The sequence below is a fragment of the Chitinophaga rhizophila genome (assembly GCF_019492185.1).
In the GTDB taxonomy this organism is placed as follows: Bacteria; Bacteroidota; Bacteroidia; order Chitinophagales; family Chitinophagaceae; genus Chitinophaga; species Chitinophaga rhizophila.
The window spans coordinates 346,029-403,699 of the sequence record NZ_JAICCF010000005.1 but is presented as its reverse complement, the minus strand read 5'-3'; the positions used below and the strand labels follow the sequence as shown (position 1 = coordinate 403,699).

Sequence of the window (57,671 nt, the reverse complement as noted above, 5' to 3'; positions counted from 1 at the left end):
AAACAGCCTGATCCTTGCACTCGTAACACTGGGCGAAGGATGGCATAATAACCACCACTATTATCAAAGTGCAACCCGTCAGGGATTCTTTTGGTGGGAGATTGATATCACCTACTACATCTTACGTACATTGGGACTATTCGGTATTGTATGGGATATCAGAGGCGTTCCTGAGAAGGTGAAGTCCAGTAACCTGCTGACTGACGCCGATAAAGAAGAGGTGAAAGAAGCTAACAGGCGACTGGTAGCGGAAAACAGATAAACTTAGTCGAGTATTTCTTTTTTAAAGGAGGACGGTCTGATCAGTTCAGATCGTCCTTTTTTTGTGCCTTCAGGGCTGTCGGCAGAGCTAGAACAAGCTACATGACTATTGAGGGTAAGATTAGTGTTACAGGTATTCGGGCAGCGTACAGGAAGCGTACAGGCATAGTACTGACGTAGTCCAAGCAGCCGCCAGACAAAGCGTTAGCAGAGTATTAGCAGCGTACTGGCAGAGTTCAGATAAATCCTAAGCAGAGTACTGGTAGAGCAATAGTAGCGTATTAGCAAAGTATTAGCGGAGTGTTACGAGAATTTAGATAATGTCCAAGCGGAGAACTAGTAGAACACTAATAGACCGCAAGCAGAGGACTGGCAGTGCACTAACAGAGTATTAGCAAAGTACTAGCAGAGTACAAATGTAGTCCAAGAAGAATAATAGCAGGGTACTCATACAGTACTACCAGAGTTTTGATGAAGCCCACGCAGAGCAACAACAGAGCATTAGTAGTGCATAGAAGAAGTCTAGGCAGAGGACAGCTGAAATCCAAGCACATTTCTAGCAGAGCACTAATAAAGTATTAGCGGGGGACAGATGAAGTACTAGCAGACCTCAAACAGCTTCCACACAGATATCCTGCGGAAATCAAATGACGACTGTCAGTATCATTCAAAGTATTCGCACGCTGCTTACCAAGCCCTACCATTTCCTAGTGACTCCCAAGGTTGAAAGTCAATTACTTACGCCGATTCCCATAAAAATCACAAATAAAACAGGCCTGCAAACATCAGATGTTTAGTGAAACATCCTACCTTTGTAAAACATCAGACGTTTACTAAATGACGAAGCCAATCAAGCTTGCTGACAAAGTAATTGTTGAGTTACAGCAACATATCTCTCTAGGCAAGTACAAAGAGGGAGACCTGATTCCGCCAGAGCCGGTTTTGATGGAGCAGTTCGGGGTAGGCCGTTCCACTATACGGGAAGCAATCAAGACCTTAGCAAATGCAGGAATCTTAAAAGTGCAACAGGGCGCGGGTACATTTGTCTGTGCGCCCCCTGTCAAAACGGAACCGCTGGATCAGCGACTGCGTAGGGCAGGCATACAGGAGGTTAATCACGTGCGGCAGCTGTTGGAGGTAGAGATAGTCCAACTGGCCGTAATACACCGGCAACAGGGCGATCTGGAGGCAATGGAGCGATTGTTACAGGAAAGATGGGAAGCAATTAATGCAGGAGACTATGCCACCTGTGCCGATGCTGATATCCGTTTCCACAAAGCAATTGCCGGCGCGTCTCACAATAGTGTATTAGCTGATTTATATCAGACATTCTCGAATGTCATCATGGGTAGCTTCCATAAAAGAGAGGCGCCGCATGTTGCTCAATTTCAGCGCACCCATGATCTGCACGTACAACTGGCTAGCGCCATTCGTCACCAACAAAGCGACCTGGCCGTAAAAACAGTCCGGGCCATTCTTGAAAACAACTTTTAATTAATACTTATTGTCATGTCGATTCTCGTATTCACATTAATCCTCCTGGCAGGAGCCTTTATGGCTGGTATGCTGGGGTCCCTTACCGGTCTCGGTGGAGGTGTCGTACTTATCCCTTTACTTACCGTTGTATTTCATGTCGATATCCGTTATGCCATCGGCGCATCGCTGGTAGCGTCCATTGCCAACTCTTCGGGCGCGGCAGCGGCTTATATTAAGGAAGGTATCACAAACGTGCGCATTGGCATGTTTCTCGAAATAGCTACCACCACTGGAGCCATTGTAGGAGCTATATTAGCCGTCTATACCAGAACTGACGTCATTGCCATCCTATTTGGTATTGTACTGCTCTTCTCGGCTGCTATGACGCTCAGAAAGAAGAATGAGCATGGCGATAACACCAGTACCAGCAAACTGGCAGAGACGATGAAACTGAATGGCTCCTACCCTGTTAATGGTGTGGAAGTGCCCTATAAGGTACGAGGCGTAGCAGGCGGTTATGCATTGATGACAGTCGCGGGTGTTGTATCAGGACTATTGGGTATCGGCTCCGGCGCGTTAAAGGTACTGGCAATGGATGGCGTAATGCGTATTCCGTTTAAAGTGTCTACCACTACAAGTAATTTCATGATTGGTGTAACTGCTGCTGCTAGTGCGGTAATCTACTTACAGCGTGGTTATATCGATCCAGGAATCGCGATGCCTGTTGTATTAGGCGTACTGGCCGGCGCTTTCGGGGGCTCCCGTCTGCTCATGAAAATGAATACCCGCAAACTCCGTCTACTATTCTGCGTGGTGATAAGCGCCCTTGCACTTGAAATGATCTATAATGGTTTTACAGGTAAATTATAATATATGAAAAGTCTATTCTCAAAGTCATTCTGGCAGGAAAGGGACGTGGAAATGTTCATCGGGCAGCAACTCCGCTGGGGTGTAATCACTGCCAGTATTATTGCCTTCATCGGCGGCATCATTTACCTGATTAAAAACGGCGGGAATGTACCATCGTATACTGAGTTCACGGGAGCACCGGAATATGTCCGACATATACCAGGTATACTACAAGGGGTCGCAAGATTTGACGGTATGGCCATTATTCAGCTCGGAGTGGTAGTACTGCTGGCCACCCCTATTACCAGGATTGCATTCTCTATACTGGCCTTTGCAATGGAAAAAGATGTACTGTATGTGATTATTACGCTGATCGTGCTGGGAGTAATTACGTTCAGTATTTTCAGCGGATTGGGTGGATAAGGTATTGCACGTTTTATATGGAAGAATCAGTAATGAGGCTTGTGACGCGGTGCTGTCACTCCTGACTACTGATTCTTCCTATTCATCAGCTTCTTCTTTCGTGCTGCAACAACATGTTCATCGCATGACCAAATGACCCCGCTCTGGTAATTTCGCCATGATTTACGAAGAATATCTCATCTGCATTTTCAATTGTATTCAGTCTGTGGGCAATGATGACGCGTGTAGTATGCGCAGGTAACTTCTGCAATACAGCTTCCAGCTGTTGTTCTGTCACGGTGTCAATATTGGCGGTTGCTTCATCTAATACCAGCAGGTCCGGATTACGCAGCACCGCACGCATAAAGGCGATCAGCTGTTTTTGTCCAAGGCTGATGCCGTCATTTCCTGAGACAATATTGGTCGCCAGCCCGTCTTCAAAACGAGCCAGTAAGGTATTCAGGCCATACTCTTCCATTACTGCCTCTAGTTGCTCAGCAGTATAGCCTGCGTATACAGGATTGCCATATACTATGTTTTCCTGGATGGTACCAGAGAACAGGAACGGTTCCTGTAGAATAAACCCGATCTTACTGGTACGCTCTTCCGGAGAATAAGAACGGATATCCCTTCCGTTAAGTAACACCTGTCCTGCGGTAGGGTCATACAGCCGCGCTATCAGCGACGCAGTGGTTGTCTTACCTCCACCTGTAGGACCAACCAACGCGTAGGTTTTTCCCTGTTCCATATTGAAACTCACGTCGTGCAGTATCTCTTTACTGTCAGCATAGCCAAAATGTACGTGTTGAAAGCTGATCAATGGCGCACTCTCTTTTGCAGGACTAGCAGGTAGCACCTTCAGATCAGACTCCAGTTCCAGTATCTGGGAGATCCTGTCCCACCCAGCCATCGCCATCTGGAAGTTCGTCCATAGAATGGCCAGCTGGCGAATCGGGTTATAGAAGTACATGGCAAAGGAAAGATAACTAATCAGCAGGCCGACTGTAAATTCCCCTAAGGAAATCAGGTGTATACCATATGCCAGCACCGCCAGCAGTGCCACCTGTGAACAGAACGAGAACACAGGCGTAAAGACGTTATTAATGATTCCGGCAGATGTTGCCGTAGCGTAGTTCTCTTTATTCACCTGGTCAAAACGCTTGCGGAAATAGTCGCGGCGGTTAAAAGCAATGATTACTTTGAAGTTGCTCAGGCTTTCCTGAATTTCCGCACTCATGCCTCCGGTGCTCTTCATGTTGGCGGCGTTCCTCTTTTTCACCAGTGGAGACAGCACACGAGTAAACAGTAAGAGCAGTATCGCTGGCGCTAAGGTAGCCAACCCCAGTTTGAAATTAATTGATAGCAGGAATATGCCCGCACCGATCATTGACATAATACCTCCTGCAAACTGTACAAGCGACTGGGAAAAGAACTGGTTCATCTTGTCCGTATCATTATTGATACGGGATATAAGATCCCCGGTTTTATTCTGATTGAAGAAGGCTATTGGCAGCTCCTGTAACTTTACAAACACGGCATTTCTAAGCATATACAGCATACGTTGTCCTACCTGCCCTACCATCAGCGTCTGCCAGTAGGAAAAAAGCAGGTTGACAAGGAACATGCCGAGCAGCACACCCGACCACTTCAGAATACCTGAAAAGTCTTTGGTAAAAACGTAATGGTCGATGGTATATCCGACAACAAATGGCACTGTGATCGTTAACGCCTGGCTAATAACCATTATTCCGAAAACGGTAAGTAAAGCGCGGTGTTCAGTCTTTATATAAGCGAATAATTTCAGGAGGCGTTTACCTGAAGTACTTTGTTGAGCTGTAGTGTCTTGGCTATTCAGGTTGTAATTCATAATTGCTGGTACTGCGTTGAGAATTAAAGATCTGTACGTATTCAGGACATGTCTGCATCAGCTCTTCATGAGTGCCTGCAGCAACCACTTCTCCGTCCATCAGCAGGACGATCTGATCAAAATGCGCAACAGATGCGATCTTTTGTGTAACGGATATCAAGGTGAGGTGCGGATAATTCTCCTGCACATTTTCAAGGATGCGTTGTTCTGTATTGGCATCTACCCTGGCAGTGAAATCATCCAGCAATAGTATCTGCGGGTTGATGGCAAGCGCCCGGGCCAGCATAATACGCTGTTTTTGTCCGCCGGAAAGGCTGGTACCTCTTTCTGATACGACCGTCTCAAGTCCTTCTGGAAGACCGGCGACAAACTCCTTCAGTTCTGCGGTAGCTATCGCCTGTTTCATCAATTGCTCGCTTACATTCTCATTGAAGGCAATATTTTCCCGTAGACTCATATTGAAAACAATACTATCCTGAAATACTATCCCTACCTGTTGCAGCAAAGCGGTTTTATCATAGTCCAGCAAATTGGTATTGTCATAAATGATACTGCCATTATCAGGTTTAAGTAGTCCGACAATAACATTCAGAAGCTGCGTTTTTCCGGCTGCTGTCGGACCAATAATAGCGGTACGTGTACCGGCCTTGATAGAGAAAGAGACATCTTTGAGAACTGGCTTACCATCCATAGCAAGGTCTATATTATCAATCGCCAAATCGCCCTTTAGCATGTCTTTCACCACTCCTTTCTCTTCAGCTTCCGGCGCATATAACACCTCAGCAATACGGGTGAAGGCAGCAGATGCCTGGGCAATAATACTGCTCATAAACCCTATGACGATGATCGGAAATATTAATAGCGCGATATAGCTGTTGAATGCGGCGATATCCCCAAGAGACATCTCGCCTTCAATTACAAAGTGACCACCCAGCAGCAATGTAGACAGCGTAGCTAATCCCCCCAGGAAACTCAGTACTGGTACAAGTCCAGCGAAGAGACGCACGATGGAAATACCTAGCGACATAGATTCTCCGTTAGGGGCAATGAAGCGGTCATACTCCTGCTGCTGCGCATTGATGACACGTACCAGGGCAGCGCCCGTAATACTTTCGTTAATTGTTTTATTCAGTTTATCAATAACCTCGCGGCTTTTTTTATAAGTTGCACGTACCTTTCTCAATACAGCCCCAAAAGCGAAGCCCATCAGTGGTACAATGGAAATAATCGTTAATCCCAGTTTCCAGTCAATACGGACCATCAGAATGCAGCAACCAATGATCATGAATATGGAGGATGCAATAGATACTATAGCCTGTGCTACAAACAGCTTAACACTGTCAACGTCACCGGTCAGATTCGTCAGTAGTTTGGATGGATTTACCTGCTGGATGTACGCATAGTCCTGCCGGGAAATGCGTGCGGCCAGATCAGTGCGTAGCTGCCGGGCCACCTTCTCAGACATATACGTCTGAATAAGGCTTTGCAGATAGGTAAAGACGAATATTGCCAGAGCTGCACCCACAAACTCCGTGATCAGGTTACGCATGTTCAGTGTACCTGCGGAATACGCGTCGATACCTTTTGCTGTCAGTGCCGGTAATACAAGGTTAAGCAGGTTACTACATAACGCCATAAATATCAGCAGAAATAGCTGGCCCCGGTATGGGCGCAGCAACGACATTAATCCTGGATTTGCTTTTCCTGTTGTGGGAACAGGCTTATTGGTCTTCTTCATATCTATAGCAAATATATGGCAGCTGGGGTACCTTGTGTCCGCAATGGGCTAATTTACGCTAAAAATAACGGAGTTTTAGAAGGGAACAAATCAGTGACCGCATGCCTTTAGAGAATGACGAACAGGGGAACTACATATTGTATACAAAAACAAAAGTCCTCCCGGAAAAACCGAGAGGACTTTGACGCGTCTGCGTCCCAGATATTTTTTATGGAGCAACCCGGTTAGGCGATACTAACCGAAGGTTTCCATGAATATTCTGTAGATTGCATGAATACCTCCTTTTCCTTTGGTGAGATATGAAATTACAAATTTTATCCGAAAAAGCTTTGCTTACCTCCCCGTTTTTATCAATAATTTTCGTGTTATTTTTTAACCACATCTACCTTGCTGGCTGCCCCATCCGGTGGAACTCAATATTCATCAAATAATGCAGGATAATTATTGCTTTAAAACCACCCCATATCATTGCCAGGCAACATTCTACCAGTATATACCGGCACATTTCCCTGAAGCAATATCTCCTCTGATTTAAGCTGCTGATACTGCCCCGATTTCCCTCATCCCAGTGGATAATAAAGGCTCTCCAAAACATAGCTTAGATAGTAAAATAAGGCCTGGAGAAAATGAGCGATAAACAGCTAACCTATACAACGAAAGTTCACCTTTGTATGATATTCCGAAGCAATAATCACAACAATATACCTATGTCAACTAGGTATGCGTTCTTCTACCTTATCCGGCTAACGATGTTAGCCAAAAGTTATTATAAAAAAATAGGGGAATCTGAATGATTCCCCCGTGTTTTTTAGTTGTGTGCACCCTTCAAAGCAGGCGCAAGGCTTATAGTCATATATCAATGTACATTAGAAACTTGTAGACTTCGTCATTGCTTCCCTCTCTTTAAACGCATCCTTCAGCGATTCCAGCTTAGCCATCCCCCGTTCATACGCATCTGCTCCCAGCAAAAGGTATACCGGTGGTTTCTGCTCATTCACAATTGCTATCATCGCTGCCGCCGCCTTCTCCGGATCTCCGATCTGTGTTCCATCCATAGACTTATACTTGTCATGCGAGTTTCTGATCGCTGTGTATTCCGGGATAGGGTGTTTTGCCAAGGTCAGTGACTCTTCTTTCAGAAAGCTGGTTCTGAACGCACCAGGCGCTACCACTGTTACTTTGATACCAAACTCCTTTACATCTTCTGCCAGTACTTCTGTAAGGCCGATTACTGCATGTTTGGCTGCTCCGTAGATAGACCATCCGGTGGCAGGTGCAATACCGGCAATAGAAGAGATATTGATGATGTGGCCGGATCGCTGTACCCGCAGCTGCGGCATCGCCTTCCTGATCACATTCAAGGTACCAAATACATTTACGTCAAAAGCATCTCTGGTCTCACGGTCTGTCAGCTCCTCAATGCTACCCCCAATCCCATATCCGGCGTTATTCACTATAACATCCAGCCGGTTGAATTTAGCAATTGTATCCTGTATAGCTGCTTCCACACTGGCCTCATTCGTGAGATCCATCTCAAGTGGAAGAAAGTTGGCTGACTCGATACCCACTGCCCTTCTAAGCTCTTCTACCGTTCTTGATGTTGCTGCAACCTGCTGATCTGCGGCCAGCAACTGTTTTACCAGGCTTAGGCCCAACCCTTTGGACGCGCCGGTGATAAACCATACTCTTTTTATGTTGCTCATCGTCTGTTGATTTAATAATGCAAAACTAACACGCATTTACCTGCCAGCGCTTGCATCATTCAAACCAATGGTTGCACAATTCAAACAATTCTGAATGAAGACGGTGTCTGGCCTGTTTGCTTCCTGAAAAAGTTATTGAAGTGTGCCGGTTCTTCAAACCCCAGACAATAACTGATCTCAGACACGTTCCAGTTAGTATGCTTTAACAGGGCCTTGGCTTCACTCGCAAGACGCTCTGCTATATGCTCCGTAGTTGTTTTACCGGTAGTATCCTTAATAGCCCGGTTCAGGTGGTTAACATGCACCGACAACTGGTCCGCAAAGTCCCTGGCTGAACGCAGCGTAAACCGCTGGGAAGTAGATTCAATCGGAAACTGCCGCTCCAGTAACTCCGTGAATATGGAGGTGATCCTCGACTTGGCATCCGGATGCTTATACAGGGTCTCGGAGGGCTCCATCTTCAGCGCATAGTGGATCATTTCAGTCACATAATTCATAATCAGATCATACTTGTACCTGTAGTCTGAATTAATCTCATCCAGCATCTTGGTAAAGAGCTGACTCACATACCGGTCCTGCTCCTCATTTAACACATAGAACGGTTTACCGCCGGGAACAAACATAGGTAACTCATTGATATTGCTCCTCATTCTTTCTGTGAAAAATGCCTCTTTGAATATACAAAAGAAGCCTGTCTTTATCTCAGACAGGGTATCATAAGTATATGGCACCTGTGGATTAAAGAACACCAATGTAGTACCATTGATCTCTACACTCTTGTCTGCATAATGGTACACATTACTGCCCCGGATCAGGCTGACCTTATAAAAGTCCCGGCGACTGTACCGGAAGGTCTTTGCGCCAGCGCCCTGAAAATCTTCCAGCCGGAATACATTAAAATGACCGATATCCTGCTGAAGATTTTCCGGCAACCAGTTAAACTTCTGCTGATAGAACTGTTCCAGTGTTTGTGTTTCTGCCATACGCCAAAATTACAAAATTCAAACATTCTGAGCACTATCAGCCAAAAGTCATTTATACGGGGTGATGGTCACCGGACCTACCAGTCCCGATGGCTGTAATGGCCAGTCTGCGGCATTAAATGCGGTATAATTGATATTTACAAAGTTGATTTCGTGGTAATTACGCCATTGGATGGCATGCTGATCCATATACTTCATGCGGTTTGCCATCAGGTTCGCTACCTCTATCTTTATTTCGTTCTTACCCGGCCGGAGGTATGCGCCAATCCTTCCCCTGAATGGAATCGCCCAGTATATACCTGCATCTTTGCCGTTAATGGTTACCCTGGCACTTTCATGCACCTTGCCCAGATCAAGCACATATTCCTTTGCTGCTTTCTCAGGCAGGTTAAATGTCTGTGTATACACGGCAGCGCCACTATAAGCGTTCGCCGCTGTATCTGACAGCGTTGTCCAGGATGCCAGGCGATCCAATTTACGATCCGCCGGTTTAAATGGACCTCCGTTGGTAAACGTCAACTGCCATGGGCCTGAGAGCGTCAAAGGGTTGCCTGGTGCATCAAGATATGTCCATTGTGGCGTACCGGCTGCCAAAGTTGCTCCGACTTGTAATAATAGAGACTGACCAGGCAACAGTTGCAACCGCACTGCTTTTTTGCCGTTACGTTCTGAAACACGGATAGCACCAAACTGTGTACTTATAGGATCGGTAATGACTGCGGTTGTTGCCAGTTTATTCAGCGGTATCGTCTGATCTATCTTCTCTGGCGTGTGGTTTACAATGTAGTACCAGGTAGAATTTTTATCCTTCCTACGAATAAAACGAAGCCCCTGGTCTGCCAGTGTCTCCCTGGCTATACCCTGGTTTTCCAGTGCTGCCTGTACATTACTGCTGAGAATAACCTGCCCTTTTCCTCTCTTCACTACCTGCTGCGACCCATTGTCCTCCTTGAACGACAACTTCGAGAGAAGCGCTTTAAATTCCTTCCTGCGCGCCTCCAGGTTACCCAGGCCTGGTACGTCTCCCGGCAGCGATTCAAAGATGACGGTAGCCCCTTTTTCTGCAAGGGATATCATCTGCTCAAGGGTTGCTACTGGAATCAATGAGGCTTTCGGAACTATCAGCACTTTGTATGGCGCTGCTGCCGGATTAGTAGTAATCTCTCCGTTAGCAACATCAGCGCCTTTCAGCAAGCCATCGGAAATGAAATCAAGGGAATAACCGGCCTTCTGTAATGCTGTCACCTGCTTATAAAAAGCTGTTGGATATAACCACTCGTCAATATCGTGCACCTTTAAAGACATATCCTTGCCTTTCGGACGTTTCCAGCTGTCATACACCGGCCAGTAGATCAGCAGTTCATTGTCAGCAGTGCCGGTCTGCAACACAGACTGCACATTTGCAATATAACTGTTCAGCCCTCCTACGTGTGTCCAGAAGCTGTTGGTAGGCACGAAATTGACTGACGCATAAAACAGCCATCCCGGCCACGGAACGTCCTGCGGAGAAAAGGTATTACCATGATAGAATACATGGTTAACGCCTGCCAGAAAAGCCTGCTCCACTTCCGGCTTACACTGTGAAAGCGATGTCTTGAAATGTTCTGTCAGCCAGGTAAACGTCTCACAGGATACCAGCGGATGCCCGGCCACATGCGCTGCAGAAGAAGCAAATTTGAGCATAACCGGATCCGGATCTACATTCCGTACATCAGCACTATCTCTTCTCAGGCCCGGAATCGGGAAATATGTAGAGCCATACGTCTCGCATTCCGGTATATCTACGGCGGCATACAGGTCCAGCAGATTGCCGGGTGACCCATGCGCCTGGTTCTTCGTCACACCCTTATAGCCATGGGCCCATTTGGTCCACGGCCGGGTAAAGTTGTCCAAAAGCATTTCAGACATCGTTTCGCGGTAATCAGACTTTATACGGCAAACCAGGTCAGTACTATCATTGCTGGCCAGCTCACGTATATACTTACGCAGATCATAGCCTCTGTTCTTCTCAAATGCGGTAAAAAATGCAGGTGTCCAATCAGCATTATACACCTCATAACTGTCATTATAAAAGGCTCTTACTCCAGGCGCTTTGCCTTTAAAGGCGGTATCAAAACGATGCAGGTATACCGGCAAGGCTTCGGCAGACAGGTGATCCAACGTATAACCTTCTCCGCCGGGAGCGGCCCTTTTTACCTGTTGCAGCGTCCAGCCACTAAACAGTGCATACACTTCCCATTCGCCAGCAGGGGGTGTCCACTTCAGATTACCTTCCTTATCCACCTTATCCATCAGGGGTATACGTTCGTCACCTTTATAGGCGGTCAGCGCCTGCAATACTGCGCCCTGTTGTTTCGGCTCTTTTACCTTTATCTGCGCTGAAAACGGCGTATTGCCCCTGGCCTGATACTGCTGTACAATGATACGGGAAGCGGCATCTTTCCTGGCCACCTGCGGCCCACCAAAAGGCCAACCGGTTCCTGTGGTCAGGTCTACACTCATATCATTCCGGGCGGCGGAGGTAACAGTGTGCCGCAACAGATCCACCCATCTGGGAGAAAGGAAACTCACATACCTCGATTCATAGCCTTTCGCTCCATAGATAGGTGCAATTTCAACACCGCCAAAACCGGCATCTTTTAACATCTTCAGGGATATATCCAGTTCTTTCTCATCAACAGCGCTGCCTATCCACCACCAACGGGTCCACGGTAACGTCAGCCTGCTCTGCGGTGGTAGGGATGCCGGTTGTGCCTCAACAGATTGAATACTGGCAGATAGAAGGATAGCGGGCACTATCCAGCGGAAAGTTCTGATTACTGTTCTCATAACGTCATTTATTGTTCTACCGCCGACCAGTCAAATTCTGTGTGGGCTGCCGGCGATTTTGATGCTTTCATTAACTTGGCGAGCGCCTTTACTTTCTGCGGATATTCAGCGGCCAGATCATGTACTTCTCCTATATCATCAGAGAGATGGTACAATTCAAAACGTTCGGCACTGCCTCGTTGCTTGAAGCGGATCAGTTTCCAGTCTTCCTGTAACACCACCTCCTGTAAACCGCCTTCGTTGAACTGCCAGTAGAAGTAATCATGCTGCCGTGCGGGTTTATTTCCGTTCAGCGCTTCAACGTAAGATAAGCCATCTATTCCGGATAAAGTAGCGGAATGTGTAAGAGTGGTCAAAGTTGGTAAAATATCCCAGAAAGCCCATTGAATACTACTAACTTGTCCTGCTGACACTTTTCCCGGTGCACGCACCAGCATCGGTACCCGGATACCTCCTTCATACAGATCCCGCTTCACGCCTTTAAGTGGTCCGTTGCTGTCAAAAAATACCGGATCTCCCCCACCTTCTTTATGCGGACCATTATCACTGGTGAAGAATATATAAGTATTATTGTCCAGTCCCAGCTGTTTCACCAATGCGACAATCTCCCCTACATTCCTGTCCAGCTTTGACACCATCGCAGCAAAGGCGGCATGGGGTAATGGCTGGTTGCGGTAAGTACCTTTTTTCCTCTCATAAGGCGTTTCAGGCCCCAGTTTACTGCTACCATCTTCATGCAGGAAAGGTTGCATATCTGCCGTTGGAGGTGCCAGTTCTGCATGCGGCAGTGTAAAAGGCAAAAAGAGGAAAAAAGGCTTGTCCTTATTTGCTCTAATGAAAGTCAGCGCATGTTGCTGTATCTCATCCTGGGTATAGATGCTAGTGTCACGCGGTACCTTCCTGATTTGCCCCTCTTTCAGTTCGAACAGGTAATCTGTATAGTAGTTATGGGCATGCTGCTGATTCAGATAGCCGTAAAAGGCGTCAAATCCTTTTACCTCTGGCGACCCGGTAGTACCTGCTTCTCCCAGCCCCCACTTCCCGAACATACCGGTACGGTAACCGTTCTGCTGTAACAGCTGCGCCACAGTACTGTCCTGCGTGCGTAAAGGTAAACGGGTATTACCTCTGATATAGGCATGCCCCATATGCTTACCGGTCAACAATGCACAACGGGATGGCGCACAAACTGTCGTACCGGCATAAAAGTCAGTAAAACGTATCCCCTCCTGCCCCAACCTGTCAATATTAGGCGTCCTGACAGGGCTTTTGCTGTTATAGGCACTGACATTGCCATACCCCAGATCGTCTGCCAGGATAAAGATGATATTAGGCTTACGCTGCTGCCCCTGCACCAGCATAACTGCCAGCATTGCGCATCCTGTCAACAGTACACGCCAAAGTTTCTTCAGGTCCATAGTTATTGTTAATCAATGTGAAAATGCTGTTTGCGTGTTCTAAATTATAAAACTCGACCAAACTAATAGAGTAATAACTGGCAAAAAAGGGAGGCCGGGGCAAAATACCCCGGCCTCCCCTATCTATAATATCGTTATCCGCTTACTGTGTAATCTTAAAAGAAGCAACTGATTGCTCAATCAGCGGCGTAATTTTCGCTTCATCCTGTACTTTAGTCACACCGGTGATAATGTAAGCAATACCATCTTTTACAACTGTATGATTCAGCGCTACCACATCTTTACCTCCTGTCTGATCTGCACTGTACTTAAACCATTTACCTGGCTGACCATCAATTACTTTCTCTCCGCTGCCAATAAGCTGGAAGTTACTCATGTACTTACCCATAGTAGCCAGCGTGGCATTATGATACTCGTCGAAGCTCACTTTGCCTACTGTCTCTGTCACTACGTTGATGTTAGACCTGAAACCATCCGTCTCCGCCGGTGCAAGCAGGAACGTCAGTTTAATACCTCCCAGCGTAGTATCGGTTTTCCTCCATCCTTCCGGCGCATTAATTGAAAATTTACCAGCACCGGTATTCATCGTTTTCTGCGCCTGCTCCAGTAGCTCCTTGGATGTCTTCGGGGTGTTATTACCATTCTTACAAGCGCCTAAAAATAATGCACCTGCAACAACCAGTAAAGAAAAGTACTTCATAAATTGATGTTTATTAATCCGATAAAGGTAGAATCATTTTACTTAAAATCAGCATATCCCGGTCAACTACCATGCCGTCCATACTATTCCATAATGGCTTTTTTTACAGGTTTTCTATATTTAATACAGTTTTTTAATTTGAAATATGTTATTTTCATCTTAAGTCTTATCGTCATTATTGTTACTACCTGCACCAGATTATGTGGTAGAATATTCAAACAGATAGCAAATTATGGTCAGATACTATGCAATATTCAGGGATGGAAGTTATAGTCCGCTACACAATCTTGAATCAATTTCTGCTTTTCCGGAATACGCTCATATTCTCATGACAACGGATACCTTAAAACCCAATGGTTACGTTGAATCAACTATTTATCAGTTTGTCAATGCGAGAGGGGAATTACAGATGCTCAGGATCGGCAACTGGGAACTGCTGTATATCAGTCCGTGGACATTCGATTCTGACGGCCTCCGGTACTGCCTGTACAATCACCTGACCAAAACAGCCCACGAGTTCAGGGGTGAGGAAACAGGTTTGTCTTTCTTTAAAAATGACCTGTTTCCCAAGTTAAGGGAGCTATCAATCATTCCAGACTACCACCAATACCTGCTCAGCGAAAAAGTGGACCTGCTGGAAGAAGAGCTGACAGAACTGAGAAGAAGACTTTTTGAGGTAGAGAAAGTATTGAGAAGATAAGCGCCAAATGACATAACTTGCTGTTACAGAATAGCAAGGTTATGACTACATCAGGCGAAATCATTATAATAGGTGCCGGCGCTGCCGGTCTGCTTGCCGGCAGGGAATTATCCGCTCAATTCAAAATAACAATTCTTGAAGCCAGAGACGTCATCGGCGGCAGGATACATACTGTCTATAAAAATGAACATAAAGCCGCCGAAACAGGCGCTGAATTTGTACACGGCGTATTACCTGTTACCCTCGGATTGCTAAAGGAAGCAGGACTATCCTATCAGCTGGTCAATGGTAACATGTACCAGGTACAGAACGGCCACTGGGACCCCCAATACGAAATGATTGCAGGCTGGGATGAACTACTCGAAAAAATGGGCACTATCACCTCAGATATGACCATGCAGCACTTCCTTGACCAATATTTCCCGGCCGCTACCCACTCTGCCCTACATCTGAATGTCTCACGCTTTGTACAAGGCTATGATCTCGCCGACATGAACTATGTCAGCGTGAAAGCCCTGTATACAGAATGGACCAACGAAAGTGATAACAACTTCCGCATAGACAAAGGCTACTCCGCACTCATTCACTTCCTGGCGGAAGCTATTACCCATGCCCAGGGCCGTATCATTACCAATGCTGCTGTTACCGGCATTCAATGGTCTCCTGGTCAGGCTACTGTCACTACTGCCGATGGTACCACCTATACCGCTGACAAAGTCATTGTAACGGTACCACTGGGCGTACTGCAACAACAAGCTATCTCCTTCTCTCCTGCTTTACCTGCGCACCTGAAGGCTGCCGCAGATATTGGCTGGGGCACGGTGATAAAAGCAGTACTACATTTCAAAACGGCCTTCTGGGAAACGCATGCGAAGGATGTCGGGTTTATATTCGGAGAAGCGCCATTCCCCACCTGGTGGACGCAACTACCGGATACTACCCCGGCGCTTACCGGCTGGCTGGGCGGCCCTCCGGCTATTCCCTACCTGACGCAATCGCCCGCAGCCATACTGGATACTGCCTTACAATCTCTTGCTACCATCTGCAATAAAGATATTACAACACTGCAATCACTGCTGACCGACAGCCACGTTTCTAACTGGGCTGCCGACCCGCACATCAGGGGCGCTTACAGTTATAGCAAGCCCGAAACGCCGGCGGCACAGGCTATCCTGAATACGCCGGTTGCGGATACTGTATATTTTGCCGGCGAAGCTTTATACCATGGCACCAGTCCGGGAACTGTCGAAGCAGCCCTTTATACCGGCAAACAGGTCGCGGACTGTATACTGGCAGCCAGGTAATCGGCCATACCTTCGCGGAGCACTCCATACTGCCTGCATACCACCACAGCTATCTACTCACAGTAAGGGCTGCCACTGACGGCCAGCCCTTACTGATACTATATCATTACAACCTTGGATCCACCGGCTCACTCTCCAAAGCCAGCAACCCGAATACACACTGATGTACTTTTCTCAGGGGTTCCTTCGCTACGAAATGCGTAGCTGCCTGTACGCCCAGGGCAAACTCCTTCAGTGCAAGCGCCCGCTTAGTACCCAGTCCGCGCTGCTTCAGCCGCGTAAGATTAACAGGAGCAGTATATTCAGCTCCGTAAATGATACGCAGGTATTCCCGCCCCCTGGTCTTTATAGCTGGCTGCAATAGTCCTTTACTGCCCCGCTCAATGAAAGACAGTGACTTAACCACCATCCCTTCTCCCCCATTGGCCGTAAGCGCCTCCCACCAGCCAACGGCTTCCGCTACACTTTCCTCGTCGTCCAGATTCACCAGTTTCCAGTCGGTACGGATCATCGGGTTCCGCTCTCCGCCGCAATAATGGCCGATCGTCTCCATATGCCATACATGATCTTTGTCAAACCAGGTCCTGCCTTCCGTGGCTATGATATGGAACGGGGCCAGCTGATAGTCTGCCAGCGACTTCACTTCCCAGCAGTACTGCCGGTAAGCTGCTGTAAAACGGCGACACATATCTGCCCTTTCTTCAAAGTCGTTCCGCAAGGTAGTTACCGCCGGATTATCCGTACTGCGCAATACACTCACCACAGCGTCCATCGCATGTACGGCAGCAGTACCGGTAGCGGCATACTGATGCTGCAGTAAGGCCTGTGCTTTCGCATTCCATGGCATCAGTTCACAATCCAGACATACCCAGTCCGTCTCCTGTTCTTCCCAGAAGTGCCGGGTAGTCAGGGCATCCCGCACCATCTCCAGGAAAGCCTGCTCGGTAGTTTTATCCTGGAAAAATGCACGCCCTGTGCGGGTATAGCAGGTACCAATGCTATTATCTTCAATACCAAAACGGTCTGCCACTACCCGATTGTCTTTACAAACGATCACAATCGCACGGGACCCCATGTGTTTCTCTTCACAGATCACCTGGCGTACATCATTCCTGCGATAGTAGCTGAACGCACCTGCCGGATGTTCCAGGTAATCAGGCAACGCACTGGTTTCTGAAGGAGACATAGTTGGAGGCAGATACATCAGCCACTTCGGATGTATACTGAACCTGCTCATGGTTTCCAGTGCGGCAGCGGTATATTCCTCCCGTATCGTGATATTGTTAAGCAAAGCTGTTTCTATTACCTGTTTACCCATCAGATCTTCTATATCCAGTACATCGTCCTGCTCATGCTGCAGGTTGATACCGGTACCTGGCATTCTGATCGGACGTGCCGGCTCTACATAGGTGGCCAATGCGGGTACATCTACCAATACCTTTTCGGGATACCGCATGGCTGTCAGTTTACCGCCGAATACGCAACCTGTATCTATATCCATGGTGTTATTGAACCACTGCGCTGCATATACCGGGGTATGCCCATAGATCACCATCGCTTTGCCCGTATATGCTGCAGCCCAGTTATAGCGTACAGGTAGTCCAAATTCATCAGTTTCTCCGGTGGTTTCTCCATATAGGCAAAACTCTCTTACAGCGCCGGAGCCTCTACCATGCATCTCTTCTTTCAGACCGGCATGTGCAACTACCAGTCTGCCATTGTCCAGTACATAGTGGCTGACCAACCCGTCGAGGAACACTTTCAATGCTTCGATGAATGCTGTATCCTCTGCTGCCAGTTGTTCTACGGTATCTTTCAACCCGTGCGACAGCTGTACATTCCTGCCCCGCAGGTACTTCAGCAGTTTCATATCATGATTGCCAGGTACACATAGTGCGCGGCCATGCTGTACGGCGTGCATCACCAGTTTATATACTGATGGCGTATCAGGGCCTCTGTCGCACAGATCTCCCAGGAATACCAGCTTCCTGCCTGCCACGACTTCCACCGTATGGGCGGCTGCATCTACCGTGTGTCCCAGCTTTGTCAGCAACTGGCAAAGTTCTGTGTAACATCCGTGTATATCTCCGATGATATCAAACGGCCCCTGTTCTTCTTTCTTCACGTTCCACATAGGTTCACGCGTTATTCCCGTCACAGCGGCTACCTGGTCTTCACCCCGCAATTCATAGATCTTCCGGAATCCTTCGTCTTTCAGTCTTCCCATCCCTTTGCGCAGGGTATGGATATGCCCTGTTACTACATGAGCGGGGAGGTTTCTGTCTGCCCTTGCTTCATTCCTCGACAAACAAACCTTATCCGGCATATTCATGACGATGGCCACTGGCAGCGTATGATACTCCCTCGCCAGCGCTACCAGCTTTTTCCTGTCTTCCGACCTAACATTGGTCGCGTCCACCACGGTGAGTAAACCACGTTTTAACCGCTTACCTACTATATAAAACAACAGCTCAAATGCATCTTCCGATGCATCCATCGCATTCTCATTATTGCTCACCATTTCACGGCAACTGTCGCTACTGATCACTTCAGCTGCGCCGAACCATCGCCTGGCAAATGTACTTTTCCCTGATCCCGTAGCGCCGATCATTACGACAAGGGATAACTCGGGCACTTGTATCTTCATAGCTTCTGTCAACATTTTTCAAATTAAAAGGAAGGAGGCACTACTTTCTGATAAACACCGCCATCTGCGTCGGTGCGCCCGCTCCTTCCACTTCTTCACCAACCGGCTTTATGGCCGCTTCATATCCGTATTCTTCGCAGATTTTCCTGCACCATTCGCTGAACTGTGTACGGGTCCATTCAAAACGGTGGTCAGTATGCCGCATCATCTGCCCGTCTGTGGTGAAAGTGACGTTCCATTCCTTATTAGGCGTTGTTACCACCACTTTTGCCGGCCTGGCATATTCAAATACACATTTCTCCATGGCCCGCAGGCGTTCCGGATCCAGGTGCTCTATGACCTCTACTAATGCGGCTGCATCAAAACCTTCAATGCGCCTGTCCCGGTATACCAGAGAGCCCAGTATCAGCTTTAAACGCTTACGCTGGTTGTCTGGCAACTGGTCATAGCGCAGCTTCTGATAGGCGATCTCCAGGCTGCGGGAAGAAACGTCCATACCCGTGATATGGGTCAGCTGCGGATGTGTTAACAGCAGTTTCACTAACTTACCTTCCCCACATCCCAGATCTACGACTGATCGTACAGGCGTGCTGAGTAATTCATCACATACTATCTGAAGACGCGCGTCATGCAGTTTCGGTTTAGGCAGCGCTATCGTTTCTGCCCGCTCAGCATTTACAATCTCTTCAGGTATATCATCTTTCATCAGCATTGTCATCGCGTCATTCATCAGTGAGGTCTTATGACGCAGATAACGCCTGGCAATCAACTGCCTTTCGGGATGCTTTTCCAGCCAGCCTTTTCCTTTAGCCAGCAGCTTTTCTATTTCTTCCCTGTTGACCCAGTAATGCTTGCTATTATCCATCACCGGAATCAGTATATAGAGATGCGACAACAACGTGTGCAGCGTAGTTGTCTGCGTTAAAGTAACAGTGAAATAGCGGCTATTACCCCACTCAGGGAACTGGTCATCCAGTATATGCTGGATAGCGGTTATTTTGTAACCCAGCGGACCAAACATCCTGTATAACATTTCTTCACCACCATTTACAGGTAATACCGATAATTTCACTTCAAAGGGCATTGCTGTTGCTACCAGCTCAGGCCTGTCCTTACATTTGCCGTTCAACGCAGAAGCAAATGCTTTTGAAATCGCATTGCTCATAATGGATGACGCCACATAAGGTCTGTCATTCACGTATTGTTCCAGCGCAAACGCATTTCCTGACGTGCCGCTGTTCGCCCTGACCAGTCCTACCTGGTCTATATCCAGCAGTAATGCGCAGGTGCATTCCTGTTCATTTGCCACCGGATAAAATATATGCGCTTTACCTTTTCCCAGCTCTACTTCCTGCACCTTTGCAGGATGCTTGTGCAGTAGATAGCCAAGGTCTGTCGCAGGTGTGTGTGTTGTCGTAATCGTTAGTAACATCTTCTGTAAATTGACAATACAAAGGTGCGCAGTCAGTGCGAAGTCTTTTTGCGCAGACGACAACTATTATAAAAAAAGATCCGGCTATGCAGGTTAACTGGTTGATGCTGAATTATTATCCATAAAAAAAGGGGCTCCTAAGGATGCCCCTGCGTTAATTTCCATATTGCAAAAATGCCAATGGCTGCCAGTATAAAGTATACCCACCACCACCGCGTCAAATGGTTACCTTCGTCTTCCGCTGCTTCATGATGGTGATGGTCATCATGTTCCTCAGAATCAGTATAGTACATAAAGATCTCCCAATAATGGACTTCCAGATCAGCGACTGTCAGTATCTGTTCTTCCCCCTTATACTGGTATCTGAGACCTGCCAGCAGTGCCAGCTCATTTTTCTCTATCAATTCGTCCATAGCAGCCAGCAACTGCGATCCTTCATCATCGGGCAAAATTCCCGTCTCCAGGTATCGGGTCAATAGTGCGCTTGTCTCCTTCATTTCCATGCGGCAATTTATAAAACATTCCCGACTGGCAAAACTACCGGCATGATAACTTACAATTACTTTCCCCTTGCAGTCTGGTAAATTGCTGGTAACTTTAGCCTGAAAACTCATCAGGGTATGCAATTCCGAAACATTCCCCCGCCAGACTATCTCAAAGATTACGTCCGACACTTCTGGGTCATTGAAAGTCATCATACAGATGTATCCGCCGCCACCTTCCGCACCATTGCCGACGGCTGCCCCGGACTGATATTTCAACACCAGGATCAGGGGATACTCTTTCAGAATGACAAACAACTGGCCGGCGCTATCCTTTACGGACAAGCCACCCGCCATGCTGCCCTGCGTATCCGCGGAGGATTTGATACCATCGGCGTATACTTTTATCCCCATGCACTAAAGACCATTTTCGGACTGAACGCAGACGAACTGACCGACGATTGCATTGACCTTAATCTGCTGGAAAGTACCCGTAGTTTTCAGTTGCAGAACCGGCTGACAAACACCTTTTCCTCCCAGTCAAGAATTGACACCATCTGCTCCTTCCTGCTGGCACAAATTGCTGAAAATGACAGGTATACTGATCCGTCTATGCAATATGCCATAGACCGCATCCGGCAAACAAACGGGCATATTTCTGTTAAAGCCCTGCGGGAAGAACTACAGCTGTCAGAACGAAGCTTTGAAAGGAAATTTAAACAACATATCGGGCTGACACCTAAGCTGTTTGCTCGTATTGCCCAATTCCAGGCTTGTATGCAGCTGCTGCGGCAAAGCAATTACAATAAGCTGTCTGACATTGCTTTTGAACATGATTATGCCGACCAGTCGCATTTTATCCGTTCCTTCAGGGAATTTGCAGGTCTCTCCCCTTTCCAGTTCCGGAAACGATCAGAAGAGCTGATTGAAAACTTCTCCATCCTCACAAAATAGGCCCTGCCGGTTTTGTTCTATTTTCCGGTATGCAGTCATTATAGCTTTGGGACATAAAACAAACTGTAATGAAACTCATCATCTTTGGCGCAACAGGCGGCACCGGCAAACAACTCACTGAACAAGCGCTGGCCCAGGGCCACACGGTTACCGCATTTGTACGCGATCCCTCCCGCATGGACATTATACATTCCAATCTCAATATTGCACAGGGCGATGTCATGGACCCCGGGGCTATCCTGCCGGCCATGCAGGGACACGATGCTGTGTTGTGCGCGATCGGTTCCCCTGCCAATAAGATCGGTAAGATCAGATCCACCGGCACCCAAAATATCATCCGGGCGATGAAGGCCAGCGGCATAAAACGGCTTGTTTGTCAGACGTCGCTTGGCTATGGCGATAGTAAAGAGACACTTCGTCAGACGCCGTTTATCTTCAGGCATATCATCGTTCCTTTCATCCTGAAAAAAGGTTTTGCAGATCATGCTTTGCAAGAAGAATACATAAAACAGAGCCAGCTGGAATGGGTCATTGCCAGACCAGCAAATCTCACTGACGGCGCATTGACACGCACATACAAAAAAGGATTTCCTGCTACAGAAAAACAACTGAAAATGAAAATCTCCCGTGCAGATGTTGCAGATTTTATGCTACGGCAGCTGACTGATAATACTTACCTGCGTAAAACACCAGGTTTATCATACTAATAAAAAGTCCCGGACAACGATCCGGGACTTCACTGATATATTTACAACTGAATGTCATTGCCAGGCTCCAGCTCATAGGCTGCTTTATCTTTTTCAAAGATCCTGGCGGCGACGCTACCTTCAAGCGTGATGCGGTCACCCTTTACCCTGATCCAGCTGCCTTCCCTTAGCCCAAGCACCGGCAGGTCCTGCTGTACCTGAAATTCGCGGATACGCGTCTCCCTGGTTTCCCCCATATGTGGCAGATCAGGAATAGGATCGAGATAGTGCGGATTGAGGTTGAAAGGGATCAGTCCCATTGTATCAAAACTAGGCGGATACACAATAGGCATATCATTGGTCGTTTGCATATTTACACCACCAATATTACTGCCGGCACTTGTACCCAGGTAAGGCGCACCTTTTTCCACCGCCCCCCGCAATACATGCATTAATCCCTGTTCATGCAGCTGCTTTACCAGCAGGAAAGTATTGCCGCCACCTGTGAAAAATGCTGCGCCACCACGGATCGCTTCCGCCGGATCAGCAAAAGTATGCAGTCCGCGGAGTTGCAAACCAGCAGTAGCAAATACTGCCGCCGCCTTTTCAGTATATTCGTCGTGCGATATACCTCCCGGACGGGCATAAGGAATAAAGATCACTTCTGTTATACCGGCATACAGCTCTTTCATTACCGGCAACAGGTATGACAGGTAAGTCTCTCCATGTAAAGTGGAAGTACTGGCTAAAACAACATTTTTCATGGGCTGCAATATAGAAAGATGCGGGAATACTTCCGCCTTCAGATTTTACAATGCAGCAGCAAAAAGGTGAGTATATACAGCGAAAGCATACGATACCTGGACAAAGTGTTGCGCGTACGCATCAGTAATCAGAATGCCTCGCCCAGGTTAATGGAGAAACGGCTGCCATACTTACTGAGTCCATAATCTATGGCAATGTTGGTATTGGATTTCTTGTTAAATTTAAGACGCAGACCACCGCCGGCCGCAGGATGGAACGGGGTGAACCGGTACCTTTCCCCTTCAGTTACCGTATTCATATTGGCAAATACCACGAAACCTAACAATCCGTTCTTTGTGATATCACGTCGGTATTCTGCCTCAAGGTCTATCAGGCCACGGCCACGAAAACGATTCTGCTCAATACCCCTGCCACTCCTGAAACTGGGATCCCAGCCAATACTTGGCAGGTCCAGGTAAGGCGTTCTGCTGCTGAGGGATGTCCAGTAATATCCCCAGAAAGCCAGCACATTCTGCCCCCTGCCGGTACCCATTGGAATGTATTTCCGGTAATCGAGATAGAGCGACTCCCAATTGTCATTACTACCAAGAAAGGTCGGATTTATCCTGAAAACAGCGTTAAAATAGTGGCCGGATTGCGGATTGATAGAGTTCTGCCGGGAGTCCTTCAACAGGTTCAACGAAACCCCGGAGGATACTGTTTGTCCGCCGTCAGTTCCATGCTTATACCCCACAAACTTGTCCAGCTGTATAGTATCATTAGAGCGTATCCCTATATTGGAATGCCAGTCCAGGTGATATCCGACACCGACCAGCCACTGTTTGGTAACGCGTTTGTAAAACGTTTCATATATCCGGAAATAGTTGTTGCCAAGCAGCTGCTTTTCCTCATCAGGCACACCATTGCCGGTACCCCAGGTGTATTGTGGATTGATAATAAACCGGATATCGCCGACCATATTGTAGGCATTATCCTGGAACCAGACATTCGACCTTAAGGCAAAAGAAAATCGGCCTTTAAAGGAGAATGAGGGCACAAATGAGACGTTGGACAGGTTAGTGGTACGTCTTGACCCCATATAAAATGCGGCATTTGTAGAGGTGATCAGCGCCACGCCTCCACCGGGTATGTTGGCCGGAGCAGGCAACAGGGAATAATATACCCGCTGTTTCCCTTTCTTGGGTGGCTTAGGCTTATACTTTACGACACGCTTAAAGATGTCTATCACGTCCTTATGCGGCACGGTATCCTCATCCGGTTCATCACGCCAGGCTTTTTTCTGGGCCACGGCCAGGTACGGTAGGGCAAAAAAAAGTATTATTATCAGAGAAAATTGCTTCATTCGGGTTCTACGATCTGTTGCTGACAGACTACTCAGAATAATGTCTAAATATTGTGCCGAACAATGAACGGGGTGCAGACGAACCTATGGCGGTTACTGATAATAGCATCTGTAGATATGCAAAGATGAAAAAAAGACGAACAGATAAACCCGGGTAGTCCAAGCGACGAACAAGCGACGAACAAGCGACGAAGACAACGTGGACTTGATCATACAAAGCGAAGATATAGCGGTCCATAAGTGATACCGGTGAGCACAGCCCGTCTTTTAACTTGCCGGCGGCGCTCATACAGACCGCCACACTACTACCCGACTAGGGGTTTTGCAGGCTTCGCATGGTGGGAGCGTGCAATCAGGCCTGCACTGGCCATAGATGAAAGGACTTGCTAATGATCCAACTTGCAGCCGTCTGTAAAATATTCATAGGTCTGCGATGTGTTTCCTCCAAAATAAGATAAAAACCACATATATTAGCAAGACTTTGAATTACCTATGGTCCGATTTCCTGTCCTGCTGCTGTCTTTCCTATTCCTGCTGTTAGGCGCGCAGGCGCAAACAACCACTGCCTTCCCTCTGGGAGTAACGCATACCCTGTCATCAACCGTATTGAATGAAAAGAGGATCGTGAATATTTATCTGCCGGAAGGTTATACACCTGCAGCACCCAGGACCTACCCTGTGATCTATTTGCTGGATGGCGGTGCAACGGAAGACTTTATACATATCGCCGGACTAACACAGTTTCTCACCATAAGCCGGATAATGCCGCCTTCTATTGTGGTTGGTATTGCCAATGTAGACAGGAAGCGGGATTTCACCTATCCGACAAGGATTATGTCTGACCGGCAGAAATACCCTACTACCGGCGGCTCTGCCAGATTTATATCCTTCCTGGAGAAAGAGCTACAGCCGTTTATCCGTCAGCAGTATAAAGTCAATGATTCGACTACACTTATTGGACAATCACTTGGCGGTTTACTGGCCACTGAGATTCTTCTGAAACAGCCTGGCCTGTTCAGTAATTATGTGATTGTTAGTCCGAGTCTCTGGTGGGATGCAGAATCCTTACTCACAGAAGCGGCTGACCTGCTGGCGAAAGCACCTGCAAAGGAAACACACATATTCATCGCTGTGGGAGAAGAGGGGGATATGATGAAAGATGTAGCAAGTAGTCTGGCCGCAGCACTCCAGGAGACCGGCAAGAAACACCTGTTTACCCACTTCAGTTTCCTGCCGAAAGAGAACCACCTGACCATCCTGCACAACGCAGTATATAGAGCATTGCAGCATTTTAACAAGCAGTAAGCCGGCTATTAACAAAAAAGGTGCTCCCGTAGAAGCACCCTTTCACCTTTGTTTATATTGCTCACTTTCCGAAAGCCTTTTTCAGATCACTGGCCGCTACCGCCTGCGCATCTTTTGCCTGTGGTACGACCGAGGCCGACTTAGCGCCTTTAGGTGTCAGGTCAACACCGATATCACAGGGTATCATATCAGTACCATCGGATAAGGCAGTGCAACTATCTGCGGATCCGGAATTAGACCCTGTGCCACAGAAAAAAAGGCCGGTGACCAATATACACACCTAACAGTAAAGAGGGAGTTTAACTGGCATGCTCGAACTTTTAATCTTCCTGGGTTGATCACTATCTATATTTCCGGGAACAAAAACATGCCATAAATTGCTACAAAAGAGAAAGTTATGAAAACAGAGGGGCGGTTGACTGCAACAGGTAACAATATGGGTATTTCACTGCTAAGAATACGGTACTATCTGTATATTTTCCGACCCTTACGGACCAGTTCCTTGTCAAAAAGATAGTTAATGGCCCGTATGACCGTTTCTACCCGTAAACCGGTAAGATCAGCGATCTGTTGCCGGGTGAGTGTAACAGGGTATAACTCATCTGTATAACCATCCCGTTCTTTCAGAAAATCTATCAGCGTAAGTATCCTGTGACCCGCATCATACAGGCTGATTTCCTTTGCCATCATTGACTTAAAGTAGATACGTTCCGAAAGGCTTTTTAACAGCTGCATCTGTTGGGAAAAATTGCCGGATAGTAAGGAAAGTAAGGCGGCTTTTTCCAGTACAATAACATTACAATCTGTGATAGCAATTGCAGATGCCGGGTATGGCGCATCGAGGAAAAGAGGTGGTTCTGCAAAACTATTGCCCGGTTTAAAGATACCCTGTATGAATGCCTGTCCGTTCTCTCCGGTATTCACCATCTTCACTTCTCCTTCTACTATCTGGAAATAAAACCTTGCATGCGTCCCTTCCTGCAGGATGGTATCCCCTTTCTTAAAATGGCGTATAACAGCTCCGGCCTGTATGAGTAATTCGTAATCGAGCATTTTGTGTCTTTATGATCCAGATCATAAACCCGGGTTCAAATGATTTGTTCCTTTGTGTTATAAAATTACACATTTGTGGAAACGATTCATATCAGCCTGAAAGATAAACGCAAAGCAGATAGTATCCTTACCAGACAATATACGCAGACGCAGGCAACTGCCTATACAGCAAGCCGGTCAGCCAGTCTCTGGGCGCGTTTCATGCAATATGCAGCATCTCAGCAACAGTACCGTTTTGCATGGCTCGCATTTTCATTTTTCATGCAGGGATGCGTGCTTGTTCCGGTTACGTTGATGATTGTGGTACGGCATGGTAATCCGTTTGAGCTGTGGATACCCGTATTGATCGCCTTCGTACTCACGGAAACGACCAATCTGGCCGCCATGCCTACCAAGGTAACTGTACCTGTATTCTGGGCCGGCGTGGTGATAGACCTACTGGTGATAGCCAGCTGTTATATACTTTACTAAACGCAACATTGCACTATGAAACACGACATTGAGACCACAGAAGACGTACAGCTGCTTGTAGATACCTTCTACAACAAGGTAAGAGACCACGAAGCCCTGGGATATATCTTTGATGATATTGCGAAAGTAAACTGGGAAAAGCACCTGCCGGTGATGTACAGCTTCTGGGAAACGGTGCTCTTCGGCAAAGCAGGATTCAAAGGCAACCCTATGGCAAAACACATGGCGCTGAATAATGTGACGCCGCTAACGGAAGCACACTTTGCAGCCTGGCTGGTGATCTGGCATCAGACTATTGACGACCTGTTTGAGGGGCACATGGCGCAGAGCGCAAAAAGTAAGGCAGAACTGATGAAAATCATGATGCTGAGCAAAATGCAACGACTCAATACCAGCAATACTGATATACCTATAACTGCACACCCGGTGTCGGGAGTTAACATGCAGCCGGCATAACTGGTAATATCAACAGTCACGGCGATTTGCAGGGTCATTCCGGATAGTCTGGAATGACCCCCTTTTTTATAGGCTCAGGCACTATCTTTGCACCTGTGGGTAAAGCTAATCCATGCCAGCCATGACTAAGAAACACCTGTCTTTATTAACACTACTTTTTTCAGTAGGCTATTCTGCTACAGCACAACAAACACCTGCTGCCATACCCGTTCAGTTTACACTTAAGCAACCCGGATATGTAACACTGGTGATCGAAAACAGTGATGGTGCAAGGGTACGTAACCTGATCTCAGAAACTTACTTCCCTGCCGGTACCAATTCCGTGCAATGGGATGGTCTGGACGACCTGGGCAGAGATGCCGACGGTGCAAAACACGGCGTATATCACATCCCAGGCAAGATGGTTGCACCCGGCCAGTACAAAGTACGCGGGCTGGTCAGAGGCGCTATCAATGCACATTATGAAATAGCCACCTACTCACCCGGTACACCACCGTGGCGTACCGAAGATCATACAGGAGCATGGCTTGCCAATCACACCCCTCCACAGGCAGCATTGTTTGTGCCGGGAAATGCCTCACCTACCGGACAACCAGCAGTACTACTTGGCTGTTATGTAACAGAAGGTCCGGACGGCCTTGCATGGATAGATATGAATGGCCGCAAGCGCGGAGGCCGTAACTGGGTAGGTGGTGCCTGGACAGCAGCGCCGTTTATTGCTGCGGATAAAGGCCCGAAAGCTATTGCCGGCAATGATATCTATGTGGTGTCAGCCTGGGAGACAAACAAACAATCAGGCCTGGCAGAGCTGCGATTGAATGCATTGAGCGCTAATAAGAAGAATGATTACTCCGTTAAACAGGTGATAAAACGTTCCATTGGCGCTATACCGTTGGAACAGGTAAAAGAAACCATTACCGGCTTTGCCGTGAATAACGGCATTGCGCTGATTAGTATGGCCGGCAGGAATCGTATATTGATTGCAGATATTGCCAAAAGTAAACTGACAGATAGTATCAAAGCCAACGCACCAACCGGTATGTGTTATGATAAAGATGGCAGGCTGTTACTGCTGGCTGGCAATCAATTGCTGCGCTTCTCCGGCTCATTACCCGATAATAAAGGACAGACGCTGATCAGTAGTGGACTGGAAGATCCTTTCGGCATCACACTGGATAACAGTGGGCGTATATATATCAGCGACCGTGGTAAAAGCCATACCGTAAAAGTCTTTGCACCCGATGGCAAATATATCCGTCAGATAGGCACGCCCGGCGCACCTGCCGCAGGTCCCTATGACCCGCAGCATATGAATAATCCTGCCGGCATCACCATCGATGCACAGCAGCAGTTATGGGTTACTGAAAAGGATTTTCTGCCTAAAAGAGTCAGTGTATGGTCGCTGGAAGGTAAACTGATCCGCGCATTTTATGGCCCACCGAAATATGGCGGTGGCGGCGCTTTGGACCCCAAAGACAAATCCCGCTTCTATTACACCGAAGAAGGTGGCGCTATGGAGTTTGCACTGAACTGGCAGACGGGTACCTCTTCTGTGAAGCAGGTGTACTACCGCCCGGATGCAGATGATATGCCGTTAGCCTTCCGGAGCGCAGCGCCTGAAACACCACTGTACTATAACGGACAACAATACTTCACTAACTGCTATAATAGTAGTCCGACCAATGGCTGGACCACCGCGTTCCTTTTCATCAGGCGTAATGGCATAGCAGTGCCCGTTGCAGCTATGGGCCAGGCATCACAGTGGGACTTACTGAAGACAGACGCTTTTAAATCAGGCTGGCCACAGGGCGTCAACCTGAATGCGAAAGGCGCATCTGCACAGTCTTTCTTCATCTGGCAGGACCAGAATGGAGATGGTAAGGCGCAACCAGGAGAAGTGACCTACCAGAAAGGCGCTACCGGTGGCGTAACGATTATGCCAGACCTGTCTTTCTGTATCGCGCGCGTGAATGACAAAGCAATGCGCTTCACAGTGACAGGGGTGTCAAAAGCAGGTGTACCGATGTACGATATTACGAAAGGTAAAGTACTGGCGCAGGGAGTATTGCCACCAGCTTCATCGGGCGGCGACCAGGTATTGGAAGGCCCGGATGGTTGGAGCGTAGTGACTTTGGGCGTTAAACCCTACTCCAACCTGTCGTTAAGTGGGGTAAGAAATGGCGTACCGATGTGGAGCTATCCGAGTCTCTGGCCCGGGTTGCACGCATCACACAATGCACCCGAAGCAGACCAGGCAGGACAGCTGATTGGTACCACCCGTTTACTGGGCGGCTTCTTTGAAGCGAAAGGATCGAATGCGGGACCATTATGGGCCATCAATGGTAACCATGGTAATGTATATGTTTTTACTGCGGATGGCTTGTTTGTAGCCACCCTTTTCAAGAATATGCGTAGCGGGCAGCAATGGCGTATGCCATCCGGTAAAAGAGGCATGTCGCTGGATAATATTACCCTTGGAGAAGAGAACTTCTGGCCAGGCATTACCGCAGCAGAAGACGGTAAGATATATCTTGTAGATGGAGCACGCAGTGCAGTAGTCAGGCTGGACGGCTTTGAAACCGTGACCAGGCTACCAGATGTACAGCTGACAGTAAACCAGTCTTCGATAGAACGTAGTTTGTCGGCAATGTCCAGTGCAGCAGCTACCCGGCAACAGGCAGCAGGGCCGAAAATTTTGCAGGTAAGTATCAGTAGTAAACCGCCCGTAGTGGATGGTAAACTGAATGACTGGACACAAGCCTCCTGGGCAGATATCGATAAGCGTGGCGTAAAAGGCTACTTTAATTCCAGTTCCAAACCCTATGATGTATCAGCAGCACTCCTGGTAGCCAACGGACGGCTATATGCCGCTTTCCGTACCGGCAATGCGAAATTGGTTGATAACTCCGGCGAAATGCCGCTGGCCCCGTTCAAAACAGGTGGAGCACTCGACATAATGATCGGCTCTTCTAATCCAAAGGCAGACCCGGCACGTCGTACAGCCGCTGCAGGAGATTACCGCCTGCTGGTAAGTATGGTCAATGGTAAGCCCCAGGCATTGCTGTATAAGGCAGTAGTACCCGGAACAAAATCAGATGATAAGGTGCCGTTCTCCTCTCCTTCCAGGACGATTACTTTCGATAGGGTGGATAATATCAGTAGTCAGGTGCAGTTTGCCGGTTCTGAGGGCAATTACGAGCTTTCTGTGCCTTTAGCGGTATTGGGTATCCAACCGGTAGACGGCTTGCAGATTAAGGGTGATATAGGCATTCTGAGAGGCAGCCAGGGAGAGACAACGTCACGGCTATACTGGAGCAATAAAGCGACAGGTATAACAGCAGATGTACCTTCTGAAGCGCTCTTGTCCCCTAACCTGTGGGGGTCGTTCCGGTTTAAGAAGCAATAGACGGTCATACCGAATCATGTTAGCGTCCGGTATCAGTTTACAAGACTGGTACCGGACGCTGTGCTTTTACAGCGTCAGTGTTGCTGCTTGTCTGTTCCAGCCAGCTTTATCTGTCTGCGCCTTTCACGACTGCAATCGTGTTGCGGTACTTTCACGTATTTTTATATCAGCGCCGTTAATGGCTGCACACATTGTTTAACCCGTACGCTGCCAACTGATTAAATAAGCGAACGATCACCATAGTTATTCTATAATTCATAACCATGCATATTGCATTTGTAATCGACCTTCTCTCATTTGAAGGACTGGGTGCCACCCTGACGTCGCTGGTCCGGAACTGCACAGACACGTCCCGGCTGGACCTGCACTTTATCTGTAATAATGTGAAGAACCGGCACAAGAACAATATCCTGATGTTGCTGCAGACAGAAGGTTACCATGGCCGCACGAAATTCTACGACTTTGACGCTGCACAGCAGTTTTCGCACCTCAATGCCGTTAACGGCTCCCGTACCAGGTATGGCAGGTTTCTGATACCTAAATTGATTGAAGCCGACTATGTGCTGAGTCTCGATACAGACCTGGTCGTGCTGTTAGATGTACTGATGCTGGATAATGTACGCTTTGAAGATCATTTCCTGGCAGCAGTACCAGCAGGCTCGTTCAGGAGTACGTTGGAGAGTAAATTGTTACCCGGGCAGCTCAGCGTATGCACAGATGAGCGATGTTTTAATGCCGGGGTATTGTTGATGAATCTGCCGGTATGGAAAGAGAGGGATATCTGTCATGAGATCGACAAGATATGCGTACGTCATCCATCGGAACTGACAGCGGCAGATTATACCGTATTGAACGAAGTGTGTAACGGTACATTCCATCACCTGGAAGAGCAGTACAACAGCAATTGGGCACCAGGTCAGGCACAACCTGCTGATGGAAAGAATGTGATTGTACGCTTTGCCGGCACGCCGAAACCGTGGGATTTCCTTGGGAAAGAGGTGCATGCGGGGTATAAGCTATGGACAGACTATGACACAACTTTCTGGGACAGGAGATATAAAAGGATCGCCTTCGCTGCTTTGCAACGCATCTGGCAGATCAGGAAGTCATTAGTAAAGTATTATCTGAAAAAGACCCGGCAGCTGAAGACAGCAGATGCTTTGCAGGTAAAACGCATTTGATTCCTCCAGCCATATACAATAGGCCCGGTACAGGTAACGTATCGGGCCTTATCGTCTTATTTATGCAGATCCCATGCTTTGAGGGTTTCTATCTTCACGTCGCCGTCCTTGGCAAAAGCAGCTAGACCGGTTGCTTTCTCAGACGGGAACAGCAGGGTTGTTAACACTTTCTCTCCACCGTTTACAAACACTTCCAGTGAGGATTTATCTAGCAATACCTGGAGGCTGATTTTGCCGGCTACCGGCTTCACCGTCAGCTTATCTGTAATAACAGGTGCTTTACCTTCTTCTACAGTAGCTACATACAATTCATTCCGGCTCACATTATATCCCAGGATGGTCTCACGCTTTGCCGTCTTGTCCTGCGTCAGTTTAAAACCAAAGTCGGTCGCCGTGCCAGGTGTAAATACCGCATCAATCCAGTTAGTATTGGCGTTAAACCTGTTGCCTTTGGTCAGTTGTAGCTCATTACTGCGAAGGGAAGTCTGCTGCATAGCCAGCCTTGCAGATGCCGGCAGTGCCGCCAGTTTCTCAGCCAACACGCCGCTTGGCTGCTGATACAGGCGTACACCTTCGGAGGTAGACTTGAGGAATAGATCCCGCGGGATAGACATCTGTCCCCTCCAGGGATGCGTAGGCGTATCAAAGGGCATCAGCCATCCGAGCATAGTCTGACGGCCATCAGGCAGGTTGTTGTAAGGGATTGCAGCATAAAAGGTCCGGCCATAGTCCACAAACTGCTGATGTTCCGGTTTATTATCATTAGTAAATGTCTTACCGTCAAAATCACCGGTGAAGTATTGCATACCGGTAGCGGCATCCTGGTTACCAGAGGAGATCATCAGTAACCACTTCTTCTTCCCTGGGTCACCGTCTACGTAAAGCGGCGTCAGCGAAGGGCATTCCCAGATCTTACGCACATCTCCCTGGTCGCCAAATTCACTTAGCAGCGTCCATTCCTTCAGGTTTTTGGAGGCATAGAACTGTAATTTGTGTTCCGCAGGTACAGCCACTGTCATTACCCATTGCTGTTGTTCTTCCATCCAGATAACGCTGGGATCGCGGAAGTCTTTCTTCTGGATATCTATTACAGGGTTCCCGGCATATTGGGTAAAGGTGGTTCCTCCATCATTACTATATGCGAGGCACTGGGTTTCCCGCTGCTGTTTCGGCAGGTCGGCAGTATACACTGCTACCAGTGGGGCCTTTCCTCCTGTTCCAAAACCACTGGTGTTTTTGCTGTCCAGTACAGCGCATCCAGAGAATATCCAGGTGGTCGTGTCTTTGGTTTCTATTTCCGGGATAGCGACCGGCAGGTGTTTCCAATTAAGCAGGTCTTTACTGGTAGCATGTCCCCAGCTCATATGCCCCCATTTGTTCTCGTATGGGTTATGTTGATAGTACAGGTGATATTCCCCGTTCAGATAGATTAATCCATTAGGATCGTTTGTCCAGTTCTTTGCAGGCGTAAAGTGGTATACAGGACGCCATTGAGGAGTAGCCTGCTGGTCCTGGGCCAATGCCACTACCGGCATACATGCAGCCAATAGTGCAAACAATTGCTTTGTCATACGGTGGAACTTTAGTACGCCGTAAAATAGGCAAATAATTCTTTAAACAAAATGAGTCCGCAGGCATTCACCTACGGACTCAGTATTATTAAGATTTCGTTTAAGATCAGAGTTCGGCAAAGATTTTTTCCCTGCTATTGGCCAGGAGGTCCAGTACATCCTGTTTGGTACCGGTGAATGGGCCTGAAGACTCAATGTTGAGGGTGGCCATGGCCGCAGCAAATTCACCCGCCTGTTGCAGAGAAGCGCCTTTAATACGCTGATACAGGAAACCTGCCATATACGTATCTCCGCAACCGGTAGCATCGATGACCATTGTTGGTACATATGCCGGTATACGATGGAACACGCCATCGGCATAGATCACAGAGCCCATACTACCCAGCGTGATAACTACTTCCTTAACACCCCACTCAGCCAGCACCATAGCGCCTTTACGTACTTCTTTATGTCCGGTCAGCACTTCCATTTCATGCTCATTGGCTTTGAGTGTATGGATATATTTCAGCGCTTCCTGTTTAGCCGGCCAGTCAATAGCGTGTACGTTATGGTTTTCTACCTTACGGAGATAACCCTGTACGTCCAGAGCAACTTGTCCTCTTGTGGAGAGAGACCTGATCAGCTCAACCGGAATATCGTCTGCCAGTAATGGACCGAGGTGAAAGATTTTAGCTTCAGTATGAGAGAGTGCTTCTATGGAAAAAGGATCTGCTTTTTGTAAAACACGCTGCGTGCGATGATCCTGGTTTTCGGAGTAAATATTCTCGAAATAGACAGTGTGTCTGCTTGGTAAGGCGTCAATTTCTATGCCTTTGGCTCTCAGGTCGGCTACAGTGTTCATCTCACTTTCAGCAAGTGCAGTTACCAGCCTGTATTTAATATCCATATGACGGATAGCATTGGAAAAGTAAAATGAAGTGCCTCCAGCCATGTGTACCACTGATTTTGTGGTTACTACCTTATCCAACGTGATATGCCCTACACAACAAATATCGTACATGTACTTTCTTAATGTGATTAATATTCCAGCTAAATAAACGTCAAATATAGTTAATAGATGACTATCTGCACGGGGAATAGTGTATTTAAAGCGCTATAGCTCAGGTTCAATCTGATAATCAGCACCTTAACAACAACACACTACTCCGGGACCGCTGTATGCTGCGTGCCGGTTGCGGGTGGGGTAAGGGCAGTTTCAGGGAGGGGCTTGCCGGGGACTCTCCTGGGCAGGTATTGACTGTGGCCTGCCGTTCCATTTATGGCTTTTGCTTCTACCTAACCGGGTTATAGTCCTGTGATACCTGTCATGTGAGGATATTACTGATATTATACTTACCATATGTGTGTTAGGGTCTGCCATTCCATCCAGGGATTCCTCAGCATCACTTTAACAGGTTTTCAAATATGGAAATTATATGATGCCAAAACACGCCCAGACGGTTATTTTTTATTCTAAATAATTTATTTACATTCACTTAACCCTTTTTACGAATAGACTGTAGTCAACCAAAGAGCACATTCCGATATTTCCACCAATCCATTTTCTATTCCATTCACATTTAAAACAAAAAATCGCTATGAAAAGACATCGACTATTACCCCTGGCGTTGCCCCTCATGCTGCTAATGACTGTAGCTTCCTGTAGAAAAGACGACAAAACCCTTCGTGTTCGTGACGGCGTATTAACACCCCAAAAGCACCAAGACAGAAGTTTTCTGATTATCGCCAAAGAAGGCGCAAAACTGGAAGGTATTTCCGAGAGCCTGACACAGTTGCGTGTAAGGAACTTTAAGTTAAAATCAGCCAACCAGGAACTGGGATTGATTCGCGTACAGACGCCTGATCCTTCTTTCCCGGAAAAAGCAAGAAAGATTGCTGATGTACAATCGGTAGTAGTGGATGTAGTGCTGAACTGGCGGCTGCCGGAAAAGACATTCCGCGCCAATAAGCCTTCATCTAATGCAGTTTCCAATGCCAAAAGTAATCCGCTTGCCAACAACCCGTTTAGCGCGTTACAGTGGGGTCTGCAATCCATTAAAGCGCCTCAGGCATGGTCCAAAGGTTATCGTGGCAGGGGCACTAAGGTGGCAGTACTTGATGGTGGCTTCCTGCTGAATAACCCGGAAATCAAACCTAACATCATTCTGACTCATAGCTTCATTGAAGGAGAGGAAGTACAGTACCATGGCCTTGAAGGCTTCAGCCACGGGTCGCACGTAGCAGGTACCATTGCAGCCATTGACGATGCGAATGGAGTAGTTGGGGTTGCCCCGGAAGCTAAGCTGATACTTGTGAAAGTATTGAACGATGCCGGTAGCGGTCCTTTCAGTAGTATCATTGATGGTATATTCTATGCCACTAATCATAATGCAGACGTTATCAATATGAGTCTTGGCGGCGAGCTGCCACGTAAGACCTTCACCGATGATAATGGCACCCCTGATGACCCATCTGATGATTACGTAGTAGAATATAACAGGGATGTCAAAGACCTGATCATCGCCATTAACAGGGCTACACTGTATGCCAACCTGCGTGGTACGACTGTAGTAGCAGCCGCTGGTAATGATGCCTATAACTACGATGTTGAAAAGCGCTTTATTACTTATCCGGCAGCTGCACTGGGCGTAATTTCCATAGCTTCTAATGGTCCGCTGGGCTGGGGCATCAACCAGGACACCACGCTGTACCTGCCATCGATCTTTACCAATCATGGTAAGAACTTCGTGTCTTATGGAGCGCCAGGCGGTAACTATTCCATTCCTTTAAATACACAGATAGTTACTGTAGCAGGTATCACCTACTTTGAATATGTGTTTGACTTTATCTTCAATATCGGCTTCTGGGACGAAGAAACCAATGAATACGGCTATGGCTGGTCTTCCGGCACCAGTATGGCGGCTCCGCATGCAAGTGCTGCCATTGCCTTACTGTACGGAAAACACAAGAATATGAACCCGTTACTGGTGGAACTGATCCTACGTAAGTCATCCAATGACTATGGCGCGCCAGGCAGAGATCCGTTCTTTGGTAACGGACAAATAAATGCTGGGAAAGCGGTAAGCTACTAAACAGATAAATAGACCGGTATCAGGGATCAGGCATTGTTTCCAATGGCTGATCCCTGATGCCTACTTTTTGCCATTTTTATTATAATCCAGTACCAACTGACAGAATATTTTCACGCCGGCATCCAGGCGGGAATCATCGATATAGAAGTCCGGAGTATGGTGAGCGGCTGCTTTAGCAGGGTCTTGTCCTGGAGGAAGACCTCCCAGAAAGAAGAAGAATGCGGGAGCTTTATCTCCATAGAAAGAGAAATCTTCTGCACCGGTAGTCCATTCAGCCTCCTGTACATGTTCCTTCCCGATAGCCGCCTCAATGCTGGGTAACATCTGTTTCACCAGCGCCGGATCATTATAAGTCACCTTTGTTTTAGTATCAATAGAAACTTCGGCAGTCGCACCTGATGCTTCCGCAATCTTCTGTGCAGTCAGTTTCATCCGCTCGTGTACTTCTTTTTGCATCCTGCTATCCAGCGTACGGATGGTACCCTCCATTACCAGTTCCTCGGGGATGATGTTACTTCTTACCCCACTATGTATCTTACCGACAGTGATAACCACCGGTGCCTTAGTCAGCTCCGCCTGACGACTTACGATAGTCTGAAACGCCTGAATAATCTGTGCAGCCACAACTACCGGGTCTATTCCATGCCATGGCTGTGAACCATGTGATTGCCGGCCCTTCACTTTAACTACAAACCAATCACTGGATGCCATTTCTGCCCCGGATTTGAACTTCACTGTACCCACAGGAGTCTGTGAGTTAATATGCATCCCGAATATGGCATCCACTTTCGGATTGTCCATAACGCCTTCTTTGATCATGAGTGGCGCACCTCCTTCTTCATCTCCGGGAGCTCCTTCTTCAGCCGGTTGAAAGATGAACTTCACCGTACCTGGCACCTCTTTTTTCATTGCAGAGAGCACAGTAGCCGCCCCAAGCAACATGGCTACGTGGGTATCATGCCCACAGGCATGCATTACGGGCACTTGTTGTCCCAGATAGTCGGCAGAATCAACAGATCTGAATGGAAGTGTCGCTCTCTCGTATACTGGCAGGGCATCCATATCGGCGCGGAGGGCTACGACAGGTCCTGGCTTACCACCTTTGAGCAATGCTACTACCCCGGTTTTAGCAACACCGGTCTGCACTTCCAGGCCTAATGCCTTTAATCTTGCAGCTACGTAAGCGGCTGTTTTATACTCCCGGTTAGATAATTCAGGATACTGGTGCAGATACCTTCTCCAGGCAACCACAGAATCTTTCACACCAGCAACATGTTTACCCAGGTCTTTCTGCTGGGCGAATGATAGCAAAGGAAATAATGTAAGAAGTACGAATACCGGGGATTTCATAAGTGACAACTGATTTTGGTTGAGTGATACAGACAAATTATGCATTTTCCGGGGATTCCCATAATAGCCTGTATTACTGTTGACTGTCCCCTATACTCACCGTAATCAGTGCAATAGGAAGTAATAATCATCAGAGATACTGATCATGGTCATACGCCACCCCGGTACAGGCTGCTAATTTGCAGTGTCAAATTAAGTAAACGGATTTATGAAAACACTACTCAAATCGATCGCATTATTGTTGTTTATCCACCCTATCACCTTGAACGTTTTCTCCCAGGTTCAGTATCAGCAGAGGAATGACTTCAATCTCACCATCAATGGTACCTCCACTATGCATGACTGGGAGATGAAGACATCCAAAATTGCCTGTAATGCTACTTTTACATTCTATGAAGATGGAGAACTGGGTGGATTATCCCTGCTCAATTTTACCATGCCTGCAGAAAGTATGAAAAGTGAACGGACAGGTCTTGATGCAGTTGCCTATAAAGCGTTAAAAACAAAAGAATATCCGACTATTACCTTCAACCTGATAAAAGCGGAAATTTCCAAACAAGGCACTTTGATCAGTTGTAAAGGTACACTGAATGTTGCCGGAGCCACCAGAGAAGTTGACCTGGTAGCAGCTGCGAAGATCAACAAAGACCGTAGTATCAATATCCGAGGCAGCAAACAGATAGATATGCGGGATTTTGAGATTGATCCACCCACTTTCCTGTTCGGAAAATTTAAAACAGGAGAACTGGTTACCATCAACTTCGACCTTACTTTCAGACAATAATTGATAGATTTTCAGCACCCCTTGCTGAAAACAGGTAAAAGTCCATCAGCATCTGCTAAAATATGCGCACCGGGTACAAGGCAATTCCGGATCTTACAGCGGCTAAAGAATACTTATTTAAACAGGTCTATACATGAGGAAATCATTCGGAGTACTCCCACTATTAGTAGCATGCATGCTGATGGGAAAAGATGTATCCGCACAGCAGAACGAAGGGGTACATGAAATGTCAAAAGACTACCAGGCTCCAAAGGATCCCCTGGTTATCAGAAAACTATCAAAATGGCAGGACCAGCGCTTTGGATTATTTATGCACTGGGGCACCTATACATTATGGGAAGAGGTAGAAAGCTGGAGCATTTGTCCTGTGGACTGGGTTGTAAGAAAAGGCCCCTATAGCGAGGATTATAATGTTTACAGGGCAGCATATGAAAACTTGCAGCACGACTTTAATCCGGTTGATTTCAATCCTGAAAAATGGGAGAAAGCAGCAAAGGCAGCCGGTATGAAGTATGTGGTGTTCACCACCAAACACCATGACGGCTTTTGCATGTTCGATACAAAAGAAACTGACTATAAGATCACAAGTACTAATACGCCGTTTTCAAAGAACCCACGGAGTAACGTGACCAAAGAGATCTTTGATGCCTTCCGTAAAGACAGCTTTATGATCGGCGCATACTTCTCCAAACCAGACTGGCACAGCCAGGATTATTGGTGGAAATACTATCCCCCTGCGGATGAACATGCCAACTATGATGTAAAGAAGTTCCCGGAACGCTGGAAACGCTTCAACGACTATACCTACAGACAGATAGAAGAACTGATGACAGGTTATGGTCCGATTGATATCCTTTGGCTGGACGGCGGATGGGTTAGAACCAATAGTAAACGCAATGAAATACTCGATATGAAGGGTATTGTAAATATGGCGCGTACTCATCAGCCAGGCCTTATAGTAGTTGACAGAACAGTTCCAGGTGAGTTTGAGAACTATACTACGCCTGAACAGTCAATTCCTGATAAACCATTGCCTTACCCATGGGAAACCTGCATGACAATGGGTAACTCCTGGACGCATACCTCCCGCGATGAATTTAAATCATCCCGTACGCTGGTAGAAACGTTGATCAAGATTGTATCCAGAGGTGGTAACCTACTGCTGGGTGTAGGTCCGAGTGCTAAAGGCGACTGGGCTCCGGACGTCTATAAGCGCATGGAAGATATGGGTAAATGGATGGACATCAATGGCGAAGGTATACATGGCTCAAGACCTGTAGCGCCTTATTCCGAAAAAAACATCTATTTCACACAGTCTAAAGACCAGCATTCATTATATGCATTCTATACATCTGAGACAGATGAAGTGAAGCTGCCGGCCGAAGTAACTTTCTCCGTACAGGATGTGAAAAAAGTGAATAAAGTGACATTGTTAGGCAGTAAAGCAAAACTACAATGGACGCTGAAAGACGGACAACTCACCATCCGGGTTCCAAAGAACATACAGGAAAAAAACGGCCTGAAATACAGCGCCGCTTTCAAGATTAACGTGTAGTGCGCAAACATACATGTGAAGGGTCGTACCGTCTGACGGTACGGCCCTTTTGCTTTATTTTAAAGCAAAGACAGTTAACGTTCCTTTACAAATCCTTTAACTTTTTATTTCAATACGATTCTTCATTTTTACACCGTCACCTATACATAAACCTATAAGAAATTGACATGGCAAAAAGATCTACAATTGTACTGGCATTAATTGCAATGATGACCTTAGCTTCTTCGACAGGCTTTGCTCAGGCTAAAATTGCCTACGTAAATATGCAACAACTGATAATGGGTATGCCTGAAGCAAAAAGGGCCTTTGATACCCTGCAGCTTTATCAGCAGGAGATGTCAAAAGACGGACAGGAACTGGTAAATGAGTTTCAGGCTAAACTGGCTAAGTTCCAGGAGACCGAAGCGACACTCAACGCTGATATAAAGAATCTGAAGATTAGAGAACTGGAAACAGCTAAAGCCAATATAGAACAGTATAATGCCAAAATGGAGCAACGACTGAATGAAAAGGAGCAACAGATGACTGCACCCATTATTGCTAAAGCAAAGAAGGCAGTTGCTGACCTGGCCGCTGAAAAAGGATTTGTATGCGTACTTGATAACTCAAAGGATATTGTTATAACGGCTACCTGTGAGGATCTGTTACCAGCAGCGAAACAGAGACTTGGTATTAAGTAGTCATTCATCCATTGTGAACCTAAAGGGCTGCCTCAGAGAGACAGCCCTTCTTTTTTCGTATGCTATGCCAGTGGTCGTTACTGACGGGTCCATTCCTCATGGATAGGGTCTCCTTTAGAGCTCTTACCGCTATGATCCCACTTATTGCCGTCTACAGCACCCTTAAATGAAAGCGTTGCTCCTACCCTGCTGTTGTCTCTCGAGAAAAATTCGATCTTTTCCGTATATACTCCGTTCTCGAACGAGTAGGTACCTCCGCCAGTTCCAAAAAACTGCCCTGTTTTAGTATTCATGGCAATCCATTGAAACTTTGTACCTGTCAGGATTTTGATAGTTTTCCGGTCTCCAGGTTTCATCTGGTTCATCTTTCCGTCAATCTCTCTACCAGTGATCTGCCACACACCAGTCATCTGGCTGTTGCCCTCATCCACCCGCGTCCAGGTAATATTTTTACCACCCATAAAAGTGATAAGGTTGTTGCCTTCAAATGTAACGCTAGGCTCCATCGTCTTCCCTACCTGTGATGAGTCTGCCGAATCAAACTCTACCTTCGTATTTCCTGCATCAGTCCAGGTACCGCCGGTAGTAGACTTAAATCCGGAAGCATCGTAGTTGACTATACTATAGTAACCAGGTGTTACCAGTAATAATGATGTCGTATTCCCGGACAACGACTTCCATGCACCTATTACAGGAGGTTGAGCATGGGCATGTATACCGGTGACTGTTAGTAGCAAAATAAAGAATGAGGTGATAAGTGCTTTCATAATCTGGTGGATTTTATATTGTAAATGTAAGGCATAACCCCTGCTTCAGTAAAATAAAAAAACCTATCTTGACAAGCATCCAATAAATAAATGATGATGAATCAATCAACTAATAAAAGTGCAGCAGAACGGTATCTTGACCACCTTGACCAGATCTTTCAGGTAGAGCCTGAATTTTATAATGAAGTAAGCCAAATACCCGGACTACCCGCTGTAACCGCAATTGTATACAAAGACATTCCTAAGAAAGGATATACCACTGCATTTACTTATGGACTGTCACTAGCCACTCATCCGGAGTGGAAACTTGGTCGGCCTGAACTATGTGTATGTGTCGCTTCTGACGAGAGTGCCTGGGCACATGTGGGCGCTTATATCGCTAACAAATTACGTGGCGACTGCCCTTTTCTTTATGGAGAAACGATCAATTTTGGTACACGTGTGAGCCCGGACTCAGAAATGGACGCGTTCCTGGTATTTGCGCCCAGCATCCTTGAAAAAGAGGCCTACACCAATATTTATGTAGGCGAAGACTACCGGATCAACATTGCAGGCCTATACCCTATCTACCAGGAAGAGATATCGGTGTATGAAAAGATAGGGTTAAAAGAGTTCTGGCATCACCCTGACTTTGATAATTACAGCGTGAACAGGAATAAGATCGTATTATAACAGATCACATCTGACGTATCACTCAAGTAATGACTTCTCTCCAAAGACACTAGACCAAAAAATACTAAATATCAGGGATGGTCTTTTCTCCTATTTTCCAATAGCTTTACCCGCTATAAAATCTAAAGTTCGGATATAAGATGTCACATAGAATGTATTTGTATAACCTCTCCCAACCCATGGTTGTGGCAAAGGACCAGGAAATAGCAGACTTACCACTGGCCAGTTACGGTACTAATACCGAAGATGTACAGATGATGATGGAATGGGGATATGAACTACCGCTATTCTTTTATCCGCTGTTCAGTGGTGAAATAACTATCGATACCCCCATCTATAACGGATCTGAAGGTGGCCTCTATGCACCTGCAGCACCTGGCATAACAGCCTTCTATGCGCTGTATGATTTCATCACAGCACATCAGGAAACGCTGATAGATGATATACCTGCCTTTCAGAAAGCCAAGGACAAGATCATGGCCTATTTTGGACGCAAAGTCATACACAATACGTTTCACCTGGATGCATGGGACGTATTTAATATGTCAGATGAAGCACATGCCGACCTTGCAGCAACATTACGCCAGGAAATACAGGAGACAAATACTATTATCAGTATAGCTATCGCTGCGAATAACCCGGCCTTGCTGGATGATTGTCCGCTGTTCCATAATACAGGCTACTACTACAATAACTTCAGGGACCTGCTCAACGGGGCAAATTATGACTTTGGATGGCAAGTACTGTCTTCTTCCGTTTTTGCTGATGAAGAAGAGCCAGAAACATTTACCGAAGGCAGCCTTTTTGGACTAAAGAACAGTAATGGATCCATCATTGCGCCAGCCATATATGACGAGATATATGCATGGCCATATGGATCTGAACTGGCAATTATTTTCAAAGAAGGCAAAGCAGGATATATCGACAAGTCAGGGACAGAAGTCATTCCTTGTCAGTTTGACGATGCCTTTGACTTTGAAAATGAACTGGCTATAGTAATAATAGCAGGCAAGTTCGGTGTCATTGATACCAACGGCGGCTTTAAGATCAACCCTCTTTATGATGATGCTCATTTCCTGACCTGGGAATGCATGGCTGTTAAACAGCAAAACCTATGGGGCATCATCAACTATGATAACGATATATTACTTCCTTTCACTGATGCTAAAGAAATCATTGCTGAAGACCAGCATGGCTTCTCCTATTTTAAGCTGATCGGGCACCAGGAAGAAGAAAAATACTATACACATCGCTTTCATTTCCTTACTGATGGACCAGTTGAAGCGATCGACCATTTTGAAGAATACTATATCGTCAGCAAGGATGGTTACTCCGCTTTATTTGATCAGGAGGGCACCCTATTGCTGGGTTACGACTATCAGGAAATCCGTCATGAATACCTCCTGGGATTATTGATAGTAACGTCTTCTGCTGGCTCGGGGCTATACAAACCAGGGCATGGCTGGATACTGCCCTGTGCGTATGACCAGATCATTCCTTTAAAAGACGCACAACAGGAATCAGATGGCACAGCATACGCTATCGTGAAACAACACAAAATAGCCGGACTTGCCGCTGTCAGAGATACCATACGCTGGATATTACCTGTTGCTTACCAGGACTTCAACTGGCTAAAAGAAGGCCATATAGGCTATAAAGAGGGCAAGCTATGGGGAGTTGCCACAACCAATGGGCAACTACTTAGCAAAGCAACCTATACGTCCATCAACGGTAAGCAAGGGCATCTGTCCTTTGCACTTGCGCTCGGATTTCAACCTGGCGGTATTGACGTTATTGACGAGGATGGGATAATACGCCCGCTAACGCCGTCTGAAGCCCTAAATGAAGTTGACACCTATCCCCAGGCCTATTTCTCTAAAAAAGAAATTCAGCAGCTGAAAGACCTATCTGCATCAGCAGAAAAGGCATTTGAGCTCAATGATGAGGGACTTCAGATGAAAGAAGCCGGAGAATATGAAAAAGCTATTGCCCTTTTTAACGATGCAGCCGAAGCAGGTTATGCCGGGGCACTCACCAATATTGGTCATATCTACGAAGTAGCACCTGGATATAAAGATCCGGCAAAGGCGATCGCATACTATCTACAGGCCGCCAGATCAGGAGAGCCCTATGCCATGTCTAACCTGGGACTTACCTACATGTACGGAAAGGGAATTGAACCTGATATTCCCGAAGCGCTCAAATGGCTGAAAAAAGCCGCTGCAATGAAACATGCAGATGCGTTCGTGTACCTTGGAGACATGCATTATCTGCCTCAGTTCAATCGCGTAAATTATGACAAAGCGCGTGAATATTATACAGCTGCTTTCTTTAGCGGAATGGATATAGCCGACGCTTTAGGACATATCCATGAGATAACGGAAGACTATCAACAGGCACACTATTACTACCAGCAGGCTGCAGATAACGGCAATGCGTTTGCACAATGGCGGCTGGCAGGTCTATATATGGACGGTAAAGGCGTAGACACTGATTTACATCAGGCGATGGAATTGTTGCTGCAAGCTGTAGAAACACAGCCGGAAGCACACATCTATCTGGCCACACTATACGCTACTGCACCATTTCTTGATGAACAGAAAGCACAGGAACATCTTAAAGCGGCAGAACTCCTGGGTCTGTTATAACAACTACACAGCGACGTGCGGTTTTTTCTGGTAGTCTATATCAGGATTGATCGCACGTAGCTGATCAATAAACGCTGCTTTATTCTTCGGAGATACTAATATCGTTTCATACTTATTAAACCGCAACTCCAGCCGGTCCAGCGATGCCGCCGGAGCGCTCAGCGGATTATGCGTATGCCTGATACGATTAATTGTATTAATGTGAACAGTCCTTTTGAAAAGTATACCGCATCTGATTGCCAATTCATTACCGGTAATCTTATAGTCAATAGACATGATAGTATAAAATGTAAAAGCGGCTGTCAGTGTCATTATACCCACTAGTCCCCAGGTTCGTGTAATAGCTGCCGTAACTATTACTGCCAGGAATATTACCAATACCGGGATAAATATACCTTTGCTTACAGCCGATTTATAAGTAGTCATGCCAATTCTTTTAGTTGCTAAATGTACTAAAAAAAACAGCTACTTATATGCCCCGTCAGCGCTTCTCAGACCTACCCATCCTTCTTACAAAGCCAGAATCGCGGCAACCGCCTTCTTCACCGGTGCAAGTGCCTTCCACTCCTCCAGCTTACCGCCAATTAATGTCTGCACTTCAATCTTCGTACCATTTGCCACCAGCACTTCATGATACACTTCCAACAGCTTTTTAAGGTCTTTTACGCCCGCTGCGGGCAGTTGTAAAAGACAGGAAGTCATCATACTTTCGAGGGCTATATTATGACGCGCGCTCACCTTCTGCATACGTCCGCCGATAAGATCCGTCCACCTCTTCATAGGTGCCCATTCCAATTGCTGATGGGTACCAATAATCGCCCCTATCTTTCCACTATCTACCGTACCGGATGCCACCCTGTCTATCCATATCTCGGCAGCCATTGAACGGTTGGTACTATCTGCATTGAGCATTGCTGTAGCCAGAAACAGGTAACTCATTTCACGCAAATCATTCTTCAATACATATAGCGCTTCGAGCTTGCGCAGTACCCCTCTCCTCTCTGTCACCTCATCCAGCAGCGCACTATTCATGGCGCTGTCAATAAAATAAGCCAGCTGTATATCCGGATTGCCCGGTGATAATGACAACACTCGCTGTATGTCATTTTCCGATATCTGCTGTTTATTTCCGTTCATATATTCCTGTAGTAAAGGAGTGTCACACACATTTCTATAAATGACGTCTTTACCACCGTAATTGTTTTTAGCAATAGTGACATTCGGACTATCCGGAAAATCCACCTTCAATACAGTTCGCCATGCATCGTACCGCTCGTATTCCTTTTTCTCCTTACTATAATTACCATAGGCAAGATACTTCTGGGAGAAGGTCTTCCATGCAAATTGACCGGTAAGATATGCACGGTTGATCTGAGTATAAGGGAAGTCCTGGAAAGCCTGATAAACCGTTTCAGGAGACTTACACAATCCTGCCAGCATCCACAATACCGGCGTATCAAACGGACCTGCCGGTTGCGCATGCTGATCCAGCAGAAACGCAAGCAATCTTTTGTATTCGCCTTCTAAAACTGCTGCCGCCGTCAGTGCCACAGCACTATTTTCAAAAGACACTCTTGCAATAGCGACCTGCATGTCCATCAGCGCCGGAGCAACGCCAGCCAGCTGGTATGTGTTCAGGCGTTCCACCAGTACAACAGGATCTATCCATCCACCCTTATGTGTAGGCATCGATACCAATGGCAGTTGTATTCCCTGCTGAACGAACGTCAGGGCAGTCAATACAAGTTGCCGGTACACTTCATATGCTTTCACATTTGCAGTGTGCCTGGTCCAGTCACTTACAGGAACAATCATCAGTTTATAATATGACCATTCTGCTTCCCTCTTTTTATCTTCAGCAATCTGTTTATCATATTGTTTCCTGAAGCCAGCTCCTTCCACCGGATATTGTTGCTCAAGCAATAACCCATATTCAATCAGAAAAACCGCAAGTAGTTCATCTAATAATCCTGCGTTACCAGAAATCCCCTTCATCAGCATTTTGAAAGCACGCTGAAAGGCAGGTTCCAGCTGTTTAAAATGCGCTTCCGTGATCTGCTTATGCAGACGGATCACAGATGACAACACCTGTTCCAGGTGATAGTGCTCGTTGTTATCCAACGACTGACTGATCAGAAATATCAGCCCTTCTACGTCTTCGGGTATTGTAATGAGCGTATGCTCACTTAATACAACAACCGGACTGAATACATCTGCTTCAGACGTTGGCGCTACTTCTGGCGGCGCTGTCTGCAGCCATTTACGGACCAGCTCTTTCGGGCCGGCCAACAGTGAGCTTTCCACTGCGCCTATTGCCGTGATCAATTCAGGCGATGTTTCATCACCATAAGCCGCAATCAGTTTAGCAGCTTTTGTTTGTGTTGCATTATCACTACTGATAAATGCATTAGCAACAACCTCACATATGGCGTTTCTATCTGCCGGATACTTCTTGGCCAATACTTCCAGTATTGACAGTGTTGCTGTATGAACAGCTTTTGTTGCAGATGACAACAACACCGGCACGTATTGCAGAAACGTATGCACCTCAAAATCAGCATGCGTACTAATCTTCTTAAGATGCATAAGTGCATTGCCAACTGCCTTGCTTTGTACGGCAGATAAAGCCATCATCAGGTCTGCCTGTACTGTCAGCAGCTCGTGCTCCGCTGGTTGCAGGTATACAAATAAGTCAGCAAACCAACCTGACAACACCTTATTGAAGTTCCTTGCGGAAGCTGCCAGCGCCTCCTTCAGGAGCCGTATTCTGCTGATACGTCCTTTTGCTGCATATTGCTTCAGGACTTCCATCCAGCTCTGGTGATTATTCCCCGGAGTTACTGACCACTTATCAGCCCAGTTCAGGTTACTTTCGTAGTTAAACAGATGCCATATGTGCTCATCCAGCGTAACGGGTCTTTCCTCTATCAACTCCAGTGTAAAGATCGAACCTTGTTGCCTGGCAATACGCGTTGCCGACGGTAATGTTTTGGCAATCAGATCCGGCGACGGCCGTAGATACCCCTTGTCTGTCAGCTGCATTATCAGCCCGTAACCAATGCCAATGTTCTCCTGACTGGCCATGCCGTTGATATAGTCATTGAACCATGAAGGCTGATAAAAATCAAGCAGCTCAAATATCAACTTACCTTCCAGTACATAGCGGTTGATCCAGTTCCGCTCAAACTCTTTTCTGTCACAGCACACAAACATTCCGGATGCTATGATACGCCAATGTTGAGCCGTTGCTCTTGAGCGATATGACTTATTATCCGTAGTCACATATTCGCTATAGTACTTCAACCATTTCCTCAGTTCCGGGATGAGGGCATTTCTATCCTCATCAGACAACAATCTTAGAAACGGGACTATCTTATTTTCTTCTACATTGTCTAAAATCCAAGCAAACTGCTCCTGAATAGTCATATATTTTATTTTGCCGGCATTAGCTGCCTGAAACCATTTTCTTTACAGCCAGTACGTGTTTGCATGGCCCTCTTTCTCCCTGGTGACGGCTGTACCAGGTACAGGTGCAGCGTTCCTGATTTTCATCCAGCAGTACCGTATGCGTTACGCCGCTACCTTCCACTCTTGCATCTACCCTCCCTCCAGCATCACTGATGATGCTCACTTTATTTTCAGCCAGTAGCTTTTCTGCATCCTTCATGCGGGGATGCAGGCTCATAATGCGGCTCAACTTAAACGGCAGACGCCTGTAAAAGAAGCTGTTTTCATCAGTATCAAATCCCAGCAAGCCAATAGCTGCAAGTTTTGCTGTGATATTATCCGCAGCTGCGAAACTGATATTCTCATTCACTGCCAGCAAAGAGGCATTAAACGTCTGGTTAGTATAACCGTAATTATCAACCGCTTCAATCCATGCATCCGGCACATCAGCCATAAGTGCATCGAGTACTGCACCTTCACCGGAAAAGCCTCTCCACGCTTCACGTGACAGGGAGAGCGTAAATGTCAGTCCACCGAAATACAACTGCCAAGTAGTTGACTGCATCGCCGGATGTGCATAGATACGCAGTTCATCTGCCAAGGGCAATAACGGCTCCAGTAGCCGCAGGCGGTGTATACCTCCTACACAAACCGCATTCGATGCTGCGACAGGGGAAAATACCGGTTTTCCGCCTCTTACTACAAGGTAATGGTCTGCCTTCACCACTCCCCTGGGGATACTCTGAAAGAGCTGCAGGGTTTGCACCCGGTTAAACTGGTGCGCCTTTTCAGCTTCCGATAAGAATACCTGCACACTGGCAAATCCTTTTATCCATTTCACCGGAAGTGGCACCTTCCGCTCAGTCACCTTGTTTTCGCCAGCTTGTAGTGTAACATCCTTCCGGCCTATTGATAACGATACTTCCTGTCCTTTGACGATGCTGCTGAGCGCTGACAACATTGGCTGATTAAAGTCTACGTTTGTAGTACCTGCAACCGGGAACTCACCACTATGTGCGCCTGGTCGTATATCAAGCCTGGCATATACACCTGCGCAATGAGAAAATCCTTCAAAGCGTAACTTTTCGTTACCTGCAGTGACTACAGGATCTTTAAACAGAGACATGTCAAACGGAGACATGCTAAAGCTGGATTGTACCACCTTCGACAATGTTAACAGGCATCGGGCTGTAACAAAAGGTTGCAGGAGAGTTCCTTGAAAATAAACAGGCGCTTCCCTCTTTTCCACTTCACTGTAGCGGGCCAGAAACAGCTCTTCGCTACCTGCTGATCTACTTACCTTTGACGCAGTGTCATAATGATATATAAGGGACTCATTCATTATTCAGATACTATAACTATCCCAAAGATATAGTGGTTCGTTTAATTCTGCACCCCCTGTTATACTTAACGCCCTTAAGGCAGGTTTAAACAATGTCTTGGACTATGCTTGTATATCCACAAAGAATCGCTTCGAGTAATGGAAGATATCCGTTTATGGCTGTTATACAAAGATAAAAAATGTCAGCGCAGCCAATATTCAGGGAACAAAAAAAAGCATATTTCAACACGCTAATCTTCTAACGATCATGCCCATTGATATATACTTCAATTCAGCTATAACGCCTTGTAAAACTGTCAGTTGTAAAACACAAACGATAATCTTTCTCACGGGTTTTATCTGGCTCAGCGGGCGCATTACAACTATCAGTATTACTACGTGCTGCAAGCAAATGTGCATCAATACCAACTGTATAAATAGCTTAGATTTTCTTTGCGGTGAATAGGTATTTAAGGCTGCAGGTCAAGGTCAAAACACCTGGTGCTATCACCTTCCCGAAATCAGGAAGTACTATTGATTAATTAGAATGCTTCGCCGGTAAAGAAATAAAATCCGGGGCCTTCTCTTGTCATCCCCACATCGAGGCGAAGGAAGATGTCTTTTTTAGGGAACAGCAGGTAACGAACGCCTGCGCCGCCGGCGAATTGTGTTTTATCCAGCTGAAAAGCTTTTACTTCCGGGGCGACTGCGGCAGTACCTGCGAATACGGTCGCGCCCCACCGCTTGCTGAAAGAAAAGGGCAACATCCGGTATTCCACCTGTGCGGCCAGCATGTTTTTATCACGGTAGCGCCCCTGGTAATAGCCACGCATCATCATGTCTCCTCCCATCAGTGCCAGCTGATTAAAAGGAACGTTGCCATTGAGGAAATTACCCAGCACCTGCCAGGCAATTACATTGTTCTTTTTATAAGGATGGAAACCACGTATATCGAGATTAATACTGCCAAATTTAAAATCGCTGGTCAGAGATGGGTGATAACCGAGGTAAGATAGTTCTCCAAACCAACCTTTACGCACATTCAGCACGTTGTGCCGGTCATCATATACCAGTGCTGCGCCAAAACCGAGGTTACTGGTACCGTTACCGCCGGATGGAATGGTATACTTAGGTCCTTCTTCCGGTTGATTAAACTCAGTACCGTACAGGTACTGGTAGTCTATCTCGGGTCCCAGGAAGAGGTTACGGCTGATCTTTCTTAGTACGCGCTGTCTGAGTAATATATAATTCGCATCTACCACTGCCGGGTGTTCCCCATCGGTGTCAGGTCCTATACCATAGTACAGCAATGGGAAGCGTTGTATTCTTGTTCTTCCGAGAAAAAACCACTTATCCTGATCCCCGTAGATTGCATTGTCTATCCAGAGGCCATATTGGGCTTTGAAGGTAAAGAAGGTAAATGCCTGTACTTCACTGAGACGATTGGTACTATCTCCTTTAGCTCTGAAGAGCCATAGGCCGGAGGCACCTATTTCTATGCCCGTTTCGGGTGAGTAACCCAGCGTCGGATACACGCGGAAGCTTTTTTCGGAGGCGGAGGTGGTATCATTAAAGAATCTGTTCAGCGTCCGGTTCACCCAGCCTTTCTGTTCAGTTTGTGCCAATGCTACTGTGGAAGATAAACACAGGAGCAAGCTAATAATCGCAATGGTAGGTCTCATGCGGGAAAATATACATAAAAAGGGCCAAACTTTATGAAACACCGGTCTGTATGAATTAAAATCATTAACTTATATCCCCGAAACCCCCGGTATTATATTCAGGTGTATCCATTAGAACCTCAAATATGACTTCCAAAGGGCAGGCGAACAGATTTTTCATAGAAGATTTCAGGGTTTCACATGCCATTTTCGACAAGTGCCATTGCTGGTTAAATACAATTAACTAATTTAGTGCCTTATACATACTAATTAAATTAAATTAATCTCTATGAAGCAAACAGTTCCTGCTTTTATCCTGCTGCTGACAATGGCGGCTTGTGGTGGTGCCTCAACTGATCAGGCGAAAACCGAAGAAAAGAAAGAAGCTGCTGCAGCTACCGGTGTAGCTTATGCTATTGACACTACCACTACTTCTGTGACCTGGCGTGCTACCCACAAAGGTGGATTTGCACCACGCTTTGGAACCATCAAAGTTGTTGATGGTAGCCTGAACGTTGAAAACGGCGCAGTTACCGGTGGTAGCTTTGATGTAGATCTGAACTCTCTGACCACAGATCCTGCATCTGTAACTGAAAAAGATAAAAAGTCTACTGATCTGGACGGCCATCTGAAAAGCGCTGATTTCTTCGACACGGCTAAGCACCCAACAGCTAAATTCGTGATCACTGGTGTTTCTGCATACGACAGCACTAAAGAAAAAAGCCTGCTGCCAGGAGCTACTAATCTGATCAGCGGTAACCTGACACTGAAAGACAGCACCCTGAACATCACTTTCCCAGCACAGATCACTGTAGCTGAAAACGATGTTACTGCTAACGCGAAATTCGTGATTGACAGAACTGCATGGGGTATCAACTACAAAACTGAAGGTAGCCCTGAGAACTGGGTGATCAGCAAAGAAGTTGAAATTGGTTTCAGCCTGAAAGCTGCAAAAAAATAGTTCGTATTTACCTTCCGGTAATACAACGATAAAGAAAAGCGCCTGCCACTTTAGAGTGACAGGCGCTTTTTTAAACTATCGTCCTTTATCTTCTGACATAAAAACAGTTGCTTCTTCAGGCATATTATTCCACTGATCTTCAATCATTTTGATTGATGGAAGCGTGTAGACCTTCTTCCTCCTACTAGTCGTCCGCTGACCATTTTCCAGGTAGGTATTACTGCCAGATTGAAACTGCCGGCGGACAAGATGGATTACTGTCAGTATGAAAATCACCGGGTCTACGTCCGGGTGACTACTCAATTTTCTGAGCTTTTCATGGTTGTATACGGGTGTGTCAAAAAATACAGTATTAATGCGGTGTGCATATACCCGGAAACTATCAGATCCGAAGCGCCTGTATAACCTATTGCTTATAGCGCGTATATCTTTATCGGGATGCGCGCGCCACAATGCTGCCACGGCCGACTGCAAAATACTGTTCGCTCCTTCTTTCTGAATACGGGTTAATGCCTGAAGTGTATCTTCCTTATCAGTGCTGATCAACATCCTTAGCAGTTCACTATTTACTTTCGGATCTGTATTCCTCCTCAATGGTAAGTCTTCTTCATCCAGTAGGGTAGCTTGCAGCTGATCTACTGAGATTATCCGGATGGCTTTTTCCAGGTAAGCACTTGCATGCAGCATACTATTTGCCCCAATCACTACCAACGCCCCGGAGTCGTTTTTGTCGGTAGTGATACTTACTCCATATTTGTCCAGTTTTGTTAATATCTCTTTATTACTTACCCTGAAAATCTTTTGCTGCATAATCAGCTTTACAGGTTTGCCGGTAGCAATCATCGCCTGTAATGTATCCTTTGGCAAAGCATCGAGATCATGTCTAGCTATGGCCAATATAAGTCTGTCTAGTTGCCGGACTTCCGATAACAATGCTGGTGTGATAATCCTGTTAAATACAGACAGATCCGACTTGACAATCAACTGCCTGAGCTGGGGAAGTGCCTGTACCATACCAACGATATCTTCTATATTGTTGAGCGATACATACAGTTTAGTTAAGTTAACAATTGGCAATAACGCTGAAGGTCTAATAATCCCTGACACTTGCAGGAAGTTCACTTCTGATAACTTTGGCAGCTGATATAGGAGCTGTAGTTTCTCATTCCAGTCCATCACTACACATGAAATTGTGATAGATTTCAGTTGCTGTAAACAGTTGATGGAATGCGGCAGACGTTTAAGAAGGGGAAGGCCTAATTGCAAATGAGTGATCTCAATATAGTCCGCAAACAGGTCTTCAGGCAGCTCTTCGCAGCTGCTTCCATATAATTCCAGGTGGGTAGACCAGCGGTGAAGCTGGTAATATTGCTGTTCCATAGTATAGGGGATAAGAGTTGAGTGAGCCGGTATCGGGTGATCAGGCGTGCTGACTAACTTCGTCCAGGAAGTCTAAAAAGCTTTCTGCATAACGCTCAAACGTCCAGCTACCCGCACCGTGCATACTGGTATAAATTGCACCTTCTGTCGTGGTAAGATCTATACAATACGGATCGCCATCCATATCTGCGATTACAAGGTACGCTGGTGGCCAATCTGATATTGATTCCTGTGTAACACTATTAAATGCATAACCGTCCTGGCGGGAAATAAGGTCGGCAGCGCCGTATATATCCAGACTCCCTCCGAGATCGGCATGTTGTATCAGTACATGCAGTGGAGAGAACTGTTGCAGGAATGTGCGATAGTCGGCTGGTAACTGCCATTTACGATCAATAGCAGCCATAACCATGTCTGTAGCCGGCACTAACCAGTCGGTAGGCCGGGACAGGTCCTGGTATTCCTCCCGGCGATCACGAAGCTTTTCTTCTATGCGTGCAGCGATATGTTCGAGTCTTGTAACAGGATGATGCAAAGAAGGATGTGTAGCGGGAGGAGCGTATCCTGCTCCGGTAGTATACCCATTGTTTTGCCAGGCAGTCAGTTCATCCAGCCTGAGATCCTGGATTTTCCAGTAACCTGGATCTATGGGCAACTCGCGGTCGAAAGGCTGCTGACTGTATACGGCCAGGCTTTTTATTGCCTTTGCCCGGACGTCAATGGCTATTTTTTCGTTTTGTGCCAATGAAATCAACATAGCATATGCTGCTGCTCCTTTCGTTTTCAGCAACCCGTCAATTGCCCAGTAACTGAGTTGCGGTACTGTTATCGCCCATTCAAAGAAGGGTATTTGTGTCGCATCTCCGGTAGGGACAAGCGAGATAATATCTGTCATAAGGAAATTACGCCAGTGCAGGAGCTTTCCGTCTTTTGCATAGCTGGTCAATATTTCAATTACCTGTGCCTGATCGCTCTGACCGTAAGTTGCGATCAGCTTGTCTTTCAGCTTTGCAAATTTACTCCCGTCTGATTCTGAGAATAACTTCTCCGCTAGGTCCTGCATAGTAGATTTCGCCATGATTATTATTCAGTTTGAGGTAGGCAAAGATACTATCTGTTGTGCAAGAACGCCCCCCCTCGATAAATCATCTACCAGAAATAAGAATTTACAAACATGTAGCCGGCGCATTGAGATACGATGTATATTGCGGATGATAATCAATAACACCCCTTACAATTACACGCACCTTATCTATTAAATAACGTAAAACACAAGTTATGTTCCTGCTACAATATCTGAGCGGCGGCCAGGTTGTCTCCACCATGAAATTTAACACACTGGAAGAAATCGAGGAAAAGCATGGTTCGGGAGATTACTATGAAACGGCAGACTATTACCACATCATTGATACTGAGACAGATGACGTGATTGAAGAAGATGAAATACCTGATAATGACAGTATTATTGAAGACATGTTTGACGGGGAAGACAGCATGGAAGGATTCGATTGGAACAGAGAAGATTAGCCCCTTCCCGATTGATAATACACCACAAAAATCTACCAATATTAATACTTATACGATGGAAGATAAAGTAGAATTTATTGTAACCCTTGCGCTGGAATTAGGCAAGGATGGCAGTACGATGATGGTATCTGATGGTTCATATGCATACAACGCTGAGTAAATGTTTACGAACGAAAAAAGCGAGCGGTCACCATAGTTAACCGCTCGCTTTTTTTATATCAGAGATCACTGATTATTACCGATACTATTGTGCTATCTGCACTGCCGGCTGTTCTACTGGCTTTGCATTGGCTGCTTTCGGCTCAAAGCGTTTCTTCAGCTTCAGGAACTTTGACTCAATGAACCGGTATGATATATAAGCAGTTAATATGGTTAATCCGCCGGAAACTGTATACATCGCAATCGTAGCTGCTACAGGAGGCAGCGTACGCAGGATATTCTTCATGAAAATAATGGTAACGAACAGTACAATACCATGATACATATAGATGCCATACGAGATGTTTCCCAGGAAGTTCAGCACTTTATTATCTGTTGTAAGTATACTCTTAGGATTGGAAGAGATGTTTAATATCAGCCAAAGGAAAAGCGCATTTGTAAACAGCAGGGAATAGAAACTTCCGAAGATGACGGTATAGATAGTGCCTAACAGGGTAGTGTCCTCATTAGTCAGATATTTATGGCAGGTAAACCGTAAAATGATAATACCAAGCAAGGCAATCTGTGCGCTAACACTGAAGATGCTGGTCCGCATCATCCGCTCCCTGAAATGATAAAAGAGCCACGCGCCTAACCCACCGATACTCATAGCTTCAAACTTGAGCGTGTTGATAAAATCAAGCGCTACCGAAGGAGTAGTATGTGTATGGTTGTAATGATGATAATATGCGTAAAAAACGAGTCTTAACCCGATGATAGTAAAGAAAATACCTATAGCATATTTCTTAAAATATTTGACCAATGGTGCCCAGAAGAAATAGAACTGTTCCTCCACTCCTATTGACCATAACGGGGCCAGAAAGCTGGAGCCCCATATACTTATCACCAGATTTGGCAGGAAGAAGACGTATAGCAGGCCGGCCGTTACAAAAGGATAATGGGCGGTATACTCTATATGCAAGAGCTTAATCACGACAGGTATGATCAGCATACCTATAATCAGGATCAGATAATAGAGTGGCCATATTCTCAGTACGCGGCGCATATAAAAGTTTTTAATATCGATAGTGCCGGTGTTAGCATCTTCTTCCAGCAGCAAATAAGTAATCAGGAATCCACTTAGTACAAAGAAGAACTCAACTGCCAGGCTGCCTGAGAAAAAGAAGGTATAGTCAGCGAGGTGGAATAAAGAATATTTTTGCCGGATAGATTCTGCGTGTTGCATTAAGACCAGGAAGGCTGCGAAGAAGCGTAGTCCGTTTAGCCCTTTAAAATAAACCTTTGATTGTTGCATAACTACCTTTGCTGGTTTGACTGTTCGGTTAGTTTAAGTATAAATGTTGTGGTATAGTCTTCAGTTGGTTACAACATGCGATCCATATAAAAAAGCCCTGAAACCTTGTTGAAAGTTTCAGAGCCTCTATGATGACAGTTGTAAGTAATCACCCGCTTCAGCGCCAGACTCAGCCAAGCGGTTTGGAGGTGATTGAAGTGGCAAAGATATATAAGATTGTTAAATAATTCCAATGGTATTCTGCAACACTTGCCACCAGGGACGGCGGCTCCTTCAGTTCGGCGGTCAGCCCTTGAGATCTGATCTGCGGAAGCCAGACTGGAATCTACCCGAAACCAGAAAGCACATCTGTTTACCTACAAAGGATCATGAAAAGACGGTAATAAGTACCGCCTTTTCATGATCCTGTTAAA

General features: G+C 46.5%; 46 protein-coding genes (1 of these 46 only partly in view). 21 read left to right on the top strand and 25 right to left on the bottom strand.

Annotated elements, in window-relative coordinates:
- From K1Y79_RS25895 to K1Y79_RS25880, 4 genes are all read left to right on the top strand, one after another.
- Nucleotides 1-262, top strand: partial view of an acyl-CoA desaturase gene (locus K1Y79_RS25895; protein WP_220253117.1) — the final stretch only. It extends 665 nt beyond the left edge of the window; only the last 262 of its 927 coding nucleotides appear in the window; its start codon lies beyond the left edge, outside the window; it ends in the stop codon at nucleotides 260-262.
- Nucleotides 263-1,098: 836 nt separating this feature from the next.
- Nucleotides 1,099-1,755: a FadR/GntR family transcriptional regulator gene (locus K1Y79_RS25890; RefSeq protein ID WP_220253116.1), complete on the top strand. Its 657-nt coding sequence runs from the start codon at nucleotides 1,099-1,101 to the stop codon at nucleotides 1,753-1,755.
- 15 nt (nucleotides 1,756-1,770) lie between these two features.
- Entirely contained in the window at nucleotides 1,771-2,607 is an 837-nt protein-coding gene (locus tag K1Y79_RS25885) for a sulfite exporter TauE/SafE family protein (protein ID WP_220253115.1), read from the top strand.
- A gap of 3 nt (nucleotides 2,608-2,610) precedes the next feature.
- Nucleotides 2,611-3,009: a DUF1634 domain-containing protein gene (locus K1Y79_RS25880; RefSeq protein ID WP_220253114.1), complete on the top strand. Its 399-nt coding sequence runs from the start codon at nucleotides 2,611-2,613 to the stop codon at nucleotides 3,007-3,009.
- A gap of 85 nt (nucleotides 3,010-3,094) precedes the next feature.
- Here K1Y79_RS25880 and K1Y79_RS25875 read toward each other — a convergent pair whose 3' ends face one another.
- The 7 genes from K1Y79_RS25875 to K1Y79_RS25845 form a co-directional block, all read right to left on the bottom strand.
- Nucleotides 3,095-4,855, bottom strand: coding sequence for an ABC transporter ATP-binding protein (locus K1Y79_RS25875; protein WP_220253113.1), 1,761 nt, complete (start codon nucleotides 4,853-4,855; stop codon nucleotides 3,095-3,097).
- Complete coding sequence (locus K1Y79_RS25870) at nucleotides 4,836-6,593, bottom strand: ABC transporter ATP-binding protein (protein WP_220253112.1); 1,758 nt, start codon at nucleotides 6,591-6,593, stop codon at nucleotides 4,836-4,838. Before K1Y79_RS25870 ends, K1Y79_RS25875 begins: the two co-directional genes overlap by 20 nt.
- An 866-nt stretch (nucleotides 6,594-7,459) precedes the next feature.
- Complete coding sequence (locus tag K1Y79_RS25865; RefSeq protein ID WP_220253111.1) at nucleotides 7,460-8,296, bottom strand: SDR family oxidoreductase; 837 nt, start codon at nucleotides 8,294-8,296, stop codon at nucleotides 7,460-7,462.
- 80 nt (nucleotides 8,297-8,376) lie between these two features.
- Nucleotides 8,377-9,279: a helix-turn-helix domain-containing protein gene (locus K1Y79_RS25860; RefSeq protein WP_220253110.1), complete on the bottom strand. Its 903-nt coding sequence runs from the start codon at nucleotides 9,277-9,279 to the stop codon at nucleotides 8,377-8,379.
- 48 nt (nucleotides 9,280-9,327) lie between these two features.
- Nucleotides 9,328-12,108, bottom strand: coding sequence for a glycosyl hydrolase (locus K1Y79_RS25855; RefSeq protein WP_220253109.1), 2,781 nt, complete (start codon nucleotides 12,106-12,108; stop codon nucleotides 9,328-9,330).
- Between the two features lie 8 nt (nucleotides 12,109-12,116).
- The gene (locus K1Y79_RS25850) at nucleotides 12,117-13,526 is read right to left on the bottom strand and encodes an arylsulfatase (protein WP_236059845.1); all 1,410 of its coding nucleotides are present in this window, start codon (nucleotides 13,524-13,526) and stop codon (nucleotides 12,117-12,119) included.
- Nucleotides 13,527-13,668: 142 nt separating this feature from the next.
- Nucleotides 13,669-14,226 (bottom strand): hypothetical protein, encoded by a 558-nt coding sequence (locus K1Y79_RS25845; protein ID WP_220253108.1) that lies wholly within the window; start codon nucleotides 14,224-14,226, stop codon nucleotides 13,669-13,671.
- Nucleotides 14,227-14,458: 232 nt separating this feature from the next.
- Here K1Y79_RS25845 and K1Y79_RS25840 point away from each other — a divergent pair, with 232 nt between their 5' ends.
- Both K1Y79_RS25840 and K1Y79_RS25835 read left to right on the top strand, forming a co-directional pair.
- Nucleotides 14,459-14,926: a hypothetical protein gene (locus K1Y79_RS25840; protein WP_220253107.1), complete on the top strand. Its 468-nt coding sequence runs from the start codon at nucleotides 14,459-14,461 to the stop codon at nucleotides 14,924-14,926.
- A 41-nt stretch (nucleotides 14,927-14,967) separates the two neighbouring features.
- Entirely contained in the window at nucleotides 14,968-16,230 is a 1,263-nt protein-coding gene (locus K1Y79_RS25835) for a flavin monoamine oxidase family protein (RefSeq protein WP_220253106.1), read from the top strand.
- A 106-nt stretch (nucleotides 16,231-16,336) separates the two neighbouring features.
- Here the strand turns inward: K1Y79_RS25835 and K1Y79_RS25830 are convergent, their stop codons facing one another.
- The 3 genes from K1Y79_RS25830 to K1Y79_RS25820 all read right to left on the bottom strand — a co-directional run bounded on the left by K1Y79_RS25830 (nucleotide 16,337) and on the right by K1Y79_RS25820 (nucleotide 20,806).
- Nucleotides 16,337-18,877: a polynucleotide kinase-phosphatase gene (locus K1Y79_RS25830; RefSeq protein ID WP_220253105.1), complete on the bottom strand. Its 2,541-nt coding sequence runs from the start codon at nucleotides 18,875-18,877 to the stop codon at nucleotides 16,337-16,339.
- Between the two features lie 40 nt (nucleotides 18,878-18,917).
- Complete coding sequence (locus K1Y79_RS25825; RefSeq protein ID WP_220253104.1) at nucleotides 18,918-20,309, bottom strand: 3' terminal RNA ribose 2'-O-methyltransferase Hen1; 1,392 nt, start codon at nucleotides 20,307-20,309, stop codon at nucleotides 18,918-18,920.
- A gap of 137 nt (nucleotides 20,310-20,446) precedes the next feature.
- Nucleotides 20,447-20,806, bottom strand: coding sequence for a hypothetical protein (locus K1Y79_RS25820; RefSeq protein WP_220253103.1), 360 nt, complete (start codon nucleotides 20,804-20,806; stop codon nucleotides 20,447-20,449).
- Between the two features lie 123 nt (nucleotides 20,807-20,929).
- Here K1Y79_RS25820 and K1Y79_RS25815 point away from each other — a divergent pair, with 123 nt between their 5' ends.
- Entirely contained in the window at nucleotides 20,930-21,745 is an 816-nt protein-coding gene (locus K1Y79_RS25815; RefSeq protein ID WP_220253102.1) for a helix-turn-helix transcriptional regulator, read from the top strand.
- A gap of 68 nt (nucleotides 21,746-21,813) precedes the next feature.
- Nucleotides 21,814-22,452 carry an NAD(P)-dependent oxidoreductase gene (locus K1Y79_RS25810; RefSeq protein ID WP_220253101.1) on the top strand — a complete coding sequence of 213 codons (639 nt, stop codon included), beginning with the start codon at nucleotides 21,814-21,816 and terminating at the stop codon, nucleotides 22,450-22,452.
- A 41-nt stretch (nucleotides 22,453-22,493) separates the two neighbouring features.
- On the opposite strand, the gene pepE is transcribed toward K1Y79_RS25810, so the two are convergent.
- A complete protein-coding gene (gene pepE / locus K1Y79_RS25805) occupies nucleotides 22,494-23,195 on the bottom strand; it encodes a dipeptidase PepE (protein ID WP_220253100.1) in 702 nt (233 codons plus the stop codon).
- 128 nt (nucleotides 23,196-23,323) lie between these two features.
- Nucleotides 23,324-24,484 (bottom strand): BamA/TamA family outer membrane protein, encoded by a 1,161-nt coding sequence (locus tag K1Y79_RS25800; RefSeq protein WP_317197507.1) that lies wholly within the window; start codon nucleotides 24,482-24,484, stop codon nucleotides 23,324-23,326.
- A gap of 546 nt (nucleotides 24,485-25,030) precedes the next feature.
- Between K1Y79_RS25800 and K1Y79_RS25795 the strand changes: the two genes are divergently transcribed.
- Nucleotides 25,031-25,843, top strand: coding sequence for an alpha/beta hydrolase (locus K1Y79_RS25795; protein WP_220253098.1), 813 nt, complete (start codon nucleotides 25,031-25,033; stop codon nucleotides 25,841-25,843).
- Nucleotides 25,844-25,904: 61 nt separating this feature from the next.
- Here K1Y79_RS25795 and K1Y79_RS29360 read toward each other — a convergent pair whose 3' ends face one another.
- Together K1Y79_RS29360 and K1Y79_RS25790 are read right to left on the bottom strand one after the other, a co-directional pair.
- On the bottom strand, nucleotides 25,905-26,030 hold the full coding sequence (locus K1Y79_RS29360; protein ID WP_262903203.1) for a hypothetical protein: 126 nt from the start codon (nucleotides 26,028-26,030) through the stop codon (nucleotides 25,905-25,907).
- A gap of 278 nt (nucleotides 26,031-26,308) precedes the next feature.
- Entirely contained in the window at nucleotides 26,309-26,896 is a 588-nt protein-coding gene (locus K1Y79_RS25790) for a Crp/Fnr family transcriptional regulator (RefSeq protein WP_220253097.1), read from the bottom strand.
- Nucleotides 26,897-26,971: 75 nt separating this feature from the next.
- Here K1Y79_RS25790 and K1Y79_RS25785 point away from each other — a divergent pair, with 75 nt between their 5' ends.
- From K1Y79_RS25785 to K1Y79_RS25770, 4 genes are all read left to right on the top strand, one after another.
- A complete protein-coding gene (locus K1Y79_RS25785; protein ID WP_220253096.1) occupies nucleotides 26,972-27,367 on the top strand; it encodes a hypothetical protein in 396 nt (131 codons plus the stop codon).
- A gap of 15 nt (nucleotides 27,368-27,382) precedes the next feature.
- Complete coding sequence (locus K1Y79_RS25780; protein ID WP_220253095.1) at nucleotides 27,383-27,823, top strand: group III truncated hemoglobin; 441 nt, start codon at nucleotides 27,383-27,385, stop codon at nucleotides 27,821-27,823.
- A gap of 121 nt (nucleotides 27,824-27,944) precedes the next feature.
- Nucleotides 27,945-31,229, top strand: coding sequence for a hypothetical protein (locus K1Y79_RS25775; protein WP_220253094.1), 3,285 nt, complete (start codon nucleotides 27,945-27,947; stop codon nucleotides 31,227-31,229).
- Between the two features lie 263 nt (nucleotides 31,230-31,492).
- Entirely contained in the window at nucleotides 31,493-32,410 is a 918-nt protein-coding gene (locus tag K1Y79_RS25770; protein WP_220253093.1) for a glycosyltransferase family 8 protein, read from the top strand.
- Nucleotides 32,411-32,466: 56 nt separating this feature from the next.
- Here K1Y79_RS25770 and K1Y79_RS25765 read toward each other — a convergent pair whose 3' ends face one another.
- A complete protein-coding gene (locus K1Y79_RS25765; RefSeq protein ID WP_220253092.1) occupies nucleotides 32,467-33,981 on the bottom strand; it encodes a glycoside hydrolase family 32 protein in 1,515 nt (504 codons plus the stop codon).
- 106 nt (nucleotides 33,982-34,087) lie between these two features.
- Nucleotides 34,088-34,981, bottom strand: a complete 894-nt coding sequence (locus tag K1Y79_RS25760) for a PfkB family carbohydrate kinase (RefSeq protein WP_220253091.1) — start codon at nucleotides 34,979-34,981, stop codon at nucleotides 34,088-34,090.
- A gap of 577 nt (nucleotides 34,982-35,558) precedes the next feature.
- On the opposite strand from K1Y79_RS25760, the gene K1Y79_RS25755 reads away from it, so the two are divergent.
- Nucleotides 35,559-37,052 (top strand): S8 family peptidase, encoded by a 1,494-nt coding sequence (locus K1Y79_RS25755; RefSeq protein WP_220253090.1) that lies wholly within the window; start codon nucleotides 35,559-35,561, stop codon nucleotides 37,050-37,052.
- Nucleotides 37,053-37,112: 60 nt separating this feature from the next.
- Here the strand turns inward: K1Y79_RS25755 and K1Y79_RS25750 are convergent, their stop codons facing one another.
- Complete coding sequence (locus K1Y79_RS25750; protein WP_236059843.1) at nucleotides 37,113-38,402, bottom strand: amidohydrolase; 1,290 nt, start codon at nucleotides 38,400-38,402, stop codon at nucleotides 37,113-37,115.
- A gap of 208 nt (nucleotides 38,403-38,610) precedes the next feature.
- Between K1Y79_RS25750 and K1Y79_RS25745 the strand changes: the two genes are divergently transcribed.
- The 3 genes from K1Y79_RS25745 to K1Y79_RS25735 all read left to right on the top strand — a co-directional run bounded on the left by K1Y79_RS25745 (nucleotide 38,611) and on the right by K1Y79_RS25735 (nucleotide 41,421).
- Nucleotides 38,611-39,186, top strand: a complete 576-nt coding sequence (locus K1Y79_RS25745; protein WP_220253088.1) for a YceI family protein — start codon at nucleotides 38,611-38,613, stop codon at nucleotides 39,184-39,186.
- A gap of 133 nt (nucleotides 39,187-39,319) precedes the next feature.
- A complete protein-coding gene (locus K1Y79_RS25740) occupies nucleotides 39,320-40,741 on the top strand; it encodes an alpha-L-fucosidase (protein ID WP_220253087.1) in 1,422 nt (473 codons plus the stop codon).
- 167 nt (nucleotides 40,742-40,908) lie between these two features.
- Nucleotides 40,909-41,421: an OmpH family outer membrane protein gene (locus tag K1Y79_RS25735; RefSeq protein ID WP_220253086.1), complete on the top strand. Its 513-nt coding sequence runs from the start codon at nucleotides 40,909-40,911 to the stop codon at nucleotides 41,419-41,421.
- Nucleotides 41,422-41,498: 77 nt separating this feature from the next.
- Here K1Y79_RS25735 and K1Y79_RS25730 read toward each other — a convergent pair whose 3' ends face one another.
- Nucleotides 41,499-42,188: a DUF2147 domain-containing protein gene (locus tag K1Y79_RS25730; RefSeq protein WP_220253085.1), complete on the bottom strand. Its 690-nt coding sequence runs from the start codon at nucleotides 42,186-42,188 to the stop codon at nucleotides 41,499-41,501.
- 96 nt (nucleotides 42,189-42,284) lie between these two features.
- Between K1Y79_RS25730 and K1Y79_RS25725 the strand changes: the two genes are divergently transcribed.
- Complete coding sequence (locus K1Y79_RS25725) at nucleotides 42,285-42,860, top strand: suppressor of fused domain protein (protein ID WP_236059841.1); 576 nt, start codon at nucleotides 42,285-42,287, stop codon at nucleotides 42,858-42,860.
- 140 nt (nucleotides 42,861-43,000) lie between these two features.
- Complete coding sequence (locus K1Y79_RS25720) at nucleotides 43,001-45,508, top strand: SEL1-like repeat protein (RefSeq protein WP_220253083.1); 2,508 nt, start codon at nucleotides 43,001-43,003, stop codon at nucleotides 45,506-45,508.
- A gap of 3 nt (nucleotides 45,509-45,511) precedes the next feature.
- On the opposite strand, the gene K1Y79_RS25715 is transcribed toward K1Y79_RS25720, so the two are convergent.
- The 4 genes from K1Y79_RS25715 to K1Y79_RS25700 form a co-directional block, all read right to left on the bottom strand.
- The gene (locus tag K1Y79_RS25715) at nucleotides 45,512-45,934 is read right to left on the bottom strand and encodes a PH domain-containing protein (protein WP_220253082.1); all 423 of its coding nucleotides are present in this window, start codon (nucleotides 45,932-45,934) and stop codon (nucleotides 45,512-45,514) included.
- 84 nt (nucleotides 45,935-46,018) lie between these two features.
- The gene (locus K1Y79_RS25710) at nucleotides 46,019-48,934 is read right to left on the bottom strand and encodes a DUF6493 family protein (protein WP_220253081.1); all 2,916 of its coding nucleotides are present in this window, start codon (nucleotides 48,932-48,934) and stop codon (nucleotides 46,019-46,021) included.
- A gap of 19 nt (nucleotides 48,935-48,953) precedes the next feature.
- Entirely contained in the window at nucleotides 48,954-50,297 is a 1,344-nt protein-coding gene (locus K1Y79_RS25705; protein ID WP_220253080.1) for an SWIM zinc finger family protein, read from the bottom strand.
- Nucleotides 50,298-50,818: 521 nt separating this feature from the next.
- Complete coding sequence (locus tag K1Y79_RS25700) at nucleotides 50,819-51,958, bottom strand: BamA/TamA family outer membrane protein (RefSeq protein WP_220253079.1); 1,140 nt, start codon at nucleotides 51,956-51,958, stop codon at nucleotides 50,819-50,821.
- A 268-nt stretch (nucleotides 51,959-52,226) separates the two neighbouring features.
- On the opposite strand from K1Y79_RS25700, the gene K1Y79_RS25695 reads away from it, so the two are divergent.
- Nucleotides 52,227-52,898, top strand: coding sequence for a YceI family protein (locus tag K1Y79_RS25695; protein ID WP_220253078.1), 672 nt, complete (start codon nucleotides 52,227-52,229; stop codon nucleotides 52,896-52,898).
- Nucleotides 52,899-52,973: 75 nt separating this feature from the next.
- Here K1Y79_RS25695 and K1Y79_RS25690 read toward each other — a convergent pair whose 3' ends face one another.
- Together K1Y79_RS25690 and K1Y79_RS25685 are read right to left on the bottom strand one after the other, a co-directional pair.
- The gene (locus K1Y79_RS25690) at nucleotides 52,974-54,278 is read right to left on the bottom strand and encodes a leucine-rich repeat domain-containing protein (protein WP_220253077.1); all 1,305 of its coding nucleotides are present in this window, start codon (nucleotides 54,276-54,278) and stop codon (nucleotides 52,974-52,976) included.
- A gap of 40 nt (nucleotides 54,279-54,318) precedes the next feature.
- Nucleotides 54,319-55,356: an SMI1/KNR4 family protein gene (locus K1Y79_RS25685; RefSeq protein WP_220253076.1), complete on the bottom strand. Its 1,038-nt coding sequence runs from the start codon at nucleotides 55,354-55,356 to the stop codon at nucleotides 54,319-54,321.
- Between the two features lie 200 nt (nucleotides 55,357-55,556).
- Between K1Y79_RS25685 and K1Y79_RS25680 the strand changes: the two genes are divergently transcribed.
- Complete coding sequence (locus tag K1Y79_RS25680; protein ID WP_220253075.1) at nucleotides 55,557-55,805, top strand: hypothetical protein; 249 nt, start codon at nucleotides 55,557-55,559, stop codon at nucleotides 55,803-55,805.
- A gap of 244 nt (nucleotides 55,806-56,049) precedes the next feature.
- Here the strand turns inward: K1Y79_RS25680 and K1Y79_RS25675 are convergent, their stop codons facing one another.
- Complete coding sequence (locus K1Y79_RS25675; RefSeq protein ID WP_220253074.1) at nucleotides 56,050-57,258, bottom strand: acyltransferase family protein; 1,209 nt, start codon at nucleotides 57,256-57,258, stop codon at nucleotides 56,050-56,052.
- Nucleotides 57,259-57,671: the final 413 nt, after the last annotated feature.

Excerpts from the sequence above, each read along its gene's own strand:
- K1Y79_RS25890 (WP_220253116.1), top strand. The coding sequence starts at position 1,099 with ATGACGAAGCCAATCAAGCTTGCTGACAAAGTAATTGTTGAGTTACAG.
- K1Y79_RS25885 (WP_220253115.1), top strand. The coding sequence starts at position 1,771 with ATGTCGATTCTCGTATTCACATTAATCCTCCTGGCAGGAGCCTTTATG.
- K1Y79_RS25880 (WP_220253114.1), top strand. The coding sequence starts at position 2,611 with ATGAAAAGTCTATTCTCAAAGTCATTCTGGCAGGAAAGGGACGTGGAA.
- K1Y79_RS25875 (WP_220253113.1), bottom strand. The coding sequence starts at position 4,855 with ATGAATTACAACCTGAATAGCCAAGACACTACAGCTCAACAAAGTACT.
- K1Y79_RS25870 (WP_220253112.1), bottom strand. The coding sequence starts at position 6,593 with ATGAAGAAGACCAATAAGCCTGTTCCCACAACAGGAAAAGCAAATCCA.
- K1Y79_RS25865 (WP_220253111.1), bottom strand. The coding sequence starts at position 8,296 with ATGAGCAACATAAAAAGAGTATGGTTTATCACCGGCGCGTCCAAAGGG.
- K1Y79_RS25860 (WP_220253110.1), bottom strand. The coding sequence starts at position 9,279 with ATGGCAGAAACACAAACACTGGAACAGTTCTATCAGCAGAAGTTTAAC.
- K1Y79_RS25855 (WP_220253109.1), bottom strand. The coding sequence starts at position 12,108 with ATGAGAACAGTAATCAGAACTTTCCGCTGGATAGTGCCCGCTATCCTT.
- K1Y79_RS25850 (WP_236059845.1), bottom strand. The coding sequence starts at position 13,526 with ATGGACCTGAAGAAACTTTGGCGTGTACTGTTGACAGGATGCGCAATG.
- K1Y79_RS25845 (WP_220253108.1), bottom strand. The coding sequence starts at position 14,226 with ATGAAGTACTTTTCTTTACTGGTTGTTGCAGGTGCATTATTTTTAGGC.
- K1Y79_RS25840 (WP_220253107.1), top strand. The coding sequence starts at position 14,459 with ATGGTCAGATACTATGCAATATTCAGGGATGGAAGTTATAGTCCGCTA.
- K1Y79_RS25835 (WP_220253106.1), top strand. The coding sequence starts at position 14,968 with ATGACTACATCAGGCGAAATCATTATAATAGGTGCCGGCGCTGCCGGT.
- K1Y79_RS25830 (WP_220253105.1), bottom strand. The coding sequence starts at position 18,877 with ATGAAGATACAAGTGCCCGAGTTATCCCTTGTCGTAATGATCGGCGCT.
- K1Y79_RS25825 (WP_220253104.1), bottom strand. The coding sequence starts at position 20,309 with ATGTTACTAACGATTACGACAACACACACACCTGCGACAGACCTTGGC.
- K1Y79_RS25820 (WP_220253103.1), bottom strand. The coding sequence starts at position 20,806 with ATGAAGGAGACAAGCGCACTATTGACCCGATACCTGGAGACGGGAATT.
- K1Y79_RS25815 (WP_220253102.1), top strand. The coding sequence starts at position 20,930 with ATGCAATTCCGAAACATTCCCCCGCCAGACTATCTCAAAGATTACGTC.
- K1Y79_RS25810 (WP_220253101.1), top strand. The coding sequence starts at position 21,814 with ATGAAACTCATCATCTTTGGCGCAACAGGCGGCACCGGCAAACAACTC.
- pepE (WP_220253100.1), bottom strand. The coding sequence starts at position 23,195 with ATGAAAAATGTTGTTTTAGCCAGTACTTCCACTTTACATGGAGAGACT.
- K1Y79_RS25795 (WP_220253098.1), top strand. The coding sequence starts at position 25,031 with ATGGTCCGATTTCCTGTCCTGCTGCTGTCTTTCCTATTCCTGCTGTTA.
- K1Y79_RS29360 (WP_262903203.1), bottom strand. The coding sequence starts at position 26,030 with ATGATACCCTGTGATATCGGTGTTGACCTGACACCTAAAGGCGCTAAG.
- K1Y79_RS25790 (WP_220253097.1), bottom strand. The coding sequence starts at position 26,896 with ATGCTCGATTACGAATTACTCATACAGGCCGGAGCTGTTATACGCCAT.
- K1Y79_RS25780 (WP_220253095.1), top strand. The coding sequence starts at position 27,383 with ATGAAACACGACATTGAGACCACAGAAGACGTACAGCTGCTTGTAGAT.
- K1Y79_RS25775 (WP_220253094.1), top strand. The coding sequence starts at position 27,945 with ATGACTAAGAAACACCTGTCTTTATTAACACTACTTTTTTCAGTAGGC.
- K1Y79_RS25770 (WP_220253093.1), top strand. The coding sequence starts at position 31,493 with ATGCATATTGCATTTGTAATCGACCTTCTCTCATTTGAAGGACTGGGT.
- K1Y79_RS25765 (WP_220253092.1), bottom strand. The coding sequence starts at position 33,981 with ATGACAAAGCAATTGTTTGCACTATTGGCTGCATGTATGCCGGTAGTG.
- K1Y79_RS25760 (WP_220253091.1), bottom strand. The coding sequence starts at position 34,981 with ATGTACGATATTTGTTGTGTAGGGCATATCACGTTGGATAAGGTAGTA.
- K1Y79_RS25755 (WP_220253090.1), top strand. The coding sequence starts at position 35,559 with ATGAAAAGACATCGACTATTACCCCTGGCGTTGCCCCTCATGCTGCTA.
- K1Y79_RS25750 (WP_236059843.1), bottom strand. The coding sequence starts at position 38,402 with ATGAAATCCCCGGTATTCGTACTTCTTACATTATTTCCTTTGCTATCA.
- K1Y79_RS25745 (WP_220253088.1), top strand. The coding sequence starts at position 38,611 with ATGAAAACACTACTCAAATCGATCGCATTATTGTTGTTTATCCACCCT.
- K1Y79_RS25740 (WP_220253087.1), top strand. The coding sequence starts at position 39,320 with ATGAGGAAATCATTCGGAGTACTCCCACTATTAGTAGCATGCATGCTG.
- K1Y79_RS25735 (WP_220253086.1), top strand. The coding sequence starts at position 40,909 with ATGGCAAAAAGATCTACAATTGTACTGGCATTAATTGCAATGATGACC.
- K1Y79_RS25730 (WP_220253085.1), bottom strand. The coding sequence starts at position 42,188 with ATGAAAGCACTTATCACCTCATTCTTTATTTTGCTACTAACAGTCACC.
- K1Y79_RS25725 (WP_236059841.1), top strand. The coding sequence starts at position 42,285 with ATGAATCAATCAACTAATAAAAGTGCAGCAGAACGGTATCTTGACCAC.
- K1Y79_RS25720 (WP_220253083.1), top strand. The coding sequence starts at position 43,001 with ATGTCACATAGAATGTATTTGTATAACCTCTCCCAACCCATGGTTGTG.
- K1Y79_RS25715 (WP_220253082.1), bottom strand. The coding sequence starts at position 45,934 with ATGACTACTTATAAATCGGCTGTAAGCAAAGGTATATTTATCCCGGTA.
- K1Y79_RS25710 (WP_220253081.1), bottom strand. The coding sequence starts at position 48,934 with ATGACTATTCAGGAGCAGTTTGCTTGGATTTTAGACAATGTAGAAGAA.
- K1Y79_RS25705 (WP_220253080.1), bottom strand. The coding sequence starts at position 50,297 with ATGAATGAGTCCCTTATATATCATTATGACACTGCGTCAAAGGTAAGT.
- K1Y79_RS25700 (WP_220253079.1), bottom strand. The coding sequence starts at position 51,958 with ATGAGACCTACCATTGCGATTATTAGCTTGCTCCTGTGTTTATCTTCC.
- K1Y79_RS25695 (WP_220253078.1), top strand. The coding sequence starts at position 52,227 with ATGAAGCAAACAGTTCCTGCTTTTATCCTGCTGCTGACAATGGCGGCT.
- K1Y79_RS25690 (WP_220253077.1), bottom strand. The coding sequence starts at position 54,278 with ATGGAACAGCAATATTACCAGCTTCACCGCTGGTCTACCCACCTGGAA.
- K1Y79_RS25685 (WP_220253076.1), bottom strand. The coding sequence starts at position 55,356 with ATGGCGAAATCTACTATGCAGGACCTAGCGGAGAAGTTATTCTCAGAA.
- K1Y79_RS25680 (WP_220253075.1), top strand. The coding sequence starts at position 55,557 with ATGTTCCTGCTACAATATCTGAGCGGCGGCCAGGTTGTCTCCACCATG.
- K1Y79_RS25675 (WP_220253074.1), bottom strand. The coding sequence starts at position 57,258 with ATGCAACAATCAAAGGTTTATTTTAAAGGGCTAAACGGACTACGCTTC.